The organism is Streptomyces sp. ISL-36 (genome assembly GCF_018614205.1).
Lineage (GTDB): Bacteria > Actinomycetota > Actinomycetes > Streptomycetales > Streptomycetaceae > Streptomyces.
Map to the genome: position 1 here is coordinate 1 of NZ_JAGGOS010000072.1, position 50253 is coordinate 50253.

A 50253-nucleotide genomic window follows, 5' to 3' on the forward strand; every position below is an offset into this window, starting at 1 on the left:
CCGAATTAACCAACAGCGTCCGCACCACGCGCCGGGCCCCTTCCGTACTCGAGGCCCCACGACCGGCAACCGGCGACAGCCGCTACTGCGCCCCCGGCCGGACCAGACCGCTCTCGTACGCGTACACCGCCGCCTGCACCCGGTCCCGCAGACCCAGCTTCGTCAGCACATGGCCCACATGCGTCTTGACCGTCGTCTCGCTGACGAACAGATCGGCCGCGATCTCCGCGTTGGACAACCCGCGCGCCACCAGCTTCAGCACCTCGACCTCACGCTCGGTCAGCCTGCTGATCGTGTCCGGCACCTGCTCGTCACCCGACGGCAGATGCGCCGAGTACTTGTCCAGCAGACGGCGCGTGATCGACGGCGCCAGCATCGCCTCACCCGCCGCCACCACCCGGATCGCCTGCACCAGCTCATTGGCCGGAGCGTCCTTCAACAGAAAGCCGCTCGCCCCGGCCCGCAGCGCCTCCACCACGTACTCGTCCAGATCGAACGTCGTCAGCACCAGCACCTTCGCCGGACCGTCCCGGCCCGGACCCGTGATCTGCCGGGTCGCCTCCACCCCGTCCATCCGCGGCATCCGGATGTCCATCAGCACCACATCGGGCTGCAGCGCCCGCACCTGGTCCAGCGCCTGCAGACCGTCCCCGGCCTCACCGACGACCGCGATGTCCTGCTCCGCCTCCAGAATCATCCGGAAACCGGTGCGCAGCAGCGGCTGGTCATCGACCAGTAGGACGCGGATAGCCACAGGAACTCCTTCAGGGGGCGGGCTCGGCCGGGTCCATTCTGCCCTGGCCCGATTCGCCCGACTCCGGCGGGCGCGCGGAAACGATCTCCAGCGGATACACCGGCGGGGTCCCACCGAACTCCGGGCACACCGCCCGGTGATCGCACCACCCGCACAGCTTCGTCGGACGCGGCCGCCACTCGCCGCTCTCCGTCGCCAGCCGGATCGCCTCCCACAGCGCGAGCAGCTTGCGCTCCACCCGCAGCAGATCCGCCTCCGCCGGGTCGTACGTCAGCACATCCCCACTGCCCAGATACACCAGCTGCAGCCGCCGCGGCAGCACCCCCTTCAGCCGCCAGATCACCAGCGCGTAGAACTTCATCTGGAACAGCGCGCCCTCGCTGTACTCCGGCCGCGGCGCCTTCCCCGTCTTGTAGTCGACGATCCGCACCTCGCCCGTCGGCGCCACGTCCACCCGGTCGATCACCCCACGCAGCCGCAGCCCCGACTCCAGCTCCGTCTCCACGAACAGCTCACGCTCGGCCGGCTCCAGACGCGTCGGATCCTCCAGCGTGAACCACCGCTCGACCAGCTGCTCCGCCTCACCCAGCCACCGCGTGAGCCGCTCACCCTCCGCGTCTTCGGCGAACAGCTCTCCCAGCTCCGGACGCGTCCCGAGCAGCCGGTCCCACTGCCCCGGAATCATCGCCTTCGCCCGCGGCGCCGTCCGTTCCACCGCCGGATCGTCGAAGAGCCGCTCGAGCACCGCGTGCACCAGCGTGCCCCGCGTCGCCGCCTCACTCGGCTTCTCCGGCAGCCTGTCGATCACCCGGAACCGGTACAGCAGGGGACACTGCATGAAGTCGCTCGCCCGCGAAGGCGACAACGACGTCGGGGTCCGGGGCCCCGAAGGCGGCTGCTCGCTCGTACTCATGACCCAGACCCTACGGCCCGCCACCGACATCGAGCGGAATACCATCGACGACGGACCCGGTCACGCTGCATGATCGAAGAGTGACGCACCAGGCGGGTCGGGCAGAAGGCGACGAGAGGAACCTGTGAACCAGGACGACGAGCGCGGCGAGAAGAAGCGGCCGCAGTCCGGCGACGCGGAACCGCCGGCCCCCGCCGACGCCCGCACCCGGCGGACCGAGGAACCCGGCGGAGGAATCCTCATGGGCCGCCCCTTCGGCGTGCCCGTCTACGTCGCCCCCAGCTGGTTCCTCGTCGCCGCCCTCATCACCTGGGTCTTCGGCGACCAGATCCAGCGCGTCCTGCCCGAACTCGGCGGCGCCCGCTACCTCGTCTCCCTCTTCTTCGCCATCGCCTTCTACGCCTCCGTACTCGTCCACGAACTGGCCCACACCATCGCGGCGCTCCGCTTCAAACTCCCCGTGCGCCGCATCCAGCTCCAGTTCTTCGGCGGAGTCTCCGAGATCGAGAAGGAGACCGAGACCCCCGGCCGCGAATTCGTCCTCGCCTTCGTCGGCCCCCTCCTCTCCCTCGTCCTCGCCGGCGTCTTCTACCTCACCCTGTACGCCGTCGAGCCCGGCACCGTCCCCGGCGTCCTGCTCGCCGGCCTGATGATCTCCAACCTGATCGTCGCGATCTTCAACCTGCTGCCCGGCCTCCCCCTCGACGGCGGCCGCATGCTCCGCGCCGTCATCTGGAAGATCACCGGCAAACCCATGAGCGGCACCGTCGCCGCCGCCTGGGTCGGCCGCGCCCTCGCCGTCACCGTCCTCATCGGCCTGCCCCTGCTCACCAGGACCGGCCTCCTCGGCAACTCCACCGACGACATCAGCGGCATGGACACCGTCACCGACGCCCTGCTCGCCGCCATCCTCGCCGCCATCATCTGGACCGGCGCCGGCAACAGCCTGCGCATGGCCCGACTGCGCGAACACCTCCCCGAACTCGGCGCCCGCAGCCTCACCCGGCGCGCCATCCCCGTCGAACCCGCCACCCCCCTCTCCGAGGCCCTCCGCCGCGCCAACGAGGCCGGAGCCCGCGCCCTCGTCGTCGTCGACGGCCACGGCACCCCCACCGGCCTGGTCCGCGAGACCGCCATCGCCGGCGTCCCCCAGCACCGCCGCCCCTGGGTCGCCGTCAGCGGCCTCGCCCAGGACCTCACCGAGGGCATGAGGGTCCCCGCGGAACTCAGCGGACAGCCCCTCCTCGACCACCTGCGCGCCAGCCCCGCCACCGAGTACCTCGTCGTCGAGGACACCGGAGAGATCTACGGCGTCCTGTCCACCGCCGACGTGGAACGCGCCTTCGTCCGGGCCATGGCAAGACCCTCCTCATAACCCCGGTACTCTGGTCGTATGTCCGAACCGACCGGTGCCGCCCGCCGTCGCGGGCCCTTCAAGGTCGGGGACCAGGTCCAGCTCACCGACCCCAAGGGACGCCACTACACGTTCACGCTCGAGGCCGGGAAGAATTTCCACACCCACAAGGGTTCCTTCCCCCACGACGAGCTGATCGGTGCTCCCGAGGGCAGTGTTGTCCGTACCACGGGAAACGTCGCCTACCTCGCGCTGCGCCCCCTGCTCCCCGACTACGTCCTGTCCATGCCCCGCGGCGCCGCCGTGGTCTACCCCAAGGACGCGGGGCAGATCCTGGCCTTCGCCGACATCTTCCCCGGCGCGCGCGTCGTCGAAGCCGGGGTGGGCTCGGGCTCGCTCAGCAGCTTCCTGCTCCGCGCCATCGGCGACAGCGGCATGCTGCACTCCTACGAGCGCCGCGAGGACTTCGCCGAGATCGCCAAGGGGAACGTCGAGCGCTACTTCGGCGGCCCGCACCCCGCCTGGCAGCTGACCGTCGGCGACCTCCAGGACAATCTGTCCGACACGGACGTCGACCGCGTCATCCTCGACATGCTCGCCCCCTGGGAGTGCCTGGAGGCCGTCTCCAAGGCGCTCGTCCCCGGCGGCATCCTCTGCTGCTACGTGGCGACCACCACCCAGCTCGCGCGCACCGTGGAGTCCATCCGCGAGTTCGGCTGCTACGCCGAGCCGCAGCCGTGGGAATCCATGATCCGCAACTGGCACGTCGAAGGCCTCGCCGTCCGCCCGGACCACCGGATGATCGGCCACACCGGCTTCCTCGTCACCGCCCGCCGCCTCGCGGACGGCGTCGAGCCCCCGATGCGCCGCCGCCGCCCCGCCAAGGGCGCCTACGGCGAGGACTACGAAGGCCCCAACAAGGGCTGACGCCCCGACAACGCGCGCGTGCCGCCGCCGAGTTCCCGCCTCCAGGCAGGGAACTCGACGGCGGCACCTTCATGTTCGGCCCGGGGTTCGTGTCGGCGTCCGTCTCGGAGTCCACCTCAGTCCGCCTCAGTCCGCGTCAGTCCGCTTCGCAGTCCGCCTCAGTCCGCCGCGGCGTCCGCCTCGGGGTTCACCTCGGTTCGTCTCGGTTCGTCTCGCGTTCCGGTTTCACATGCGCCTTCGCTTCGCGATCGGCATCTTTGCGCCGAGGCCCCGACTCGGCCCACCCCGACTGTTCCACCCGACTGTGACGTGTGGCACGATGCCCGCAACTCCTTCCGCGCCACCCTCACAGGAGACATCCCGCGTGCAGCCCTCCGCCCTCCCGGACCTCGCGCACACCCACGCCCGACCCGTGCACTGGCTGGCCACCGCGACCGCCATGGCCGCCGTCGTCGCCACCGCCGGCCTGCTGCAGCCCCCCTCCGCGACCGCCACCGGCGCCGCCGGATCCAAGGCCGCCCCGGCTCCGGCCCCCGCCCCCGACGCCACCACCGCCGACTACCCCCTGGAGTGCGGCGCAGCCGCCCACACCGTCGCACGGCAGGCCCGCGGAGACCTCGACGGCGACGGAAACCCCGAAACGGTCGCAGTCGTGCACTGCGAAGCCGGCTCCGGCACACCCCCCAGCGGGATCTACGTCCTCACCCGGGGCAAGGACGCCACCGCGCGCGTGGTGGCCACCCTCCTCAACCCGGCCCTGCGGAAGAACGTCGGCGACCTCGCCCTTCGCGACGGCGTGATCACCGCCACACTGCTCGGCTACTCCTCCCCGGACGTACCGAGCTGCTGCCCCGACGAACAGGAACACGTCACCTGGCGCTGGCGCGACGGCGCGTTCGTCCGCGCCGCCGCCCGGGCAGCGGCCCACACGTGACGCCGTACGACAACGGATGGTGCGGCGAGCGTCACTCCGCGTCGGGACCGTAGACCTCGACCCTGTCCGACACCCGGCGCACATGGATGCAGTCGCCCGGGCACTCCTTCGCGGAGTCCACCACGTCCTGAAGCAGCGGCAGCGGCACCGGTGTGGTCGCCCCCGTGTCCTGAAGCAGCTCGTCGTCCCCGCTCTTCACATACGCGAGCCCGTCGATGTCCAGCTCGAAGACCTCGGGCGCGTACTGCACGCAGATCCCGTCCCCGGTGCAGAGATCCTGGTCGATCCAGACCTCCAGCGCCTCACCGGCGCCCGTCGTCGGGACATCGTGCTGCACGGTCATGTCTCCTGCCGTTCCTGAGCGTCGTGAAAGATCGTTCTTCTAAGTCCGGCCAAGCCTGACGGGTGTTGACCACTGACGACGATACAACCGGCCGCTTTCCGATGTTGATGGGTGGGTATTCCCTTGGCGTGAGGGGAAGCGCAAGGGTGAAGATCGGACACACCCCACAGTCTTTGTGATCTAGGGGTTTCAATCACCACCCACGCAGGTAGGGTCAGGAAGCGTCCAGCTCCCCTTGGAGGAGGTGAGGACCGTGGCAGCCCACGACGACGACATCAACCGCGGCATCCGGCCGGGGCGGGGGTCTGAAGACCCCGCCGGCCAGGTTGCCTATCTCGAGCAGGAAATCGCCGTCCTGCGCCGCAAGCTCGCCGACTCTCCGCGTCATACGAGGATTCTCGAAGAGCGGATCGTCGAGCTGCAGACCAACCTGGCCGGCGTGTCCGCACAGAACGAGCGGCTCGCCAACACACTCCGCGAGGCCCGCGACCAGATCGTCGCCCTCAAGGAGGAGGTCGACCGGCTCGCACAGCCGCCGGCCGGCTTCGGAGTCTTCCTGCAGACCAACGAGGACGGCACCTGCGACATCTTCACCGGGGGCCGCAAGCTCCGGGTGAACGTCAGCCCCAGCGTCGAGCTCGACGAGCTCCGGCGCGGCCAGGAAGTCATGCTCAACGAGGCGCTCAACGTGGTCGAGGCCATGGAATTCGAGCGCGCCGGGGACATCGTCACCCTCAAGGAGATCCTCGAGGACGGCGAGCGCGCCCTGGTGATCGGGCACACCGACGAGGAACGGGTGGTCAGGCTCGCCGAGCCGCTGCTGGACATCACCATCCGCCCCGGCGACGCCCTGCTGCTCGAGCCCAGGTCCGGCTACGTCTACGAAGTGGTCCCCAAGAGCGAGGTCGAAGAACTCGTCCTCGAAGAGGTCCCCGACGTCGACTACGACAAGATCGGCGGCCTGGGCAACCAGATCGAGCTCATCCGCGACGCGGTCGAGCTGCCCTACCTCTACCCGGACCTCTTCAAGGAGCACGAACTGCGGCCGCCCAAGGGCATCCTGCTCTACGGCCCGCCCGGCTGCGGCAAGACGCTGATCGCCAAGGCCGTGGCCAACTCCCTTGCCAAGAAGGTCGCCGAGGTGACCGGCCAGCCCGCAGGGAAGTCCTACTTCCTGAACATCAAGGGCCCCGAACTCCTCAACAAGTACGTCGGCGAGACCGAGCGGCACATCCGCCTCGTCTTCCAGCGTGCCCGGGAGAAGGCGAGCGAGGGCACCCCCGTCATCGTCTTCTTCGACGAGATGGAATCCCTCTTCCGCACCCGCGGATCCGGAGTCAGCTCGGACGTGGAGAACACCATCGTCCCCCAGCTGCTCGCCGAGATCGACGGCGTGGAGGGCCTGGAGAACGTCATCGTCATCGGTGCCTCCAACCGCGAGGACATGATCGACCCCGCGATCCTCAGGCCCGGCCGACTCGACGTCAAGATCAAGATCGAGCGCCCGGACGCGGAGGCCGCGAAGGACATCTTCGCGAAGTACCTCACCTCCACCCTCCCCCTGCACGCCGACGACCTCTCCGAGCACCACGGCTCCAAGGACGCCGCCGCGCACGCCATGATCCAGTCGGTCGTCGAGCAGATGTACGCGGAATCCGAGGAGAACCGCTTCCTCGAGGTCACGTACGCCAACGGCGACAAGGAAGTCCTCTACTTCAAGGACTTCAACTCCGGAGCGATGATCCAGAACATCGTCGACCGGGCCAAGAAGATGGCCATCAAGGCCTTCCTCGACCACAACCAGAAGGGCATCCGCGTCTCCCACCTCCTCCAGGCCTGCGTGGACGAGTTCAAGGAGAACGAGGACCTGCCCAACACCACCAACCCCGACGACTGGGCCCGGATCTCCGGAAAGAAGGGCGAGCGGATCGTCTTCATCCGCACCCTCGTCACCGGAAAGCAGGGCGCGGACACCGGACGCTCCATCGACACGGTGGCAAACACCGGTCAGTACCTGTAAAGCGCAGACCGGCTGCGGATGTCCGGAACCACGGGCATCCGCAGCCGTCGCATTCCAACCCAGCAAAACCTCGAATCGATCTCCCCACCGGCGTGGAGTCGCTCTAGGCTCGTCGGTACTTGTTGCGCCGCACCCGATGGGGAGCGCCGCCGGGCAAGGAGGGCCGCATGACCGTACGGCGAGTAATGGGCATCGAAACGGAGTACGGGATCTCCGTTCCGGGCCACCCGAACGCCAATGCCATGCTCACCTCGTCCCAGATCGTCAACGCCTACGCGGCGGCGATGCACCGGGCCCGTCGCGCCCGCTGGGATTTCGAGGAGGAGAACCCGCTGCGGGACGCGCGAGGCTTCGACCTCGCCCGCGAGACCGCCGACTCCAGCCAGCTCACCGACGAGGACATCGGCCTGGCCAACGTGATCCTCACCAACGGAGCCCGGCTCTACGTCGACCACGCCCACCCGGAATACAGCGCCCCCGAGGTCACCAACCCCCGCGACGCCGTCCTCTGGGACAAGGCCGGCGAACGGATCATGGCCGAGGCCGCCGAACGAGCCGCCCAGCTCCCCGGCGCCCAGCCCATCCACCTCTACAAGAACAACACCGACAACAAGGGCGCCTCCTACGGCACGCACGAGAACTACCTGATGAAGCGGGAGACCCCCTTCTCGGACATCGTGCGCCACCTGACCCCGTTCTTCGTCTCCCGCCAGGTCATCACCGGCGCCGGCCGCGTCGGCATCGGCCAGGACGGGCGCGAGCACGGCTTCCAGATCAGCCAGCGCGCCGACTACTTCGAGGTCGAGGTCGGCCTGGAGACCACGCTCAAGCGACCCATCATCAACACCCGCGACGAGCCCCACGCGGACGCCGAGAAGTACCGCCGACTCCATGTGATCATCGGCGACGCCAACCTCTCGGAGATCTCCACCTACCTCAAGCTGGGCACCACCGCCCTCGTCCTGTCGATGATCGAGGACTCCTTCATCAACGTGGACCTCGCCGTCGACCAGCCCGTACGCACCCTCCACGAGGTCTCCCACGACCCGACCCTCGCCCACCTCGTCACCCTCCGCAGCGGCCGGACACTCACCGCGGTCCAGCTGCAGATGGAGTACTTCGAGCTGGCCAGGAAGTACGTGGAGGAGCGCTTCGGCGCCGACGCCGACGAACAGACCAAGGACGTCCTGGTCCGCTGGGAGGACACCCTCAACCGGCTCGAGAACGACCCGATGAGTCTGGCCGGCGAGCTGGACTGGATCGCGAAGCGTGAGCTCATGGAGGGCTACCGGCGCCGCGACGACGTGGGCTGGGACGCGGCCCGGCTGCACCTTGTGGACCTGCAGTACGCCGACGTCCGCCCCGACAAGGGCCTGTACAACCGTCTGGTGGCCCGTGGGCGCATGAAGCGCCTCCTGGACGAGACCGAGGTCGAACGGGCGGAGACGAAGCCTCCAGAGGACACCAGGGCCTATTTCCGTGGCCGCTGCCTGGAGCAGTACGCGGACGACGTGGCCGCGGCCTCCTGGGACTCGGTCATCTTCGACCTGCCGGGCCGCGACTCGCTCCAGCGCGTGCCCACCCTGGAGCCCCTGCGGGGCACCAGGAACCATGTCAAGGAACTTCTTGACCGGTGCAGGACGGCGGAAGAACTGGTCCGCGTCCTGTCCGGCGGCTGACGAGGGGCTGAAATGGCCGGGCACTGGGAATCATGGGACTAGTGCCCGGACGTTGCAGAAACTGCGGGGCCGATGTCAGACCTGGCTTGTAGGGTCTGATCTTGAGAGACCCAACCGAGCGGGCCGATTCGAGCGGGGTGAGGAATATGGCGACCAAGGACACCGGCGGCGGACAGCAGAAGGCGACGCGTTCCACGGAGGAGGTCGAGGAGACGACCGCGGAGGAGACCTCCGACCTCAAGGAACGCCAGGAGAAGCTGAGCGACGACGTCGACTCGGTCCTGGACGAGATCGACGATGTCTTGGAGGAGAACGCCGAGGACTTCGTGCGCTCATTCGTTCAAAAAGGTGGCCAGTAGCCTTCGAATCGAAGGTGAAAGGTGGGGGTGGTGCTCGAAGGTCAAGGGCTGAAGCGATGCGCGCGGTGTGGCGAAGAGAAGCCGCGCGCATCCTTCGCCATCAAACGGTCGAACCTTGACGGGCTGCAGCGGCAGTGTCGCGATTGCATGGCTGACTATCATCGAGATCGCCAAGTAGCCCGGGGCCAGAGGGTGCGTCCGAGGGTCGAAGTGCCCGAGGGTCACAAATTCTGTCAGCGATGCGGGGAGACCAAGCCCCACTCTGAATGGCACCGGAACAAGACTGCATCCGATGGTCTGTCCACGAGGTGCAAGGCGTGCCGTGCAATCGAAGGCCGTGCGGGCCACCTGAAGCGTCAGTACGGCATCACCGAAGCCGAGCGCGACGAGATGATCTCTTCCCAGATGGGCATCTGCACGATCTGTCTGACTGCGCCCGCAGTCCATGTTGATCACTGTCACGAGACGGGTAGGGTCCGTGGCGTACTGTGCTTCAACTGCAATTCGGCCATCGGCAAGTTGGGAGACGATCCCGACACTCTGCGTCGGGCCATCTCATATTTGGAGGGACACGCGTGGAAGCCAACACTCGTAGCACCGGGCGTCTACCAGCTGCCTTCCTGACGCCGGGATCGTCCTCGTTCATGGACTTCCTGTCCGACCACTCGCCGTCTCTGCTCCCGGGGAACCGGAAGCTGCCCGAGGGGATCGTCGAGGCGCCGCACGGCACCACGATCGTCGCCGCGACCTTCCCCGACGGGGTCGTCCTCGCCGGTGACCGCCGGGCGACCATGGGGAACATGATCGCCCAGCGTGACATCGAGAAGGTCTTCCCGGCCGACGAGTTCTCGGCGGTGGGCATCGCCGGCACCGCCGGTCTCGCCGTGGAGATGGTGAAGCTCTTCCAGCTGGAGCTGGAGCACTTCGAGAAGGTGGAGGGGGCGACCCTCTCCCTGGAGGGCAAGGCCAACCGGCTCTCCACGATGATCCGCGGCAATCTCGGCATGGCCATGCAGGGTCTCGCCGTCGTCCCGCTCTTCGCCGGCTGGGACGAGGCAAAGGAGAAGGGCAGGATCTTCTCCTACGACGTGACCGGCGGCCGCTCCGAGGAGCACGGCTTCGCCGCCACCGGTTCCGGTTCGATCTTCGCCCGCGGTTCCATGAAGAAGCTCTACCGTCCCGACCTGACGGAGGAGCAGGCCACCACGCTGGTCGTACAGGCGCTGTACGACGCCGCCGACGACGACTCGGCGACCGGTGGGCCGGACCTCTACCGCAAGATCTATCCGATCGTCACCGTCATCACCGACGAGGGCTTCCGCAGGCTCACCGATGAGGAGTCCTCGGCGCTGGCCCGCTCGGTCACCGATCGGCGCCTGGAGCAGCCCGACGGCCCGCGCGCCGCCCTGCTCTGACCACTCGTCTTCCGTAGAAGCCCAGAAGAAAGGGACGGGTAGCCGGTGTCGACTCCGTTCTACGTCTCACCCCAGCAGGCCATGGCCGACCGGGCGGAGTACGCCCGCAAGGGCATCGCCCGCGGTCGCAGTCTGGTCGTCCTCCAGTACACCGACGGCATCGTGTTCGTCGGTGAGAATCCCTCGCGGGCGCTGCACAAGTTCAGCGAGATCTACGACCGGATCGGTTTCGCGGCGGCCGGCAAGTACAACGAGTACGAGAACCTCCGTATCGGTGGTGTGCGCTACGCCGATCTGCGCGGTTACACGTATGACCGGGACGACGTGACGGCCCGGGGCCTCGCGAACGTCTACGCCCAGACGCTGGGCACGATCTTCTCCAGCGCGGGCGAGAAGCCGTACGAGGTGGAGCTGGTCGTCGCCGAGGTCGGCACCGAGCCCGACGGTGATCAGATCTACCGGCTGCCGCACGACGGGTCGATCGTGGACGAGCACGGCTCGGTCGCGGTGGGCGGCAATGCGGAGCAGATCAGCAGTTTCCTCGATCAGCGGCATCGTGACGGGATGTCTCTCGCCGAGGCGCTGAGGCTGGCGGTCCAGGCGCTGTCCAGGGACACCAACGGCAGTGAGCGGGAGATCCCCGCGGAGCGGCTGGAGGTGGCGGTTCTTGACCGTACGCGTCCGCAGCAGCGCAAGTTCAAGCGGATCGTCGGGCGTCAGTTGGCGCGCCTTCTGGACGCGGACAACGCGGCGATCGCGAAGACGGATGAGCCCTCGGACGACATCTTGGACGACTTGGACGAGTAGCCTCCGGGCGACGTCACGGCGAAGGCCTCGGTCCGCATCGGCGGACCGGGGCCTTCGCCGTCCTCATGCGGATGCGGATGCGGAGGCCGGGGGTGGGCCGGAGGAGCCGCGGGGGATCAGGGTGACGGGAAGGCCGCCGGGTTCTGGGGTCTCGCCGGCGAGGACGGCGAGCAGGGCGGCCATGCCGCGTTCTCCGATGCGTTCGGCGGGTAGCCGGACGGTGGTGAGTTCGGGTTCGACGGCGGTGGCGAGCGCGAGGTCGTCGAAGCCGGTGACCGAGACGTCCTCGGGGACACGCAGGCCGAGGCGGCGGGCGGCCTTGCAGGCTCCGGCGGCCAGGATGTCGTCGTCGCAGACGAGGGCCGTGGGGCGGGGGCCGGGGCCGGTCAGGGCGCGTTCGGTGGCGGCGCGGGCGCCGTGGACGTCGAGGGGTGCGTGGACGGTGCGGACCGAGACGTGTCGCAGGGTGTCGGCGAGGGCGGCCGCTCGTACGTCGAAGGTCCAGGAGGGCACGGCCGAGGCGAGGTGGACGAAGTGGCGGTGGCCGAGGGAGAGCAGGTGGCTTGTCACCTGTCGCATTCCGTCGGCGATGTCGAGGTTGACGTGTGCGGCGGCACCGGTGTCGGAGGGGTCGCTGTCGAGCATGACGAGCGGTAGGTCGGTGCCGTGGAAGGCTTTGAGGGCGTCGGCCGCCATGGAGGAGGCGATGACTCCGTCGAGGGCGGCGCGGGCGGAGGCGAAGGGGTCCTTGGCGGGGCCGACGCCGGCGGGGGAGGGGTAGAGGACGACGCCGAAGCCGTGGCGGGCGGCGACGGTGGCGGCGCCGGTGTAGACGCGGGCGAAGAACTCGTTGGTGAGGGCGGGTACGACGAGGAGTGCCGTCCTGGTCCGTCCGAGGCGGAGGTTGCGGGCGGCGAGATTCGGCCGGTATCCGAGCTCGCCGGCGGCCTGCCGTACGGACTCGGCGGTGCGCTCGGACACGCGGCCGCGCCACTTGTCGCCGAGGACGAGGGAGACGGTGGCCTGGGACACACCGGCGGCCCTGGCGACGTCCCGGCTGGTGGGCCGGGGTGTGCTGAGGGGGTCCGGGGTCTGCACGCATGCCTCCGCGAGGGACGGGTCCTGCCCGCGGGGTGGACCCCGGGGATGCGGCCATGGTACGTATGACGCACGACGTTATACGTAAAACCTCGGCGGTGGACACCGGGGGAGAGGAGACCGACATGGCCACCGAGGCCCAGGACAGCGGCGGCTATCTCGACATCCTCAGGGCGCCGCACGCCCTGCGGCTGCTCGCGGGCACCCTTGTCGGCCGCCTGCCCAACGGCACCGGGCCCATCGCCGTCGTGCTCTTCGTCCGCTCGGAAGGCGGCAGCTACAGCCTGGCCGGCGGCCTCACCGCCGCGTACGGCATCGCCACCGCCGTCGGTCAGCCGCTCCTCGGCCGCGCGGTCGACCTCAAGGGCCAGCCTCGCGTCCAGTTCCCGGCCGCGCTCGTCTCCGCCCTCGGCATGATCGTCCTGGCCGTGGCCGGAATCAGCCCCCTCGTCCTCGCCTACGCGGCGGTCGTCGTCGCGGGACTCTTCACCCCGCCCCTGGAAGGGGGACTGCGCGCCCTCTGGCCGAGCGTGCTCGGCCGCGAGGACCGGGTCCACCGGGCCTACGCCCTGGACGCCGTCGCCCAGGAGGTCATGTTCACCGTCGGCCCCCTGCTGATCACCCTGCTCGTCGCCCTCTGGTCGCCGGCCGCCGCCCTGCTGGTGATCAACGTCCTCGGCGTCCTCGGCGCGCTCTCCGTCGTCCTGTCCGAGCCGTCACGCGCATGGCGCTCGGAACCGCGTGAGGCCCACTGGCTCGGCGCCCTGCGCTCGCCCGGCCTCCTCGCGCTGCTCGGTTCCTTCTTCTTCGTCGGGCTCGCGCTCGGCTCCATCACCGTGGCCGGTCTCGCCTACGCCGACGACCGGGGCAATGAGTCCGCGTACGGCTGGCTGATGGCCGCGCTCGGCCTCGGCGCCCTCCTCGGCGGCGTCCTCTACGGTGCCCGCCGGTGGGCCGGTGCTCCCGAGAGGCGGCTGCGGGTCATCGTGGGGCTGCTCGCGCTCGGCTATCTGCCGTTGACGCTCACGCCGGGTGTCGGTGCCATGACCGCGCTCGCCGCGCTCTCCGGGTTCTTCCTCGCGCCGGCCCTCGCCTGCGGCTTCATCGTCGTCGACCGGCACGCGCCCGCCGGCACGGTCACCGAGGCCTTCTCCTGGCTCGTCACCACCTTCGGTGTGGGAGCCGCCCTCGGCTCGGCGGTCGCGGGTCCGGCGGTCGAACTCGCCGGAACGACCGCGGGCTTCGCCGTCGCCGGAGCCGGAGGTTTCGTGGCCCTCGTGGTCCTCCTGGTGACCGGCCGGGTCCTCACGGCCCCGGGCCGCGGTGTGCGACACGCCGTCAGTGCGCCCGTGGCCGACGCCACGCACAGCGAAAAGAACACGCACTCATCGGAAAATGATCGAAACGGGGCTGTCGAACCCGGTTTCAGCACACGCCTTCAGGCGTAATGTTCAGACATGGACCGCCGCATTTTCGGGCTGGAGAACGAGTACGGCGTCACGTGCACGTTCAGGGGACAGCGCCGACTGTCTCCTGACGAAGTGGCGCGCTACCTCTTCCGCCGTGTCGTGTCATGGGGCCGCAGCAGCAATGTCTTCCTGCGGAACGGCGCCCGCCTGTACCTCGACGTGGGTTCGCATCCGGAATATGCAACTCCCGAATGCGACAACGTGACCGAACTGGTCACGCACGACAAGGCCGGCGAGCGCATTCTCGAAGGCCTGCTCGTCGACGCCGAACGCCGCCTGCATGAGGAGGGAATCGCCGGCGACGTCTATCTCTTCAAGAACAACACCGACTCGGCCGGAAACTCCTACGGCTGCCACGAGAACTATCTCGTCGCCCGCCATGGAGAGTTCTCCCGGCTCGCGGACATCCTCATTCCCTTCCTCGTCACCCGACAGCTCATCTGCGGCGCCGGAAAGGTGCTCCAGACGCCCCGCGGTGCGGTCTACTGCGTCTCCCAGCGTGCCGAGCACATCTGGGAGGGCGTCAGCTCCGCCACCACCCGCTCCCGGCCCATCATCAACACCCGGGACGAGCCGCACGCCGACGCCGAGCGCTACCGCCGGCTCCACGTCATCGTCGGTGACTCGAACATGTCGGAGACGACCATGCTGCTCAAGGTCGGTGCCACCGACCTCGTGCTGCGCATGATCGAGGCCGGCACGGTGATGCGCGATCTGACCCTGGAGAACCCGATCCGGGCCATCCGGGAGGTCAGCCACGACATCACCGGCCAGCGCAAGGTCCGCCTCGCCAGCGGGCGTGAGGCCTCCGCCCTGGAGGTCCAGCGCGAGTACTACGAGAAGGCCGCCGACTTCGTCGACCGCCGGGGCATCCGTACGGGCACGGTCGCCCAGGTCCTGGAGCTGTGGGGCCGCACCCTCGACGCCATCGAGGCCGAGGACCTCGACCGCATCGGCACCGAGATCGACTGGGTCATGAAGTACAAGCTCATCGAGCGGTACCGGGCGAAGAACAACATGACCATGTCGCATCCGCGGGTCGCCCAGATAGACCTCGCGTACCACGACATCCACCGCCGGCGCGGGCTCTACTACCTCCTGGAGAGGAAGGGCCAGGCGGCCCGGATCTGCAACGACCTGAAGATCTTCGAGGGCAAGTCCGTACCCCCGCAGACCACCAGGGCGCGACTGCGCGGCGACTTCATCCGCCGTGCCCAGGAGCAGCGGCGGGACTTCACCGTCGACTGGGTCCATCTCAAGCTCAACGACCAGGCGCAGCGCACCGTGTTGTGCAAGGACCCCTTCCGGTCGGTCGACGACCGGGTGGAGAAGCTGATCGCCGGAATGTAGGTCGGCGTCGCAAGCATGTGCCGGGCCTCGCGCGTTCCTCGCGCGGGGCCCTCGGCACGCCTCGGCTCGCGGGCCGGGCGGGATCCGGGGCACACCCCCTAGAGTGTCGGGCAACTACTGTGCCGTCTGAGATCTGAGGAACACGTGCGCCGACTTGCCGGCCTACTTGTCGTCCCGCTGCTGCTGCTCTCGACAGCGGCCTGCGGCAGCGACGACAAGGGCTCCGATTCCGCCTCGATGACGAACGGGCTCCCCGCCATCACCGCGGGCGAGAAGTTCGGAGAGAAGCCCACCCTCACGAAGGGAGAGGGCGCCCCGCCCAAGGACCTCAAGGTCAATGTGATCAGCAAGGGCGACGGTGCGGTCACCAAGAAGGGCGACGCGCTCCAGGTGAACTACCTGGGCCAGGCCTGGGACTCGACCACGCCCTTCGACAACAGCTTCGACCGGGGGCAGCCGTTCGAGCTGACCCTCGGCGCCGGCCAGGTCATCAAGGGCTGGGACCAGGGCCTGGAGGGCCAGAAGGTCGGTAGCCGCATCGAGATCGGCATTCCGCCGGAGCTCGGTTACGGGGCGCAGGGCCAGGGCGACATCAAGCCGAACGCGACTCTCGTCTTCGTCGTGGACATCCTGAAGGCCACCACGGTCCCGAAGTCCGCCGAGGGCAGCGAGGTCGCCCAAGACAACAAGGATCTGCCGAAGGTCGGCACGAACGCGGACGGCAAGGCGCCCTCGCTCACCGTTCCGAAGGTCGGCCCGCCGACCAAGCTCGTCTCCAGCTACGTGCTCGAGTCCAAGGGCGAGGTCGTCAAGGCCACCGACACGGTCGTCGTGAACTATGTCGCGGCGCTGTGGAAGGACGGCAAGGTCTTCGACTCCACCTATGCGACGGGCAAGACCGCCAACTTCCCGCTGGCGCAGCTGACGCTGAAGGGGCTGAAGGACGGCCTCACCGGCAAGAAGGTCGGCAGTCGCGTCCTGATCGTCGCCCCGCCGTCGGAGGCCTTCGGCAACGAGGAGAAGCAGGGCATCCCGAAGAACTCCACGCTGGTGTTCGCCGTGGACATCCTCGCGAAGATGTAAGACTGTCCCGTTCGCGCAGTTCATCAGTATGAGGAGCAGTTCAGTGAGCATCGAGAAGCCCGAGGTCGACTTCCCGGGCGGCGAGCCGCCGAAGGACCTGGAGATCAAGGACATCTGGGAGGGCGACGGCGAGATCGCCGCGGCCGGCGACTTCGTCAAGGTCCACTACGTGGGTGTGGCCTTCTCCACGGGTGAGGAGTTCGACGCCTCCTGGAACCGCGGCAACCCGCTGGACTTCCAGCTCGGTGTCGGTCAGGTCATCCAGGGCTGGGACAAGGGTGTCCAGGGCATGAAGGTCGGCGGCCGCCGCCAGCTGGTCATCCCCGCGCACCTCGCGTACGGAGACCGCGGTGCCGGTAACGCGATCGCGCCGGGCGAGACCCTGATCTTCGTCTGCGACCTGGTAGGCGTTGCCAAGCGCTGACCGTTTCTGGTCGGTCGAGGGCCCATCCCGATCCCCGGACCTGGTCCGGGGGCCTCGGGGTGGGCCCTCGGCTTTTGCCACGACACCCCGGGGCGGTACCGTCGGACCTCCGAGAACTCAATCCGGCAGAAGAGGTGCAGGGCGTCGATGGCGATTGCCAAGGCCGAGCGGCTGATGAATCTGGCGCTGTGCCTGCTCGGAACCCGCCGCCCGTTGAGCAAGCGTGAGCTCCGCGGGTCCATCGAGGCCTACCTCGAGGCCGGTGCCGACGACGCCTTCAACCGGATGTTCGAGCGCGACAAGGACGATCTGCGCGAGCTCGGTCTGGTCATCGAGACGGTCGAGAACATCGAGGGCGAGACCGGCTATCTGGCCCGCCGTGACTCCAACCGTCTTCCGCCGATCACGCTCGACGCCGAGGAGGCCGCCGCGCTCGGCCTCGCCGCCAAGGTCTGGCAGCAGGCCCGCCTCGCCGGCGCCGCCAGCGGCGCTCTGCAGAAGCTCCGCGCCGCGGGCATGCCCGAGGCCGAGGACTCCTACGACGTCCAGCACAGCGCGCTCGAACCGCGTATCCCGGTCCACGAGGCCGCCTTCGAGCCTCTGATGCTGGCCTGCCGCGACCGGCGTCCCGTGGTCTTCGACTACCGCAAGGCCACCGCCGCCCGCCCGGAGACCCGCCAGGTCGAGCCGTGGACCCTGGAGTGCTGGCGTGGCCACTGGTACCTGGCCGGCTGGGACCGCGACCGGGGTGCCGAGCGTGTCTTCCGTCTGTCCCGTATCACCGGAAAAGTCCGCTCCCGGGCCGGCGCCTTCACCGCGCCCGTTCCCGACGCCGTCACCGTCCGCGAGACCGTCGAGAGCTGGGCGGGCGAGACCGCCACGCGCTCCGCGCGGATCCGGCTGCGGGCCGGCTGCGGCTACCCGCTGCGGGCCCGCGCCCGGTCCGTGACGGAGGGTACGGACGGCTGGGACGAGTTGGAGATCCCGTACGGGCACGGTCTGGACGCCTGGCTCGTGGAGTTCGGCCCCGACGTGGTCGTGCTGGAGCCCGCGGATCTGCGGGCCGATGTGGTGGACCGGCTGCGCGCCGTGGCCAAGGGCTGAAGGGGAGACGTACGGCATGGCTGCGAACGCGATCGACCAGACGAGGCGGATGCTCTCGCTCGTCACCTATCTCCGGGAACGACCGGGCGCCCACGTCGCTGATGTGGCCCGCGCCTTCGGGATCACCGAGGACGAGCTGATCTCGGACCTCGATGTACTGCCCATGTGCGGTACGAGCTTCCGCGGCGGCGATCTGCTCGACATCGACACCGACGGTGACCGGATCTGGTGGCGCAACCCCGGCGCCCTCGGTGCGGACGCGGCCGAGCCGCTGCGGCTGGCGGCCGATGAGGCGACCGCGCTTCTGGTCGCCGCACGGGCCGTCGCCACGCTGCCCGGACTGCGCGAGGGTGACCGCGAGGCGTTGCTGCGCGCCACCGCCAAGCTGGAGGCGGCGGCCGGCGAGGCGGCCGGTGCCAGCTCCCGGCTGTCGGTCACCTTCGAGTCGGAGGGCGGGGTCTTCGCCGAGGTGGACCGGGCGATCTCGGAGCGCCGACGGCTGTGGGTGCGCTACTACTCGCCCGCCCGCGACGAGCTCACCGAGCGCGAGGTGGACCCGATCCGGCTGTTCGCCGTCGGCCACACGTACATGGAGGCGTGGTGCCGGCTCTCCGAGGCGCGCCGTACCTTCCGTCTCGACCGGGTGGCCGAGATCCGGATCCTGGACGAGCACTCGGCGCCGCCGGAGATCGAGCTGCGGGACCTGTCGGAAGGCCTGGTCCAGCCGTCGGCCGAGGACCCGGAGGTGGTGGTGGAGGTCGGTCCCGGCGGTCGCTGGGTCGCCGAGTACTACCCGCACGACAGGGCGGACGAACTGCCCGACGGCGGACTGCGCATCACGCTGCGGACGCCCGACCCCACCTCGCTGCGGCGCCTCGCGCTGAGGCTCGGCAGCGACGGACGGATCGTCTCCCCGCAGGGGCTCGCGGACAGTGCGCGGGAGGCCGCGACCGCAGCTCTTGCCGCCTACGACGGCCGGGAGTGACACCAGGGGCAGTGGAATGTGACATTCCATGCCTGGGCGACGCTGTTGCTTGTGGAGTCGGCGAAGGGGCGTGAGTCCCGGCGACGAGAGTGCGGGAGTCGAGAGAGATGAGGGAAATGTCCGTGATGCACGGAATGACGGCTGCGATCGCCCCGGTCTTCTTCAAGGCGGCCTGCCCCGACTGCCGCGCCCGTTTCGAACTCTCCGCCGGCGCCCTGCGCCTCGCGATCGGCGCCAGCCGCCGCACCACCTTCTACTCCTTCACCTGCCCCGAGTGCGGCAGCGCCGTCCGCAAGCCGGCCGGCGAGCGCATCGTCGAACTCCTCACAGGCGGCGGCGTACGCACCCTGCGCCTGCACTCCACTGTCTGAGGCCCACGGCCCGAGGTCTCGCCGTCCGAGACCTCACCGCCGAGGCGCCGTCCGACGCCCCACGGCCCAAGGCTCCGCCGGAGCCGCCCAACGTCTAGGCTCGCCCCATGTTCTGGCCCATGCTCGCCATCGCTCTCGGATTCCTCGGCATCGCCGTCCTCGGCGTCCTCGGCATCAAGGTCTTTGTGGAGGCCCAGCGGCTCGGCCGCCAAGTCGTCCACACCACGGAGCGCATCAACCGCGCGGCCGAGGACCTGGAGAAGGCCGCCGGTGATCTGGCCCGAACCGGCGACGCGTTGCGCTGAGCCTGTGCCGTACGCTGCTGGAAGTGGCCCCGGGACGGGCGCGCGGGCCGCAATCGCGAGTATGCACAGGCATTGCCCCGCGTTTACTCCTGCGGGTTACGATCGCAGACAGCGCGGTGGCCGGACGCATGTCCGATCCGCCGGGCACGCACTCCATGTCGCCTCGGTGAAGAAGGTAAACAGCTATGGGTAGGCTCGGCCCCACCGAGATCATTCTCATCCTCGTCGTCATCATCCTGCTGTTCGGCGCCAAGAAGCTCCCGGACATGGCCCGTTCGCTGGGCAAGTCGGCCCGCATCCTCAAGAGCGAGGCCAAGGCGATGAAGTCCGACGACCAGCAGAGCGCCCCCGCCGACCCCCCGCAGCCCGGCACCCCGGACCAGGCCGCCCCGCGCACCATCCAGGCCGCGCCCGGCGACGTGACCAGCTCGCGTCCCGTGACCGAGCCGTCGGACACCACCAAGCGCTGACCCGGTCCGCCGCGGCCGCCGCATTGAGCGGCGGCTGCCGCACGAGATGAGGACGTGGGTTGCTCAAGTCTGCCCGCAAGCAGGAGAAGGATCCCGAGGGCCGGATGCCCCTCGTGGAACACCTGCGCGAACTTCGCAACCGTATGGCGAAGGGCCTGCTGGCCATCGCCGCGGTCACCGTCGTGGCCCTCGTGTACAGCGAGGACCTGATGCAGTTCCTGACGAAGTCGGTGCCCAAGTGCGAGCCCGGCGTCCCGAGCGACGGCGGAAACTGCGCGATCGTCTCCTTCAACACGCTGATCGCCCCGTTCAGCACGACGATCCAGGTCAGCCTCGTCACGGGTCTCGTCGTCGCGAGCCCGATCTGGCTGTACCAGCTGTGGGCCTTCATCGCGCCCGGCCTGCACAAGAGCGAGAAGAAGTACACCTACGCCTTCGTGGGCGCCGCGGTCCCGCTGTTCACGGCCGGCGCCTACCTCGCGTACCTCATCCTCCCCATCAGCGTGAAGGTGCTCATCAGCCTCACGCCCGGTGGCTCCGCGAACATCCTGTCCCTCGGTGACGTCCTCGACTTCACCCTGCGCATGGTGCTCGTCTTCGGCCTCGCCTTCGAGCTCCCGCTCGTCCTCGTGATGCTGAACCTCACCGGGGTCCTCACCGGCCGCCGCATGGCCGGCTGGTGGCGCGGCGTGATCATGGGCGTCTTCGTCTTCGGCGCCGTCATCACCCCCACCACGGACCCCATCGGCATGCTGGCCCTCGCCGGACCGATCACCGTCCTGTACTTCGCGGCCGTCGGCTTCTCGCTCGTCAACGACCGGCGCCGCAAGCGCAACAACCCCGACGCCGAACTCGACGACGACGAGGCCTCCAGCCTCGACCTCACGCCCGAGGCCGTCGCAGCCGTCGAACCGGTCGGCGCCACCCGTGCCCTGCCCGAGCAGGCCACCGGAGATGCCGACGGCGGCAGGTCGCTGCGGGCGAGCGGTTACGACGACATCACCTGATCTTGTAGGGTCCTGCCCCCAGGCACTGTCCGGGGGGACCCCATGACCAGCGAGATCACCCTCTTCGTCAATCCCACCGCGGGACGCGGCCGGGGCGCGCACGCCGCGCAGCCGGCCGCTCGCGCGCTCAGGGACGCCGGATTCTCCGTCCGTACGGTCCTCGGCGCCGATGCCGAGGACGCCCTGCGGCGCGCCCGGCAGGCCGTCGAGTCCGGGACGGGGGCACTCGTCGCCGTCGGCGGCGACGGCATGGTCTCGCTGGCCCTGCAGGCCGTGGCCGGCACCCGTACCCCGCTCGGCGTGGTCGCCGTCGGTACCGGCAACGACTTCGCCCGCTCCCTGGGGCTGCCCGTCCGCGACCCCGCGGCGGCCGGCCGGATCGCCGCCGAACTCCTCAAGGGCGGCGGCGGACGCGACATCGACCTCGGCAGGGTCGGCGACCGCTGGTTCGGAACCGTCCTCGCGTCCGGATTCGACTCCCGCGTCAACGACCGGGGCAACCGCATGCGGCTGCCCGTCGGCCGCTTCAAGTACGACCTCGCCATGATCGCCGAGCTCGCCGCGTTCCGGCCCGTGCCGTACCGCCTCACGCTGGACGACTCCACCGAGCGGCAGGTCGAGGCCACGCTCGTCGCCGTCGGGAACGGCACCTCCTACGGCGGCGGCATGCGCATCTGCGCCCGGGCGCGGATGAACGACGGCCTCTTCGACGTCACCGTCGTCGGCGACTGCAGCCGTACGACCCTGATCAAGGTCTTCCCCCAGGTCTACCGCGGCACCCATCTCGACCACCCCAAGGTCACCGTCCACCGCGTCCGCGCCCTGACCCTCGATGCCCCGGGCATCACCGGCTACGCCGACGGGGAGCCTCTCGGACCGCTGCCGCTGACCGCCGAATGCGTCCCGGCGGCGGTGCGGGTCCTGGCGCCCCCCGGCCCGTAGAGGGCGTCTCACCGGCCTCGCCGGGCCCTCGGAGCGGGGGAAATCCCCACGGTCATTAAAGATCGCGTCACTGTCAGAGGGGACGGGTAGGCTCAAGAACAAGATGACAGAGGACCTCACACCAGCCGAAGCGTACGCAGCTGCCCGGGCCCGTAATGCCGAGCAGGCCACCGCGCTGGCCCCCTTCCGCGAGATGTACGAATTCGGTCTGGACCCCTTCCAGATCGAGGCCTGCCAGGCCCTCGAAGCGGGCAAAGGCGTGCTCGTCGCGGCGCCCACGGGCTCGGGCAAGACCATCGTCGGCGAGTTCGCCGTCCACCTCGCGCTCCTCCAAGGGCGCAAGTGCTTCTACACGACACCCATCAAGGCGCTGTCGAACCAGAAGTACGCCGACCTCGTCAAGCGGTACGGCCCCGGCAAGGTCGGCCTCCTCACCGGGGACAACAGCATCAACGGCGACGCCCCGATCATCGTCATGACCACCGAAGTCCTCCGCAACATGCTGTATGCGGGATCCCAGGCCCTCAGCGGCCTCGGCTACGTGGTCATGGACGAGGTCCACTACCTCTCGGACCGCTTCCGCGGCGCCGTCTGGGAGGAAGTGATCATCCACCTCCCGGAGTCCGTGACGCTCGTCTCACTCTCCGCGACCGTCTCCAACGCCGAGGAGTTCGGCGACTGGCTCGACACCGTACGCGGCGACACCGAGGTCATCGTTTCCGAGAGCCGTCCCGTGCCGCTCTGGCAGCACGTCCTGGCCGGTCGCCGGATGTACGACCTCTTCGAGGAGGAGACCGACCACGGCGGTCGCGCCGCCTCACGCCGGGAGGTCAACCCCGACCTGATGCGTCTGGCCCGCACGGAGAACACCCGCACGTACAACCCGGGCGAGCGGCGGCGCGGCAAGATGATCCGTGAGGCCGATCGCGAGCGCGAGCGCCGTCAGCGCTCCCGCATCTGGACGCCCGGCCGGCCCGAGGTCATCGAGCGGCTCGACGCCGAGGGGCTCCTGCCCGCCATCACCTTCATCTTCAGCCGGGCCGCCTGCGAGGCCGCCGTCCAGCAGTGCCTGTACGCCGGGCTGCGGCTCAACGACGACGACGCCCGTCAGCGGGTCCGCGAGATCGTCGAGGAGCGCACCGCCTCCATCCCGTCCGAGGACCTGCACGTCCTCGGGTACTACGAGTGGCTGGAGGCCCTGGAGCGCGGCATCGCCGCCCACCACGCCGGCATGCTCCCCACCTTCAAGGAAGTCGTCGAGGAGCTCTTCGTCCGCGGCCTGGTCAAGGCCGTCTTCGCGACGGAGACGCTCGCGCTGGGCATCAACATGCCCGCCCGGTCGGTGGTCCTGGAGAAGCTCGTCAAGTGGAACGGCGAGCAGCACGCCGACATCACCCCCGGCGAGTACACCCAGCTCACCGGACGCGCCGGACGACGAGGGATCGACGTCGAGGGCCATGCCGTCGTCCTGTGGCAGCGCGGCCTCGACCCCGGCCACCTCGCCGGCCTCGCCGGCACGCGCACCTACCCGCTGCGCTCCAGCTTCAAGCCGTCGTACAACATGGCCGTCAACCTGGTCGACCAGTTCGGACGGCACCGCTCCCGCGAACTGCTCGAGACGTCCTTCGCGCAGTTCCAGGCCGACCGTTCCGTCGTCGGCATCTCCCGCCAGGTCCAGAAGAACGAGGAAGGCCTCACGGGTTACCGGGAGGGCATGACCTGCCACCTCGGAGACTTCGAGGAGTACGCACGGCTGCGCCGCGACCTCAAGGACCGCGAGACCGAACTGGCCAAGCAGGGTGCGGCACAGCGCCGGGCCCAGGCCGCCGCCTCCCTGGAGCGGCTGAAGCCCGGTGACGTCATCCACGTCCCCACGGGCAAGTTCGCCGGTCTCGCACTCGTCCTGGACCCCGGCATCCCCGCCGGGCGGACCAACGGCCACCGCGGCTTCGAGCACCATGACGGGCCACGCCCGCTCGTCCTCACCGCCGAACGGCAGGTCAAGCGGCTCGCCTCGATCGACTTCCCGGTCCCGGTCGAGGCCCTGGAGCGCATGAGGATCCCCAAGTCCTTCAACCCGCGTTCCCCGCAGTCCCGGCGGGACCTCGCCTCCGCCCTGCGGACCAAGGCCGGACACATCAACCCCGAGCGTCACCGCAGGGATCGCTCGGCCGCCGCCGACGACCGCGAGATCGCCCGGCTGCGCACGGCGTTGCGTGCCCACCCCTGCCACGGCTGCGACGAGCGCGAGGACCACGCCCGCTGGGCCGAGCGCTACCACCGGCTGCAGCGTGACACGCGGCAGCTGGAACGGCGCATCGAAGGCCGCACCAACACCATCGCGCGCACCTTCGACCGGATCGTCGCGCTCCTGACCGAGCTCGACTACCTCCGGGGCGACGACGTCACCGACAACGGCAAGCGGCTCGCCCGGCTCTACGGCGAACTCGACCTGCTGGCCAGCGAATGCCTGCGCGACGGCGTCTGGGAGGGCCTCAACCCGGCCGAACTGGCCGCCTGCGCCTCCGCGTTGGTGTACGAGGCGCGGCAGTCCGACGACGCCGTGGCGCCGAAGCTCCCCACCGGGAAGGCGAAGGCCGCTCTCGGCGAGATGGTGCGGATCTGGGGCCGACTCGACGCCCTGGAAGAGGAGTTCAGGATCAACCAGGCGGAGGGCGTCGGCCAGCGCGAACCCGACCTCGGCTTCGCCTGGGCCGCCCACCAATGGGCCTCCGACAGGGGGCTCGACGAGGTCCTGCGCGAGGCGGAGATGCCCGCCGGTGACTTCGTGCGCTGGTGCAAGCAGGTCATCGACGTCCTCGGACAGATCGCCGCCGCGGCGCCCAAGGAGAACAGCACGGTCTCCAAGAACGCGCGCAAGGCGGTGGAGTCGCTGCTGAGGGGCGTCGTCGCCTACAGCTCGGTGACCTGACCGCCGCGTTCTCAGGGGGCCGAAGGGGCCCGTGGTCGACACCACGGGCCCCTTTTCCTTGTCCACAGACGGTTTTCCACAGGGGTGGCGGAGTGTCGGACCTCTCCGATTCCATGGAGTCGGACACCGGGCAACACCACGGGGAGGGAACGCACGTGACCACGCAAGCAGGTCCGGCCGCCGCCGAGAGGGCGACCGACGGACAGAAGATCGTGCCAGGCCCACGGGGCGTACCGCTGCTCGGAAACCTGCCGGAGTTCGGCAAGGACCCACTCGCCTTCTTCGAGCGGCTGCGCGAGCGCGGCGACTTCGTCAGCTGGCGCTTCGGTCGCGGCCGCGCCCTCTTCATCGCCCACCCCGAGACCATCGGCGAACTCCTCACCGAGGTCGAGCGGACCTTCGACCAGCCCGACCTCGGCATCGCCTTCCGCACCCTGCTCGGCAACGGAGTGGTGGTCGCCAAGGGCGCCGACTGGCGCCGCAAGCGCTCCCTCGTGCAGCCGTCCGTCCGTCCCAAGCAGGTGCGGTCCTACGCCGCCACCATGGCCGAGTGCGCCGTCGCTCTCGCCGACCGGTGGAGCGACGGGCAGCGCGTCGACGTCAAGAAGGAGATGGCGGCCCTCACCCAACTCATCGCCGTGCGGACCATCTTCGGCGTCGACACCGCCGCCGACGCCGACGCCATCGGCCGCGCCATGGACATCGCGCAGAAGGAGATAGGCGCCGAGTTCAGCGGCATCGGGGCCCTCCTGCCCGACTGGGTGCCCACGCCCGGACGGGCACGCATCAAGCGCGCCACCGCTGTCATCGACGCCGAGGTCTCCCGGGTCGTCGCCCGCCACCGCGACGGTGACACCGACCGCCCGGATCTGCTCAGCCGCCTCCTGGCCGCCCGGGACGAGACCGGCGCGCACCTCTCCGACCAGGAGATCCGCGACGAGACCGTCACCCTCTACATCGGCGGACACGAGACGACGAGCTCCACTCTCGTCTGGGCCTGGCACCTGCTGTCCCACAACCCGCGTGTCGGCGCGGCGCTCACCGAGGAGCTGGACAGGGTCCTCGGTGACGAGCCCGGCTTCGACGACTACGCGCGGCTGACCTACACCCAGGCCGTCGTGAAGGAGACTCTGCGTCTCTATCCGACCATCTGGCTCCTCACCGGCATCGCCAGGGAGGGGGCGGTCCTGGGAGGGATGCCGATCCCGTCCGGGACACGGGTGTGGAGCAGCCAGTGGGCCACCCACCGGGACGCCCGCTGGTTCACCGACCCCGAGGAGTTCCGTCCGGAGCGCTGGGGCGCGACGGGCGGCGAGGTCCCCGAGGAGATACCGGAGTACGCCTGGTTCCCGTTCGGCGGCGGGCCGCGGGTCTGCCTGGGCACCCGGTTCGCCATGGTCGAGGCCGTCCTTGTTCTCGCCGTTCTGGCCCGCCGGTTCCGGCTGGAACTGGATCCCGGCGAGATACGCCCCGTGCCGAGCCTGACCCTCCAGCCGGACCGCGAGGTCTTCGCCACGGTCCGGGCGCGGGCGGACCGGCCCACCCGGAACGCGCGGTGAGATGAGGGGGAGGGCGCGGTGCCAGCCCCGTCGCGGCCGGTGCCGACCCGTCGCGCCGCTTGTCGGTGGCCCGCCTCGCGCACCGTTCCGGCCAGGCCCGCTCCAGCCCGTTCGGCCCCCGGCCCGGCCCGGACCGGCTCAGGCGTCGGCGAGGGCCGCCGCGAGGGCCCGGAGGTCGTGGGCCCGGAGGACCTTGCTTCCCTGACCGGGGAGGGGGACGTGCAAGGGGGCCGTCCAGCGGGTCGGGATGGCGGCGGCGCCGTGGACCGTGCCGGCCAGGAGGCCGGTGACGGCCGCGACGGTGTCCGTGTCGCCGCCGAGGTCGATCGCGGAGGAGAGGGCGGCCTCGAAGGAGTCCGTCGTCCGCAGGGCCCAGACCGCCGAGGCCAGGCAGGGCCAGACCGCGCCGTTGAACTCGGTGGCGTCGTCCGGGTGCCAGTCGGGGGCGAGGACCGCGGTCCAGCGGTCCCGGTGGGCGGGGGTGACCGCGGCGAGCGTGCCGGGCAGGGCGGAGAGCGGGTCTTCGCCGAGCAGGGCCACGCGGACGAGTTCGTGGAGGATCGCCGTACCCTCCCACGCGGCGCCGTCCCCATGGGTGAGGGCCGCGATCCGGCGAGCCGCGGCCATCGTGGCCTCGCGGCCGGCCGCGGCGAAGTACACGGCGGAGGTGGAGGCCCGCATGAGTGAACCGTTGCCCGCGGCGCGGCCGTTGACCTGGAAGTGGAGGGCGGACGCCAGGTTCCAGGGGTCGCCGCTCGTCAGGACGTCCTCGGTCTGCAGGCCGATGTCCTTCGGCTCGGCGGCGGCCCACGACCGGAAACGTTCGAAGATGTCCGGCAGATCGAGGCCGCCCCGTTCGAGGAGGGACTGCCCGACCAGAACGGCCATCTGGGTGTCGTCCGTGGCCTCGCCCGGGTCCCAGCCGCCGCCACCGCACATCTCGCCCACGCCGTTGGGGAAGCGTTCCCGGTAGACCCCCGGCAGGCCGAACTCGAAGGGAGCGCCCAGGGCGTCCCCGACGGCCGAGCCCATGACGGCCCCGACGGCCCGGTCGATCGTTCGCATGGCCTCAGCCTAGGCGGCGCCTGACGAGCCGATACGCCGCCGGCGGCCATCGCCATGGTGGTCGTGGGGAAAGGCCGGCCGCTGACGGATGCGCCGGCGGGGCCCGCGGGCCGGACTCCTCACGCCGGTACGGGAACCGGCTTCCTCGCCGCCCGCAGCGCCAGGAAGATCAGGAGGCCGACGGGGGACAGCAGGATCGTCAGCACCAGCAACGGTCCCATCACCAGGGGCGACAGCCCCCGCCTGCGGCCCTCGCGGTACATCCACTGGCCGAGCAGCAGGTCCCAGGCGATGACGTGCGCCCAGATCGCGCCCGCCCCGTTCGCGAGCGCCACGAGATCCCGGAAGGTGTCGATGTCCGGGCTGCTGACCGTCGCCCACAGTTCGGGGAGGACCGGAAGGGCCAGCACGAGGTAGACCGCCAGGATCGGTGCGACGGTCAGGGGCGAGGCGGCGAGCCGCTCCGTGCCGGGCCAGCGCGGAGCGAAGATCATCAGGAGCCAGACGGGTGCGGCCAGCAGGAAGGAGAGCTCGAAGAGGAAGCCGGTCATGCCACGAACTCCTTGTAGGGCGGGGGGATTCGGTACGGGAGGAGGCGCGCAGGGCCGCCCAGGTCGCGGCCGTGGCCGACAGGACGATCGCCCCGGCCGCGGCGAGAGTCGTGGCGTCCGGGTCGAGGAGCGCCTGGCCCCGCAGTGCCTGCCAGGTGACCAGCGCGAACCCGGCGGCGTACGTCCCGGAGGCCACGAGCGTCAGGCGCAGCCGTACCCGCTCGTCGCGCAGCCGGGCGAAGCGCGGGGCGAGCGCGACCAGGGCGAGCAGGAGCAGCGGGAGCGCCTGCAGGGCGTGCATGCCGAAGAAGTGGGCGATCCGCAGGTCGCCGCCCGTCGTGGCCCAGCCGGTCACCGGCATGGCGGGCCCGCCGTCCGGGACGCCGACGCTGTGGGCGCCGACGAGGGGCGCGTCGTCCCCGGCCGCGAGCTGTTCGGGCGTCGGACCGACCATCAGGAAGCCGACGGCCGCGCCCGCGAGGGCGATCAGCGAGCCGAGCCGCACCGACCAGCTCGTGGCACGGTCGAGGATCCGGGCGCGCAGCAGCAGGACCGAGATGACCAGGGCGCCGAGCCAGAGGACGACGACCGTGACTCCCATGGCTTGGAACAGGGCCGCGTCGAACGCGGTCTCGTTGTTGAAGTGGCTCTGCTTCCCCCGGACCACCTGGGTGGTGATCAGCACCATCTCGACGGCGCTCGCCGAGGCGACCACGGTGCCCGCCCACCAGCCGACCCGGCGGCCACGCGGAAGCAGGGTGAGCATCCAGGCGAGCGTCATCGCGTACGCGACGAACGACACGGCGAACTTGAACGGCTTGTACCAGATGGGTGCGCCGACGAGGACGCGGTCGTCGAGGACGAGGCCGCCCGCCGAGACCAGGGCGAGTAAGACCATGGCGGCGGCGAACCAGACCAGAGGCCGGTGGAGTTCGCGGATCGGTGGAATCGAAGAGGACATGGGTACCCCCGGTGAATTATGGATAGTGGCACTCGCCGCTATCTGATAGCTCCACTATCTATGATGGGGGGACCGGTCGGCAAGGCCGGAGCATGACCGGAGAGGTGAACGCACGGTGCGCATCGGAGAGTTGAGTCGCAGGACCGGAGTGTCGGTGCCGACGATCAAGTACTACGTACGGGAAGGGCTGTTGCCGGCCGGGCAGTTGACGAGCCCGAACCAGGCCTCGTACGACGAGACACACGTGCGGCGCCTGCGCCTCGTCCGCGCGCTCCTGGACGTGGGCGGGCTGTCGGTCGCCGGCGTCCGGGACGTGATCGTGGCGATCGACGACAAGGAACGGCCCGTGCACAAGGTGCTGGGCGTGGCGGCGGACCGGGTGGTGCCGCGCTACGCGGAGGAACCGGGGGAGGGGATCGGCGCCGCCCGCGAGGCGGTGGCCGAACTGATCGCCGGGCGTGGCTGGCGGTCGCACCCCGAGAGCCCGGCGGCGGAGGCGCTTGCGGTCGCGCTGACGGCGCTGGAGGAAGTCGGCCAGGGGGCGTTCGTGGAGGTGCTCGACGCGTACGCGGAGGCGGCGGAACGGGTGGCCCGGGCGGACCTGGAGTACGTGGCGCGCAATGTGGCGCGCGAGGAGCTGGTGGAGAGCGTGGTGGTGGGGACGGTGCTGGGTGACGCGGTGTTCGGGGCGCTGCGGCGGCTGGCCCACGTGGACGCGTCGGACCGCCTCTTCGGCGAGGGGGTGTGACCCGGGCCGCCCCCGACCACGGTTCGGCCCTCGACCACGGGCGGCCCGGGACCACGGCTGGGCCAGGGCGCCCCGAGCCCAGAGCCCATGGCCCAGAGCCCATGGCCCAGAGCCCCCGGCCCCAGCCCCAAGCCCCCGGCTCAGGACTCCTGTTCGCGCTCGACCGTCTCGTTCCATTCGCGCTTGATCGCGCGCCAGGCCTCGTCCGTCTTCCCCGCGCGCCAGTAGCCCGAGATCGACAGCCGCTCGCGCGCCACGTCCCGCTCCAGTCGCAGGTGTCGGCGGAGTTCCTTCACGAACCCCGCCTCTCCGTGGACGAACGCGTGGACATCGCCCTCGGGGAAGTCCAGGTTCCGTACGGCCTCCAGCAGAGCCTCGCCCGTCGTCCGGCCGCCCCGGTGGAGCCAGGTCACCTCCACACCCGCCGCCGTCGCGAACTTCTGCTCCTCCGCCGCGTCCGCGACCTCCACGAACGCGTGGACCGTCGCCCCTTCCGGCAGCCGCTCCAGGGCGACCGCGATCGCCGGCAGCGCGCTCTCGTCGCCCACGAGCAGGTGCCAGTCGGCGGCCGGGTCCGGCGCGTAACCGCCCCCCGGCCCGAGGAAGCGCACGGTCTCGCCGGCCTCCGCCCGCGCCGCCCACGGCCCCGCGAGGCCTTCGTCGCCGTGCACCACGAAGTCGATGGTCAGCTCGCGGTGGACCGGGTCCCAGCTCCGTACCGTGTACGTCCGGGTGGTGGGCCACTGCTCGCGGGGGAACTCCTCACGGATGCGTTCCATGTCGAACGGCTCCGGGTAGCTCACCCCGTCCGGCGCGAACAGCAGCTTCACGTAGTGGTCGGTGTACTCGCCCACCTCGAACGTGGCGAGACCGTCCCCGCCCAGCACGACCCGCACCATGTGCGGAGTGATCCGCTCGGTGCGCACCACCTGTGCCTCGCGGGCCTTCGGTGCTTTGCGGGCCGGCTGCTCTGCCACGACGGGTCTCCCTGGACTCTACGAACTTAGGTAAACCTAAGCTAGCATCCCGGAGTCGGCCGGCCCAGCACCCGGCCCAGCACGGGCCCAGCACCCGGCCCAGCACGGGCCCAGCACCCGGCCCAGCATCGGGTCCAGTACCACCAGCGCCCCCCCGCACCACCCGCGGCCTCAGCTCTCCTCGGCCTGCCGCCCAGCCCCTCCGCGCTCCAGGACCGGCAGCAGCCGTCCCACCGCTCCGCCCAGCCCCCACCGCTTCACCAGCGCCGCCACCATCTCGGGGTCCCGAGGTTCCCTCGGCAGGGTCGCGTCGAAGTCCGGCAGAGGCACGTCCCCGGCGACCCGGACCACCGTGGGGGCCACGTCCAGGTACTCCGCCGCCTCCACGATGCCGCGCCGCTTGGCCGGCGTCAGCTTCGACGTGCGGTCCACGGCGGCAGCGCGGACACCCGCCAGATCGCCGTACTCGGTGATCAGCTGCGCGGCCTTCTTCTCGCCGATTCCCTTCACTCCGGGCAGCCCGTCGCTGGCGTCACCGCGCAGCGCCGCGAAGTCGGCGTACTGGTCGGCCCGCACCCCGTACTTCGTACGGATCAGCTCGCCGTCGACGAGATCGCAGTCGCCGACGCCCTTGCGCGGATACAGCACCCGCACCCCGCGCTCGTCGTCGACGAGCTGGAAGAGGTCCCGGTCGCCCGTGACGATGTCCACCGGGCCCTTCGCCTGCCCGGCCAGTGTGCCGATGACGTCGTCCGCCTCGTAGCCCGCGACCCCGACACGGGCGATGCCGAGCGCGTCCAGGACCGCCTCGATCACCGGGACCTGCGGAGCGAGCGTGTCGGGGATCTCCTCCTCGTCGGGGCCCGTCTCGGTCTCCACGGCGACGCGGTGCGCCTTGTACGAGGGGATCAGGTCCACCCGCCACTGCGGCCGCCAGTCGGCGTCCATGCAGGCCACCAGCTCGTCGGGACGGTGGTCCTGGACGAGCCGGGCGATGAAGTCGAGCAGTCCGCGCACGGCGTTGACCGGCGTGCCGTCCGGGGCCCGGACCGAGTCCGGCACGCCGAAGTACGCGCGGAAGTACAGAGAGGCGGTGTCGAGGAGCATCAGGCGTCGCGTCACACCCCGATCATGCCGCACCCCACCGACATCGCACGCCCTCCGTGGTGACACCGGTCACCTTCGGGTTTGGCCCATGGGGCCGGGGGCAGGTGCGCGCCCGGAGCGGACCCGGTACGGGATTCAACGAATGGATCGCCGTGCGCAGGGAGACGCGGGCCGATACCGCCCCGCTCCACGGCCCGGCTGCGGGGGTGGGGTCCCCCCAGGACGAAGTCCTAGGGGGAGGGCCGTTTTCGTTTCAACGCGTGAGGTATATGTGTCCAGGCTCCAGGCCGACCATCTCTACAAGGTGTTCGGCAGACGACCCGACGAAGCCGTGAAGAAGCTCGCCAACGGCGCGGACCGCGACGAACTGCGCGCGGACGGCACGACGGCCGCGGTGATCGACGCGTCCTTCGCCGTTGAACCCGGCCAGATCTTCGTCGTCATGGGTCTGTCCGGATCCGGCAAGTCCACTCTCCTGCGCATGCTCAACGGTCTGCTCGAGCCCACCGCGGGCCGGGTGCTGTTCGACGGCAAGGACCTCACGGCGCTGAGCCCCCGCGATCTGCGTACCGTGCGCTCCAACAAGATCAGCATGGTCTTCCAGCACTTCGCGCTCTTCCCGCACCGCAGCGTCCTGGAGAACGCCGCCTACGGCCTGGAGGTCCAGGGCGTACCGCGCGCCGAGCGCGAGGCCCGCGCCGCCGAGTCCCTGGAGCTGTGCGGCCTCGCCGGCTGGGAGAAGTCCTGGCCCGACGAGCTCTCCGGCGGCATGCAGCAGCGCGTCGGCCTCGCCCGCGCGCTCGCCACCGACGCCGACCTGCTCCTCATGGACGAGTCGTTCAGCGCCCTCGACCCGCTGATCCGCCGCGACATGCAGGACCAGCTCCTCGAACTGCAGAAGCGGCTCAAGAAGACCATCGTCTTCATCACCCACGACCTCAACGAGGCCATGCGCCTCGGCGACCGGATCGCGGTCATGCGGGATGGCCGGATCGTCCAGCTCGGCACCGCCGAGGACATCCTGATCCGCCCGGCCAACGACTACGTGGCCTCCTTCATCCAGGACGTCGACCGCTCCCGGGTGCTCACGGCCGCCGCCGTGATGACCGAGCCCGAGCACCCCGCTCCGGACGCCTGCGGCTGCGACACGGTCGGCCCCGACACCCTCGTCGCGGACCTGTGCGCCGTCAGCGCCCGCGTCCCGCACCCGGTGGCCGTCAAGGACACCGACGGCACCGTCCTCGGAGTCGTACCGCAGTCCCGTCTGATCGGCTGCATCGGGGACGAGCAGCGCCCGCCCCTTGCCTGCACCGACGACACGGAGGTGGCCACCCATGCCTAGGCTCCCTCTCGGCCAGTGGGTCGACAGCTCCGTCGACTGGCTGCAGGCACAGCTCGCCTGGCTCTTCGACGCCGTCAGCGCCGTCGTCACCGGTCTCTACGACGGAATCGACGCGGTCCTCTCCGCCCCCGAGCCCCTGCTCTTCGCCGGCATCCTCGCCGTCGTCGCCTGGTGGCTGCGCGGTCTGAGCGCGGGCGTCCTCGCCTTCGCGGGCTTCGCGCTCGTCGACTCCATCGAGCTGTGGGACGACGCCATGTCGACCCTCTCCCTCGTGCTGGTCGCCACCCTCGTCACCCTGGCGATCGCGATTCCGCTCGGCATCTGGGCGGCCCGCTCCAAGACCGTCAGCGCCGTGCTGCGCCCGGTCCTGGACTTCATGCAGACCATGCCCGCCATGGTCTACCTGATCCCCGGCATCATCTTCTTCGGCGTCGGCGTGGTCCCCGGCATCATCGCCACCATCATCTTCGCCCTGCCGCCCGGCGTGCGGATGACCGAGCTCGGCATCCGCCAGGTCGACGGCGAACTCGTGGAGGCGGCCGAGGCGTTCGGCACCAGCCCGCGCGCCACGCTGTTCCGCGTCCAGCTGCCGCTCGCCCTGCCCACGATCATGGCCGGCGTCAACCAGGTGATCATGCTGGGACTTTCCATGGTCGTCATCGCCGGCATGGTCGGCGGCGGCGGGCTCGGCGGCGCGGTCTACCGCGCCATCGGCAACGTCGACATCGGTCTCGGCTTCGAGGCCGGCGTCTCCATCGTCATCCTCGCCATGTACCTGGACCGCATGACCGGTGCCCTCGGCCGTCAGGTCTCCCCGCTCGGCCGCCGGGCCCTCGCCAAGGCCCGGGCCGCCCTCGCCGCCCGCGCCGGGGCGAAGGTCTGGGGCCACCGCCCGCAGCCCGTCACCGCCCTCGTCGGCGTGGTCGTGCTCGCGCTCGTCGCAGGCGGCATGGGCTTCCTGGGCGCCGGCTCGCCGGCGACCGCCACGGCCGGCGGCGGCAAGAACACCGGCCACGGCAAGGAGATCAGCCTCGGCTACATCCCCTGGGACGAGGGCATCGCCTCCACCTTCCTCTGGAAGGAACTCCTCGAACGGCGCGGCTACGAGGTCGACACCAAGCAGCTGGAGGCCGGAGCGCTCTACACCGGCCTCGCCGGCGGGCAGGTCGACTTCCAGACCGACGCCTGGCTCCCCGTCACCCACGCCCAGTACTGGGAGAAGTACCGGAACAAGCTCGAAGACCTCGGCTCCTGGTACGGCCCCACCTCGCTGGAGCTGTCCGTGCCCTCCTACATGAAGGACATCGACTCGCTCGACGACCTCAAGGGCAAGAGCGGTCAGTTCAAGGGCCGGATCATCGGCATCGAGCCGAGCGCGGGCATGATGGGCATCCTCAAGGACAAGGTCCTGAACGAGTACGGCCTCAAGGGCGAGTACAAGGTCGTCGACGGCTCCACCCCCGGCATGCTCGCCGAGCTGAAGCGCGCCTACGACAAGAAGGAACCGGTCGTCGTCACGCTCTGGTCCCCGCACTGGGCGTACGCTACCTACGACCTGAAGAAGCTCAAGGACCCGAAGGGCACCTGGGGCAAGGGCGACGGCGTGCACACCCTGGCCCGCAAGGGCTTCACCGGCGACAACCCCGAGGTCGGCGCCTGGCTGAAGAATTTCCGGCTGACCGAGAAGCAGCTGACGGATCTCGAGGCGGCCATCCAGAAGACCGGCAAGGGCAAGGAGCAGGAGGCGGTCCGCGGCTGGCTGGCGGAGAACCCCGGTCTCGCCGAGAAGCTGACCCCGTAGCAGGGGTTGTGACGGATTTCTGACTGCTGTCCGAAAAGGGGTGGTCGCCGAGCGTGTTCGGCGGCCACCCCTTTTCGCCACGACGCGAAACCCCAGCCCAAAGCTGCGTAAGGTTCAGGTAACCGACCAGTACGCAGGTACGCACGAGGCACGAGGGAGGGAGCCGACATGGACGACAAGGAATCCCCACGCGTGGGCGCGGCCGTCAAGAGGCGCCGCAGAGCGCTTCAGCTCACCCTGGCCGTCGTCGCCTCGCGCAGCGGCCTCTCCGTGCCCTTCCTCAGCCAGATCGAGAACGAACGGGCCCGCCCCAGCATGCGTTCCCTGCGCCTCGTCGCCGAAGCGCTCGGCACCACGGCCGGCGAACTGCTCGCCGTCGCCGAGGCCGCCCGTACCGTCGACGTCGTACGGGCGGAGGAGGAACAGCTCCACGACCTGCCCGCCGGGGTACGGCCCCTGGTGCGCGGCCGTCACCAGCTGCACGCGCTCGAGTTCACCGGCGAGCGGGACGCGGGCCGCGAATTCCAGCACCGCAACGACGAGTTGCTCTTCGTCGCCGACGGCGCCGCCGAGGTCGAGGCCGAGGGCCGCGCCTACCGGCTCGAACGGGGAGACACGCTCTACCTCTCCGGAGGGGTACGGCACCGGTGGCGCGCCACCGAGCCCGGCACCCGCCTGCTCGTCGTCGCCGTCGCCGAACACATCGAAGCAACCGACGTATGAGGGCCGCGGCCCGGGTCGTCTCCCTGGTCCCCTCGCTGACCGAAGCGGTCGCCGTCACCGCCCCCGGTCTCCTCGTCGGCGCGACGGACTGGTGCAGCCACCCGGCCGACCTCGACGTCGTACGGATCGGCGGTACCAAGAACCCCGACGTCGCCGCCGTCACCGCGCTCCGCCCCGACCTCGTCGTCGTCAACGAGGAGGAGAACCGCGCCCCCGACCTGGCGGCCCTGCGCGCCGCCGGGGTCGACGTCCTGGTCACCGAGGTACGGACCCTCGACCAGGCGTTCACCGAGCTGGACCGGGTCCTGCGGGCCTGTGGCGTGCCGGAAAGGCCCCGGTGGCTGGACGAGGCGGAGGAGGCGTGGGCAGCCGTGGAGCCGGCCGGACCGCCGCGGACGGCCGTCGTGCCGATCTGGCGCCGCCCCTGGATGGTCCTCGGCCGCGACACCTTCGCGGGCGACCTGCTGGCCCGCCTCGGCGTCCGGAACGTGTACGCCGGTCACCCCGAGCGCTATCCGCGGATCCCGCTCGACGAGCTCCGGGACTCGGGAGCCGAGCTGGTCGTCCTGCCGGACGAGCCGTACCGCTTCACCCCCGAGGACGGCCCCGAGGCCTTCCCCGGGACGCCCGCCGCACTCGTCGGCGGGCGCCATCTCACCTGGTACGGACCGTCACTGGCCGAGGCCCCGCGAGTGCTCGGCCGGGCCCTGCGAGCAGCGCCCCGCTGAACAGACCGCGCACGGTGTGGCGGCCCGCCACCAGCCAGGCGACGACGAGGAACACGTACAGGCCGATCGCGAGCCACCGCAAGGCGCCGAGCCCGGCGTGCCGGGCGAGCCCCTCCGCGCCCGTCACGCACGTCCCGACCGGGAAGGTGAAAGCCCACCAGGTCATCGCGAACCCCATGCCCTGCCGCCGCGCCCGCACCACCATGGCCCCCGCGAGCGCCAGCCACAGCAGCGCGAAGCCCATGACCGGCACGCCGTAGAGGAAGGCGAAGGCGGTGAAGCCCTGGGCGTACGGGGCGGGCAGCAGGCCCGGGGCGGCGTCGGCGAACGCGTTCGCGGCGGTGGTCGACTGGCCCAGCGGGCCGAGGACGAGGAAGAGGGCGGGGGTGAGCGCCAGCGGCAGCGGGCCGCCCATGACCAGTCGGCCGAAGACGAGCGGCAGCATCAGGAGGGTGGCGACCAGGCTGAGCCCGAACATCGCGTAGCACGCGATCAGCAGCGTCTGCTGCGCCTGCCCGGCAGGAAGGTGGGGCAGCAGCAGCGGGCCGAGGGCGGCGGAGACCATCGGAGCCACGACCGGCAGGAGCCACACCGGGGTGGCGCTCTCGATCCTGTGGTGGACGATCATGAGGTACGGGATCGCGACGGCGACCGCCAGGCCGATCACCGTTCCCGCGGTGAACAGGACGGCGTCGAGCGCCACGGCCGCCGGAAGCCCGATCCAGTCCCTGCCGACGATCAGGGAGCCGCCGCCGACAGCGAGCAGCGCCATCGACAGACAGCCGTAGAACGGGGCGACGGCCGGGTCGAGCAGATGGGCGCGGGCCTGGTCACGGTGGTGGGCCCAGTGCAGGGCGCGGGCCGTGAGCAGGGTCAGGAGCATCGCCAGGGAGAGCGCCCAGACGGCCGTGCAGGCGGTGCGCAGACCGGGGACCTGGACGGGGAGGCCGGCTCCCGCGTTGGCGACGATGGCGGTGCCCATCACCGAGGCGTACCAGTGGGGGCCGAGGTGACGGACCGAGGCCGCCCGCACGCCGGGGGTGGTGGCGAGGGGGGCCGGACGGGAAGGTGCGAGGGTTGCCATGGGTTCACCGTCGTGCGGTTCGCCCCGCCCCACCAGGGATCGTGGCCCTATGACGCCATAAGCTGGCTTTATGAGCAGCGCGAGCAGTGAGCATCCTTCCGACGGCGGCGCACCCCTGTCCCACCGGGTTCCGGACCTCGGCGCGCTCGAACTGCTGCTGGCCGTCGCCCGCCACGGGAGCCTGGGGCGGGCCGCCCGCGAGGTCGGCATCACCCAGCCCGCCGCGAGCAGCCGCATCCGCTCCATGGAGCGGCAGCTCGGGGTGGCGCTGGTGGACCGGTCGCCGCGCGGCTCGCGGCTCACGGACGCGGGCGCCCTGGTGACGGACTGGGCGCGGCGGATCATGGAGGCGGCGGAGGCCTTCGACGCGGGCGCGCAGGCGCTGCGGGGGCGCAGGGACTCGCGGCTGCGGGTGGCCGCGTCGATGACGATCGCCGAGTACCTGTTGCCCGGCTGGCTGATCGCGCTGCGCGCGGAGCGGCCCGACACGGCCGTGTCCCTGATGGCGGGGAACTCGGCAGTGGTCGCGGAGCGGTTGCTCGCCGACGAGGCCGACCTGGGGTTCGTGGAGGGGCTCGCGGTGCCGGACGGCCTGGACGGGGCGGTCATCGCCCACGACCGGCTGGCCGTGGTCGCCGCCCCCTCCCACCCGTGGGCCCGCCGCCGCAGGCGGCTGGACCCCGCCGAGCTGGCCGCGACCCCGCTGATCCTGCGCGAACGGGGCTCGGGCACGCGTCAGGTCCTCGACTCCGCGCTCGCCGCGCACGGGGGCCTCGCCCAGCCGCTGCTCGAACTCGCCTCCACCACGGCGGTGAAGGCGGCGGCGGTCAGCGGCGCGGGCCCCGCCGTCCTGAGCGAGCTCGCGATCACGGAGGAACTGGCCTCCCGACGCCTCGTCGAGATCCCGGTCGAGGGTGTCCTGCTCCGCCGCGACCTCCGCGCGGTCTGGCCCACCGGCCACCGCCCCACGGGCCCGGCCCGCGACCTCCTGTCGCTGACCCGCGGATAGCCCCGGAGGCGGGGTTCCGGCCGACCTGCCGGGGGTGCCTGCTCGTGTCTCGCGGACCTCGGCTGAGGTTCGGGTGCCCCCGCCCCCGCGTCGGGCTGTTTCCGGGGGCTCGGGCGCCCGCCTGCGTCGGGCGGGTCGCCGGCGGGGTCAGGCACCTTGTCTGTGTCCGGCGGATCCCAGCGGGGCTCCGTCCGGCTCTGTCCGGTGGACCTCGCCGGGGGCGCCTGTCCGGGTCCGGGACACCTCGGCTGAGGTTCGGGTGCACTCCGCGGCGGGCGGTTGCCGGGGGCTCGGGCGCGGCGCCGTACCGTCCGACGAACCCCCTCGGGGATCAGTCCGTGACCGCCCGGCCGCCTCGGGGATCAGGCTTCCGCCGCGGCCACCAGGCCCCGCATCACCCGCAGGTCCTCACCCATCTCCGGGTGCCACTGGACGCCCAGCGCCCAGGACGGGTCCGCCAGTTCGATCGCCTCGACCGTGCCGTCCTCCGCGTGGGCCGAGGGAGCCAGGCCCGTTCCCAGGCGGTCCACCGCCTGGTGGTGGTAGGTCGGCACCGAGGTCAGCTCGGGGACCAGCGAGGCGTACCGCGTCCCCGGGACCGGCTTCACCGCGTGGCGCCCGATGACACCGACCGCCTCCACATGGCCGTCCAGGTGCTGGACCAGCGTCCCCCCGAGCGCCACGTTCAGCAGCTGCATGCCCCGGCAGATGCCGAGCAGCGGGGTTCCGGAGGCCAGCGCCGCCTCGACCAGGGCCAGCTCCCAGTCGTCCCTCGCCCGGGCCGGCGGACCCGTACGGGGGTCGGGCGCGGCGCCGTACCGTACCGGCTCGACGTCCGCGCCGCCCGCGACCACCAGAGCGTCCAGCCGGGCCACCACCCGCTCCGCCGCCGACGGCTCGTCCGGCGGAAGCATCGCCGCGAGGCCCCCGCTCGCCTGGACCAGGCGCGGGTACTGCGCCGGCAGCAGCGCGGCGGGCATGTCCCACACCCCCCAGCGCGCCTGGTCGAGGTAGGTCGTCACGCCGATGAGCGGCTTGGTCACGGGTTCCTCCGATCGGGAAGGGGGGAGCGTCAGTCGCGTTCGAGTTCGGCCTCGGCCGCCGCGAGGGCCGCGAACTCCTCCTCCGGCGCCTTGGCCACCAGATGGTGCCGACTGTAGAACGCGAAGTAGGCGAGGGCGATCACATAGACGCCCAGTGCGATGAACGCCGCGTCCTTGTCGACCAGGAAGGTCGCCACCAGCGCCGACACGGCGAGCACGAGCGCGACCGACGAGGTCACGATGCCGCCCGGCGTCCGGTACGGCCGGGGCAGCTCCGGCTCGCGGCGGCGCAGCACGATGTGGGAGAGCGCCATCAGGGCGTACGAGATGGTGGCGCCGAACACGGCGATGTTCAGCATCCGCGCCCCGTTCCCGGTCCCTGCGGCGAGGGCGAAGCCGATCGCGCCCGGGATCAGCAGCCCCAGGTACGGCGACTTGCGCCGACTGGTCAGGGAGAGGAACCGGGGCAGGTAGCCGGCCCTCGACAGTGCGAAGAGCTGCCGCGAGCCGGCGTAGATGAGGGAGAAGAACGAGGCCACGAGGCCGGCGAGTCCGGCGTAGTTCACGAAGCGGCTCAGGGCCGTCGGGTCGCCGTCGCCCTGCAGAGCCACCACCAGCGGGTTGCCCGCCTCCTGGATGGCCGCCGAGCCGCGGGCCCCCGTCGAGGCGAAGAAGGTCACCACGGCGAGCAGCACCAGGATGCCCATCGACAGGGCGAGCGCCCTCGGCATCGAGCGGACCGGGTCCTTGGCCTCCTCCGCGGCGAGCGGTACCCCCTCGACACCGAGGAAGAACCACATGCCGAAGGGGAACGCCGCCCAGATGCCGAGGAGGCCGAACGGCAGCCAGGAGTTGGAGCCGAAGGCCTGGCCGTCGACCGGGATGTCGTCGAGACCGTCGACGTGGAAGTCGCTGAGCGCGCCGAGCGCGAAGATCACGAGAGCGGCGACCGCGATCGCCGTCACGACCAGGCTGAAGCGCAGCGCCTCGCCCACACCCCACAGATGGATGCCGATGAAGATCACGAAGCAGGCGAGATAGACCGGCCAGCCCGACTCCAGGCCGAACAGGCCGAGGGACTCGACGTAGTCGCCGATGAAGATGGAGATCGCGGCGGGCGCGAGGATGTACTCGATGAGGATCGCGGTGCCGGTGAGGAAGCCGCCCCAGGTGCCGAGCGCGCGGCGTGCGAAGCCGTATCCGCCGCCCGCCGTGGGCAGGATGGCGGAGAGTTCGGCGAGCGCGAAGACGAGACAGGCGTACATCGCGCCCATCAGGACGGTGGCGACGGCGAGTCCGCCGAAACCGCCCTTGGACAGGCCGATGTTCCAGCCCGAGAAGTCACCGGAGACGACATAGGCGACGCCGAGCCCGGTGAGCAGCAGCCATCCGGCGCTGCCGCGGCGCAGGGCGCGGCGCTCCAGATAGTCGTCCGGTGGTGGGGTGGTGCTTCCCGTGCTGTTCCCGGTGGTGTCTTCGAGCGTCATGACGGCGTCAGCTCCCGCGTCGGGCCCAATGGAGTGGGACCATACCTTTGCGCCGGGTCGGCTCGAACGCAACCCCCGTGCGTTACTTTCGGGTTACGGCCCCCGGGGCCGGCCCCGTCACGGGAGGCGCGCGGCCGGCCTCGTCTCCCCGCCGCCCTCCCGGCGGAGCCCGCGAACCTCCCGGCGGAGCCCGCGAACCTCCCGGCGGCGCGCGAGCCGGCCTCAGGTCAGGAAGCCGCGCAGCAGCGCCGCCGTCCCGCCGCAGTGTTCGCGCATGACCTCGCGCGCCGCGTCCGCGTCGCCCTCCAGGACGGCCTCCACCAGGGCGGTGTGCTGGTGCTGCGAGTGCTCCAGATTGCGTACGAGCAGGGGGATGCAGTCCAGCAGGTCGTTCACGCTCGCCCGGACGGCGGCGTACTGCGCGGTGAGGGTCGGCGAGCCGGAGAGCTCGGCCAGCGTGAGATGGAGCAGCGTGTCCTGGCGCCGGTAGTCCGGCAGCGGGGCGTCGTGGGTGGCCGCGAGCGCCGCGCGCAGCCGGCGCTCGCCCTCCTCGGTGAGACCGTGCGCCGCGCAGAGCCCGGCGGCGCCGACCTCCAGGACCTCGCGGAAGCGCAGCGTGTCCTCCACGTCCACCGCGGCGATCCGGCGGCGCAGCTCGTCCTCGTCGGCGGTCTGGGGCCGGGGGAGCACAAACGTTCCGCCGTACCGCCCCCGGCGGCTCTCCACCAGCCCCTGCTCCTGCAGCACCTTCAGGACCTCGCGCAGCGTGACCCGGCTGATCCCCATCCGGTCGGCCAGCTCGCGCTCCGCGGGCAGCCGCTCCCCGCCGGGCACCAGGCCGAGCCGTACCACCTGCAGGATCTGCTCCAGGGCCTCCTCGAAGCCGTTGCCCGCCCGGACAGGCCTCAGCACGGGCGTCAGGCGGTCCGGCGGCGGGCTCGTCGCACCCGTCGCCGCCTCCGTGCCGGAGCGCGTCTCCCCACCGATCTTCGCCACGTTGCGGTTTCCCCTTCCCAATCAATGGTCTTCGGCAATACCTTATGGCTCCCGGCTGACCGAAGGAGGAGTAATCCCGTGGCAGACCGCAAAGCCCCGCTCTCCGTCGAGGAACTGCGTACCCTCGTCGCGAGCGGTGAGATCGACACTGTCGTCCTGGCCTTCCCCGACATGCAGGGGCGGCTCCAGGGCAAGCGGTTCGCCGCTCCGTTCTTCCTCGACGACGTCCTCGACCACGGCACCGAGGGCTGCAACTATCTCCTGGCCGTCGACACCGAGATGAACACGGTCGACGGTTACGAGATGTCCTCCTGGGACCGCGGCTACGGCGACTTCGCCATGCGCCCCGACCTCTCCACCCTGCGCCGCGTGCCCTGGAACGAGGGTACGGCGATGCTCGTCGCCGACCTCGCCTGGAGCGACGGCTCACCCGTCGTCGCGGCCCCCCGCCAGATCCTCCGCCGCCAGCTGGAACGGCTCGCCCAGCACGGCTACACCGCCCACGTCGGCACGGAGCTCGAGTTCATCGTCTTCAAGGACACCTATGAGCAGGCCTGGGACGCGAACTACCGTGGCCTGACCCCGGTCAACCAGTACAACGTCGACTACTCCATCCTCGGCACCGGCCGCGTCGAGCCCCTGCTGCGCCGCATCCGCAACGAGATGGCCGGCGCCGGACTGACCGTCGAGTCCGCCAAGGGCGAGTGCAACCCCGGACAGCACGAGATCGCCTTCAAGTACGACGAGGCGCTCGTCACCTGCGACCAGCACGCCGTCTACAAGACGGGCGCCAAGGAGATCGCCGCCCAGGAGGGCGTCTCGCTCACCTTCATGGCGAAGTACAACGAGCGGGAGGGCAACTCCTGCCACATCCACCTCTCACTCCAGGACGCCGACGGCCACAACGTGATGGCCGGTGACGGACCCGGCGGCATGTCGGACGTCATGCGGCACTTCCTCGCGGGCCAGCTCGCCGCCCTGCGCGAGTTCTCCCTGCTCTACGCCCCCAACATCAACTCCTACAAGCGCTTCCAGCCCGGCTCCTTCGCCCCCACCGCCGTCGCCTGGGGCGTCGACAACCGCACCTGTTCGCTGCGCGTCGTCGGTCACGGCCGCTCGATGCGCTTCGAGAACCGCCTCCCCGGCGGAGACGTCAACCCCCACCTCGCCGTCGCCGGCCTGGTCGCCGCCGGCCTGTACGGCATCGAGCAACGGCTCGAACTGCCCCCCGCCTGCGACGGCAACGCGTACACGGCCGAGTACGCACACGTCCCCACCACCCTGCGCGAGGCCGCCGAGCTCTGGGAGACCAGCCCGATCGCCAAGGCCGCCTTCGGCGACGAGGTCGTCGCGCACTACCGCAACATGGCCCGCGTCGAGCTCGACGCCTACGACGCAGCGGTGACCGACTGGGAGCTGCGCCGCTCCTTCGAACGCATGTGAGGAACGCGTTGTCGCACGAACTGATCGTTCTGAATCCGGCGACCGAGGACGTCGTCGCCACCGTGCCCGCCGCCACCCCCGCGGACGTCGACGCCGCCGTCGTCCGCGCCGCGGCGGCCCAACGGCAGTGGGCCGCCGCCGCCCCCGCCGACCGGGCGAGGCTGCTCCGCCGCTTCGCGGCCGTCGTCGACGCCCACAACGAGGAGCTCGCCCTCCTCGAGGTCCGCGAGGCCGGCCACACCCTGGGCAACGCCCGCTGGGAAGCGGGCAACGTCCGCGACCTGCTGGACTTCGCGGCCGGGGGAGTGGAACGGCTCAGCGGCCGGCAGATCCCCGTCGCCGGTGGCCTCGACATCACCCTCCTCGAACCCCTCGGGGTCATCGGCGTGATCGCGCCCTGGAACTTCCCCATGCCGATCGCCGCCTGGGCCCTCGCCCCCGCCCTCGCCGCCGGCAACGCCGTCGTCCTCAAGCCCGCCGAGGCCACCCCCCTCACCGCTCTCCGGCTCGCCGAACTCGCCCTGGAGGCGGGGCTCCCCGAGGGCCTCTTCCAGGTGCTGCCCGGCGAGGGCGCCGTCGCGGGCAACGCGCTCGTCGAGCACCCCGGCGTCGCCAAGATCGTCTTCACCGGCTCGACGAAGGTCGGCAAGGCGATCATGGCGAAGTGCGCGGACCAGGTGAAGCGCCTGACCCTGGAACTCGGCGGCAAGAGCCCCAACATCGTCTTCGCCGACGCCGACCTCGAGGCCGCGGCGGCAGCGGCGCCGATGTCCTTCCTCGACAACAGCGGGCAGGACTGCTGCGCCCGCACCCGCATCCTCGTCCAGCGGTCCGTGTACGACCGCTTCCTGGAACTGCTCACCCCCGCCATCGAGGAGATCGTCGTCGGAGACCCCGCCGACGAGCGGACCCAGATGGGGCCGCTGATCTCCCGCGCCCAGCTGGAACGCGTACGGGCCTACGTCCCCGACAGCCTCCCAGGCATCCGCGGCAAGGCACCCGAGGGACCCGGCTTCTGGTTCCCGCCGACCGTCCTCACCGGCGTCGCCGAGGACGCCCCCTGCGCCGTCGAGGAGATCTTCGGACCGGTCGCCGTCGTGCTGCCCTTCGACGACGAGGCCGACGCCGTCCGGCTCGCCAACGCCACCGAGTACGGCCTGTCCGGCTCGATCTGGACCCGCGACGTGGGCCGTGCCGTCCGCGTCTCGCGCGCCGTCCGGGCCGGCAACCTCTCCGTCAACTCCCACTCCAGCGTCCGCTACACGACCCCCTTCGGCGGCTACAAGCAGTCCGGCCTCGGCCGCGAACTCGGCCCCGACGCCCTGACCGCCTTCACCGAGACCAAGAACGTCTTCATCAGCACGGAAAGCACGGAGGCCTGAGCACCATGACCGACCGCACCGAAGAGACCGTCTGCCGCCGCCTCGTCGGCCGTACCGCCGTCATCACCGGGGCCGGCAGCGGCATCGGGCTCGCCACCGCCCGCCGCCTCGCCTCCGAGGGCGCCCATGTCGTCTGCGGCGACATCGACGAGATCGCCGGCAAGGCCGCGGCGGAGGAGGTCGGCGGCACGTACCTGCGGGTCGACGTCACCGACCCGGAGCAGGTCGAGGCGCTCTTCAAGACCGCCTTCGACACCTACGGCTCCGTCGACATCGCCTTCAACAACGCCGGCATCTCGCCGCCCGACGACGACTCCATCCTCACCACGGAGCTCGACGCCTGGAAGCGCGTGCAGGACGTCAACCTCACCTCCGTCTACCTCTGCTGCAAGGCCGCCCTGCCGTACATGCGGCAGCAGGGACGCGGCTCGATCATCAACACGGCCTCCTTCGTCGCCGTCATGGGCGCCGCCACCAGCCAGATCTCGTACACCGCCTCCAAGGGCGGCGTGCTCGCCATGTCCCGCGAGCTGGGCGTCCAGTTCGCCCGCGAGGGCATCCGCGTCAACGCACTCTGCCCGGGACCCGTGAACACCCCGCTCCTCCAGGAGCTGTTCGCCAAGGACCCCGAGCGCGCCGCCCGCCGCCTCGTGCACATCCCCGTCGGCCGGTTCGCCGAGGCCGAGGAGATCGCGGCCGCGGTCGCCTTCCTCGCCAGCGACGACTCCTCCTTCATCAACGCCACCGACTTCCTCGTCGACGGCGGCATCGCGGGCGCGTACGTGACCCCGCTCTAGGCGGCTCCCAGGGGCCGCCGCCCCGAACCCCCCACCCCGACAGCCGGGCGTCGTGAGGCGCCCGGCTGTCGTACGTCGAGTCAGTCGAGTCAGTCGAGACAGGAGTGTGCATGAACACCAAGCTCCGCTGGTCCGCGGCCCTTGCCGCGCTCGCCGCCGTGACCGGCCTGTTCACCGCCCCGCCCGCCCAGGCGAAACCCGAGGCGTGCCCGACGCTGAAGAAGTCGGATGGCTGGCACGGCGACAACCGGGCCCGGCTCCAGGAACTGATCGACGCGCACTGCCGCGCCAAGGGAGCCGAGCCGGTCGCCGTCTTCGACTGGGACAACACCGTCATCAAGAACGACGTCGGCGACGCCACCATGTTCTGGCTCCTGCGCAACAGCCGCATCCGCCCACCCGAGAAGGACGACTGGAGGACCACCAGCCGCCATCTCACCGACGAAGCGGCCGACGCGCTCGCCGGCGCGTGCCCCACCGGCGTACGCACCCTGCCCACCGCCACCGACATGCGCTGCGCCGACGAGATCCTCTCCGTCTACGCGCAGGGCGTGACGACCACCGGCCAGAAGGCGTTCGCGGGCTTCGACCACCGCCGCATGGAACCCCAGTACGCCTGGCTCGCCCAGCTCCTGCGCGGCTGGACCACCCGCCAGGTCGCCTCCTTCGCCGCGGCGGCACGCACCGAGAACCTCGCCGCCCCCGTCGGCGCCGAGCAGCGGGTCGGCACCGGCACGGTCACCGGCTGGGTCCGCTACTACGACCAGCAGCGCGACCTCGTCCGTACCCTCCAGCGGGCGGGCTTCGACGTCTGGATCGTCTCGGCCTCGCCCGAACCGGTCGTGGACGTCTGGGCCCAGGGCGTCGGCATCGAGCCGTCGCACGCCCTGGGCATCCGCAACACCACCGAGCACGGCCGTCTCACCGCCCGGCTGAAGGGCTGCGGCAGCGTGCCCGACGCCGAGGACTCGATGATCACGTACATCGACGGCAAGCGCTGCTGGATCAACCAGGAGATCTTCGGCGTACGCGGCCGCGCGGCCGAGCAGGTCCAACCGGCCCACCTGCGCCAGGTGTTCGCGGCCGGCGACTCCGACACCGACGTCACCTTCCTGCACGACGCCACCGGTCTGCGCCTGGTCCTCAACCGGAACAAGAACGAGCTGATGTGCCGGGCGTACGACAACAGCGACGGCCGCTGGCTCGTGAACCCGATGTTCATCGAGCCCAGGAAACGGAAGACGAGCCCGTACCCCTGCGCCACGACGGCGTACACCGCCGCCGACGGCACGCCGCAGCCCGTCCGCCGGTCCGACGGCAGCGTCGTCCCGGACCAGTGGGACTCCGTGTTCGGCTCCTGAAACCGCCCTCTAGGGTGGCGGGATGAGCATGACGACCCCTCCCGGCTGGTTCCCGGACCCCGCCACGCCCACCGTCGAACGCTGGTGGGACGGTACGACGTGGACCGCGCACACCCGGCCGGCGGCGGGCACTCCGGTACCCCCCGGCCGCGGGCGCGGGCGGGCCCCCGTCCTCGCCGCCGCGGCGATCGCGGTGGTCGCGGCCGTCGTCGCCGGTGCCGTCCTCCTCGGCGGCGACAAAGGGGAGGAGGGACCGGGGACGGCCGGACCGTCGGTGTCGGGCACCCCCACCACCGCGCCGTCGAGCTCGTCACCCGCCACCAGCCCGCCCGCCGAGGACCCCACGCGCGTCGCCGACCAGCTCAACGGCATCACCCTGCCCATCCTCAAGGGCTGGGAGAAACCGGAGTTCAGAGGCGGTGACGTCCCGACCGTCACGACCGTCGGCGAGTACCCGTGCCCCGGGGCGAGCGACCGCGACTGCCGGCGCGGCACCGTGAACTCCCGTACGGCGACGGGCACCGACGCCACCACCCCGGAAGCGATCGCCAAGGAGGACATCGCCCTGGCCGCCGACGCCTTCTTCGAGGACGACGCCCTGGGGAACCGGCTGTACGGCGGGATCCGCTCGCACAAGGTGGTCGCCGCTCGGCCTGCCGTCGTCGCCGGGCGCACCGGCTACCTGGTCCGGTGGCAGGTCACCACCGGCCAGGGCCCCGGCGGCTACGTCCAGTCGCTCGCCTTCCCGTCACCGCTGGGCAGCGAGGCTCCGGTCGTCGTGCGCTTCGCCTTCGACGCGGGCCCCGACGGGCCGCCGCTCGCCACCATGGACGAGATCGTGAAGGGGATCCTGCCCATCGGCAGCACGACGAACGGCGGAGTGGGAGCTCCGATCACGCCAGGGTCCTGAACCAAGGGGCCGAGGGGTCCCCGGGGTCATGACCCAGGGGACCGATGGATCCCGGAGTCCTGAATCAGGGGCCCGTGGGCCCCGTCACAGGAACGTGCGGCCCTCGCCCCGGTAGGTCGGCACGGTCGCCGTAACCCGGTCGCCCTCGACCAGCCGCAGGTTGTCGAAGCGCTCGCACAGCTCCCCGGCCTTCGCATGCCGGAACCACACCTTGTCCCCGATGAGGAGATCGTCGGCGGGGGAGCCGAGCAGCGGCGTCTGTACCTCGCCCGGGCCCTCCTGCGGGTCGTAGCGCAGCTCCTCCGGGAGGTACGGGACGGGCAGCCGGTCCGCCCCCGCCGCACCGGACGCCGGGTAGCCGCCGCCGAGCACCGTCACCACGCCGACGCCGGGGCGGCGCACCACCGGCTGGGCGAAGAGGGCGGCCGGACGGCCGGTGAAGGACGTGTAGTTGTCGAAGAGGCGCGGCACGAAGAGCCCCGAACCGGCGGCGATCTCCGTCACCGCGTCCTCCGCCGCGGTGTGCTGCACGCTGCCCGTCCCGCCACCGTTGACGAACTCCAGGTCGGGCGCCACCGCCCGTACCGCCCGGACCACGGCCGCACGCCGGGCGGCGAGCTCCTTGCGGGCGGCCGACTGCATCAGCCGGACCGCCCGGGACCGCAGCGGACGCCCGGGGACCGCGTCCCCGACACCGGCGACGTGCCCTTCGTACGCCATGATCCCGACGAGCCGGAAGCCCGGCCGCCGGGCGATCGAGCGGGCCAGCTCCGCCAGCTGGGCCGGCTCGCGCAGCGGGGAGCGGCGGGCGCCGACCCGCACCCGGCCGCCGAGCAGCTGGAGGGAGGTGTCCAGCTCCAGACAGACCCGGATCTCCTCGCCGCCGCCCGCGCGGGCCGCGTCGACGAGGTCCAGCTGCGCCGGGTCGTCGATCATCACGGTCACGGCGGCGGCGAGCTTGGGGTCGTCCGCCAGCTCACCGAAGGCGGCGCGGTCCGCGGAGGGGTAGGCGAGCAGGATGTCCTCGAAGCCGGCCCGGGCCAGCCACAGCGACTCGTCGAGCGTGAACGACATGATCCCCGCGAAGCCCTCGCGCGCCAGGACCCGTTCCAGCAGGGCGCGGCACCGCACGGACTTGCTCGCCACCCGGATCGGCTTGCCGCCGGCCCGCCGTACGAGATCGTCGGCGTTGGCGTCGAACGCCTCCAGATCGACAATCGCCACGGGCGCGTCGAGATCGGCGGTGGCCCGGTCGTAACGGGCCCGGTCGGCGGCGCGGGGAGTCATGGCCCGAGCTTGCCAGACGGGTTTACGGGTGGGTAGCCCCTGGGTTCCCGTGCTGCGGGGAACAGCCCGTAGAGTGGCGGGCATTGCGCCGGGACAAGCAGGGGGACGGGGATGAGCACCGAGTCGCACCGCCCCACGTCCCGCATCACCGACGCTCTCCTTCCGGCCCCACCCGTGCCCGCGCCGTCTCCTTCGATGCCGCGCGAGGCCGCCGACGCCCACGGCACGCGTCCCGCGGGAGCGGGGGGCATCCCGCTCCCCGCCGAGGCGCCTCGCCGCCCGGGCGTCCCCCCGGCCCCTTCCGACCGACGGGCGGGCCTTGCCGCCGAACGCCCCGCCGTCCGTCCCGACGGCGCCCACCCGGACCCGGCGGGCGGCGCGAACCCCGCGTCGAACCCGGCGCCGCCGAACGCTCTTCCGCCGAACCCCGCCGCCCCTCGCCAGGAGGCCGCCCGCCCGGCCGCCGGCGCCGCGTCCGTACGCGCTCCGCACGGCGGTCCGCACGCTGTCCCGCCGAGGCCGGCCGCGAGCCCTTCCTTCGGTGCCGTCCCCCAGCGTTCGGGCCCCTCGCCGGCCCCGGCCGCCGAGGTCGGTCCGCAGGCTGCTCCCCGTACTCCGGGAACCGGTGCGGCCGCCTCCGCCGTGGGCGGTGGCACCCTCTCGGCGGGGCTGCCACCGCGCCCCGAGCGCGCACCCTCCGCGGCTGCCGAGGGGCAGGCCGGCGGCCGCTCCTCCGGCCACCGACCGACCGCCACCCCGCACACGGCGGAGGGCGACGGCGCGGGCCGAACCGGTCAGGACGCGCGATCCGAGGCCGAGGCGCCCGCCGTCGAGACGACCACCCGGC

46 protein-coding genes and 2 pseudogenes are annotated in these 50253 nt (G+C 71.1%); 34 read left to right on the top strand and 14 right to left on the bottom strand.

Going from position 1 to position 50253, the window contains the following annotated elements; all coding sequences use genetic code 11:
- Nucleotides 1-82: 82 nt before the first annotated feature.
- Both J7E93_RS19475 and J7E93_RS19480 read right to left on the bottom strand, forming a co-directional pair.
- Complete coding sequence (locus J7E93_RS19475) at nt 83-754, bottom strand: response regulator transcription factor (RefSeq protein ID WP_215071179.1); 672 nt, start codon at nt 752-754, stop codon at nt 83-85.
- Nucleotides 755-764: 10 nt separating this feature from the next.
- Complete coding sequence (locus tag J7E93_RS19480) at nt 765-1667, bottom strand: RecB family exonuclease (RefSeq protein ID WP_251066784.1); 903 nt, start codon at nt 1665-1667, stop codon at nt 765-767.
- Between the two features lie 124 nt (nt 1668-1791).
- Here J7E93_RS19480 and J7E93_RS19485 point away from each other — a divergent pair, with 124 nt between their 5' ends.
- The 3 genes from J7E93_RS19485 (at nt 1792) to J7E93_RS19495 (ending at nt 4882) form a co-directional block, all read left to right on the top strand.
- On the top strand, nt 1792-3042 hold the full coding sequence (locus tag J7E93_RS19485; RefSeq protein WP_215071181.1) for a site-2 protease family protein: 1251 nt from the start codon (nt 1792-1794) through the stop codon (nt 3040-3042).
- An 18-nt stretch (nt 3043-3060) separates the two neighbouring features.
- The gene (locus tag J7E93_RS19490) at nt 3061-3948 is read left to right on the top strand and encodes a tRNA (adenine-N1)-methyltransferase (RefSeq protein WP_019884997.1); all 888 of its coding nucleotides are present in this window, start codon (nt 3061-3063) and stop codon (nt 3946-3948) included.
- A 364-nt stretch (nt 3949-4312) separates the two neighbouring features.
- Complete coding sequence (locus tag J7E93_RS19495) at nt 4313-4882, top strand: hypothetical protein (protein ID WP_215071182.1); 570 nt, start codon at nt 4313-4315, stop codon at nt 4880-4882.
- 31 nt (nt 4883-4913) lie between these two features.
- On the opposite strand, the gene J7E93_RS19500 is transcribed toward J7E93_RS19495, so the two are convergent.
- On the bottom strand, nt 4914-5225 hold the full coding sequence (locus tag J7E93_RS19500) for a ferredoxin (RefSeq protein ID WP_215071183.1): 312 nt from the start codon (nt 5223-5225) through the stop codon (nt 4914-4916).
- A gap of 253 nt (nt 5226-5478) precedes the next feature.
- On the opposite strand from J7E93_RS19500, the gene arc reads away from it, so the two are divergent.
- The 6 genes from arc to prcA all read left to right on the top strand — a co-directional run bounded on the left by arc (nt 5479) and on the right by prcA (nt 11505).
- Nucleotides 5479-7245, top strand: a complete 1767-nt coding sequence (arc, locus tag J7E93_RS19505; protein WP_215071184.1) for a proteasome ATPase — start codon at nt 5479-5481, stop codon at nt 7243-7245.
- A 167-nt stretch (nt 7246-7412) separates the two neighbouring features.
- Nucleotides 7413-8924 carry a depupylase/deamidase Dop gene (gene dop, locus J7E93_RS19510; RefSeq protein WP_215071185.1) on the top strand — a complete coding sequence of 504 codons (1512 nt, stop codon included), beginning with the start codon at nt 7413-7415 and terminating at the stop codon, nt 8922-8924.
- 146 nt (nt 8925-9070) lie between these two features.
- Entirely contained in the window at nt 9071-9283 is a 213-nt protein-coding gene (locus J7E93_RS19515; RefSeq protein ID WP_215071186.1) for a ubiquitin-like protein Pup, read from the top strand.
- 48 nt (nt 9284-9331) lie between these two features.
- The gene (locus J7E93_RS19520) at nt 9332-9907 is read left to right on the top strand and encodes an endonuclease VII domain-containing protein (RefSeq protein ID WP_215071218.1); all 576 of its coding nucleotides are present in this window, start codon (nt 9332-9334) and stop codon (nt 9905-9907) included.
- On the top strand, nt 9859-10698 hold the full coding sequence (gene prcB / locus J7E93_RS19525) for a proteasome subunit beta (RefSeq protein WP_215071187.1): 840 nt from the start codon (nt 9859-9861) through the stop codon (nt 10696-10698). Before J7E93_RS19520 ends, prcB begins: the two co-directional genes overlap by 49 nt.
- A gap of 45 nt (nt 10699-10743) precedes the next feature.
- Complete coding sequence (gene prcA / locus J7E93_RS19530) at nt 10744-11505, top strand: proteasome subunit alpha (protein ID WP_215071188.1); 762 nt, start codon at nt 10744-10746, stop codon at nt 11503-11505.
- Between the two features lie 63 nt (nt 11506-11568).
- Here the strand turns inward: prcA and J7E93_RS19535 are convergent, their stop codons facing one another.
- On the bottom strand, nt 11569-12603 hold the full coding sequence (locus J7E93_RS19535; protein WP_215071189.1) for a LacI family DNA-binding transcriptional regulator: 1035 nt from the start codon (nt 12601-12603) through the stop codon (nt 11569-11571).
- Between the two features lie 125 nt (nt 12604-12728).
- Between J7E93_RS19535 and J7E93_RS19540 the strand changes: the two genes are divergently transcribed.
- The 13 genes from J7E93_RS19540 to J7E93_RS19600 all read left to right on the top strand — a co-directional run bounded on the left by J7E93_RS19540 (nt 12729) and on the right by J7E93_RS19600 (nt 26604).
- On the top strand, nt 12729-14051 hold the full coding sequence (locus J7E93_RS19540) for an MFS transporter (protein ID WP_215071190.1): 1323 nt from the start codon (nt 12729-12731) through the stop codon (nt 14049-14051).
- A 9-nt stretch (nt 14052-14060) separates the two neighbouring features.
- Nucleotides 14061-15422 (top strand): Pup--protein ligase, encoded by a 1362-nt coding sequence (pafA, locus tag J7E93_RS19545; RefSeq protein WP_137990376.1) that lies wholly within the window; start codon nt 14061-14063, stop codon nt 15420-15422.
- A 144-nt stretch (nt 15423-15566) separates the two neighbouring features.
- Entirely contained in the window at nt 15567-16505 is a 939-nt protein-coding gene (locus tag J7E93_RS19550) for an FKBP-type peptidyl-prolyl cis-trans isomerase (RefSeq protein ID WP_215071191.1), read from the top strand.
- Between the two features lie 43 nt (nt 16506-16548).
- Entirely contained in the window at nt 16549-16929 is a 381-nt protein-coding gene (locus J7E93_RS19555; RefSeq protein WP_215071192.1) for an FKBP-type peptidyl-prolyl cis-trans isomerase, read from the top strand.
- A gap of 147 nt (nt 16930-17076) precedes the next feature.
- Nucleotides 17077-18033: a YafY family protein gene (locus J7E93_RS19560; protein ID WP_215071193.1), complete on the top strand. Its 957-nt coding sequence runs from the start codon at nt 17077-17079 to the stop codon at nt 18031-18033.
- Nucleotides 18034-18049: 16 nt separating this feature from the next.
- Entirely contained in the window at nt 18050-19018 is a 969-nt protein-coding gene (locus tag J7E93_RS19565) for a YafY family protein (protein ID WP_215071194.1), read from the top strand.
- 107 nt (nt 19019-19125) lie between these two features.
- Nucleotides 19126-19389, top strand: coding sequence for a phage terminase large subunit family protein (locus J7E93_RS19570; protein ID WP_215071195.1), 264 nt, complete (start codon nt 19126-19128; stop codon nt 19387-19389).
- Nucleotides 19390-19496: 107 nt separating this feature from the next.
- Nucleotides 19497-19694, top strand: a complete 198-nt coding sequence (locus J7E93_RS19575) for a hypothetical protein (protein WP_215071196.1) — start codon at nt 19497-19499, stop codon at nt 19692-19694.
- Nucleotides 19695-19879: 185 nt separating this feature from the next.
- Nucleotides 19880-20164 carry a Sec-independent protein translocase subunit TatA gene (gene tatA / locus J7E93_RS19580; protein WP_215071197.1) on the top strand — a complete coding sequence of 95 codons (285 nt, stop codon included), beginning with the start codon at nt 19880-19882 and terminating at the stop codon, nt 20162-20164.
- 104 nt (nt 20165-20268) lie between these two features.
- Nucleotides 20269-21171 (top strand): twin-arginine translocase subunit TatC, encoded by a 903-nt coding sequence (gene tatC, locus J7E93_RS19585; protein ID WP_215071219.1) that lies wholly within the window; start codon nt 20269-20271, stop codon nt 21169-21171.
- A 42-nt stretch (nt 21172-21213) separates the two neighbouring features.
- Nucleotides 21214-22113: a diacylglycerol kinase gene (locus J7E93_RS19590; protein WP_215071198.1), complete on the top strand. Its 900-nt coding sequence runs from the start codon at nt 21214-21216 to the stop codon at nt 22111-22113.
- A gap of 103 nt (nt 22114-22216) precedes the next feature.
- Nucleotides 22217-25045, top strand: coding sequence for an RNA helicase (locus tag J7E93_RS19595; protein WP_215071199.1), 2829 nt, complete (start codon nt 22217-22219; stop codon nt 25043-25045).
- A 155-nt stretch (nt 25046-25200) separates the two neighbouring features.
- The gene (locus tag J7E93_RS19600) at nt 25201-26604 is read left to right on the top strand and encodes a cytochrome P450 (protein ID WP_215071200.1); all 1404 of its coding nucleotides are present in this window, start codon (nt 25201-25203) and stop codon (nt 26602-26604) included.
- A 138-nt stretch (nt 26605-26742) separates the two neighbouring features.
- Here the strand turns inward: J7E93_RS19600 and J7E93_RS19605 are convergent, their stop codons facing one another.
- The 3 genes and pseudogenes from J7E93_RS19605 to J7E93_RS19615 all read right to left on the bottom strand — a co-directional run.
- Nucleotides 26743-27669 (bottom strand): ADP-ribosylglycohydrolase family protein, encoded by a 927-nt coding sequence (locus J7E93_RS19605; protein WP_215071201.1) that lies wholly within the window; start codon nt 27667-27669, stop codon nt 26743-26745.
- A gap of 119 nt (nt 27670-27788) precedes the next feature.
- The gene (locus tag J7E93_RS19610; RefSeq protein WP_215071220.1) at nt 27789-28220 is read right to left on the bottom strand and encodes an ABA4-like family protein; all 432 of its coding nucleotides are present in this window, start codon (nt 28218-28220) and stop codon (nt 27789-27791) included.
- A gap of 19 nt (nt 28221-28239) precedes the next feature.
- A pseudogene (locus tag J7E93_RS19615) lies at nt 28240-29118 on the bottom strand (hypothetical protein); the annotation flags it as partial.
- 178 nt (nt 29119-29296) lie between these two features.
- Here J7E93_RS19615 and J7E93_RS19620 point away from each other — a divergent pair.
- Nucleotides 29297-29929: a MerR family transcriptional regulator gene (locus J7E93_RS19620; protein WP_215071202.1), complete on the top strand. Its 633-nt coding sequence runs from the start codon at nt 29297-29299 to the stop codon at nt 29927-29929.
- 140 nt (nt 29930-30069) lie between these two features.
- On the opposite strand, the gene J7E93_RS19625 is transcribed toward J7E93_RS19620, so the two are convergent.
- Both J7E93_RS19625 and J7E93_RS19630 read right to left on the bottom strand, forming a co-directional pair.
- Entirely contained in the window at nt 30070-30906 is an 837-nt protein-coding gene (locus J7E93_RS19625) for a siderophore-interacting protein (RefSeq protein WP_215071203.1), read from the bottom strand.
- Between the two features lie 171 nt (nt 30907-31077).
- Nucleotides 31078-32013: a 5'-3' exonuclease gene (locus tag J7E93_RS19630; protein WP_215071221.1), complete on the bottom strand. Its 936-nt coding sequence runs from the start codon at nt 32011-32013 to the stop codon at nt 31078-31080.
- A gap of 271 nt (nt 32014-32284) precedes the next feature.
- Between J7E93_RS19630 and J7E93_RS19635 the strand changes: the two genes are divergently transcribed.
- The 4 genes from J7E93_RS19635 to J7E93_RS19650 all read left to right on the top strand — a co-directional run bounded on the left by J7E93_RS19635 (nt 32285) and on the right by J7E93_RS19650 (nt 36607).
- Nucleotides 32285-33355, top strand: coding sequence for a glycine betaine/L-proline ABC transporter ATP-binding protein (locus tag J7E93_RS19635; RefSeq protein WP_308368722.1), 1071 nt, complete (start codon nt 32285-32287; stop codon nt 33353-33355).
- Nucleotides 33348-35156 (top strand): ABC transporter permease/substrate binding protein, encoded by a 1809-nt coding sequence (locus J7E93_RS19640; protein WP_215071205.1) that lies wholly within the window; start codon nt 33348-33350, stop codon nt 35154-35156. Before J7E93_RS19635 ends, J7E93_RS19640 begins: the two co-directional genes overlap by 8 nt.
- Nucleotides 35157-35324: 168 nt before the next feature.
- On the top strand, nt 35325-35879 hold the full coding sequence (locus J7E93_RS19645; RefSeq protein WP_215071206.1) for a helix-turn-helix domain-containing protein: 555 nt from the start codon (nt 35325-35327) through the stop codon (nt 35877-35879).
- Nucleotides 35876-36607: a helical backbone metal receptor gene (locus J7E93_RS19650; RefSeq protein WP_215071207.1), complete on the top strand. Its 732-nt coding sequence runs from the start codon at nt 35876-35878 to the stop codon at nt 36605-36607. The genes J7E93_RS19645 and J7E93_RS19650 overlap by 4 nt, the downstream gene beginning before the upstream one ends.
- On the opposite strand, the gene J7E93_RS19655 is transcribed toward J7E93_RS19650, so the two are convergent.
- Nucleotides 36534-37691, bottom strand: coding sequence for a TDT family transporter (locus J7E93_RS19655; protein ID WP_215071208.1), 1158 nt, complete (start codon nt 37689-37691; stop codon nt 36534-36536). The genes J7E93_RS19650 and J7E93_RS19655 overlap by 74 nt on opposite strands.
- A 70-nt stretch (nt 37692-37761) precedes the next feature.
- Between J7E93_RS19655 and J7E93_RS19660 the strand changes: the two genes are divergently transcribed.
- Nucleotides 37762-38700, top strand: a complete 939-nt coding sequence (locus J7E93_RS19660; RefSeq protein WP_215071209.1) for a LysR family transcriptional regulator — start codon at nt 37762-37764, stop codon at nt 38698-38700.
- A 362-nt stretch (nt 38701-39062) separates the two neighbouring features.
- Here J7E93_RS19660 and J7E93_RS19665 read toward each other — a convergent pair whose 3' ends face one another.
- The 3 genes from J7E93_RS19665 to J7E93_RS19675 form a co-directional block, all read right to left on the bottom strand.
- On the bottom strand, nt 39063-39743 hold the full coding sequence (locus tag J7E93_RS19665; RefSeq protein WP_215071210.1) for a gamma-glutamyl-gamma-aminobutyrate hydrolase family protein: 681 nt from the start codon (nt 39741-39743) through the stop codon (nt 39063-39065).
- Between the two features lie 29 nt (nt 39744-39772).
- Nucleotides 39773-41230, bottom strand: a complete 1458-nt coding sequence (gene eat / locus J7E93_RS19670) for an ethanolamine permease (RefSeq protein ID WP_215071211.1) — start codon at nt 41228-41230, stop codon at nt 39773-39775.
- A 222-nt stretch (nt 41231-41452) separates the two neighbouring features.
- Entirely contained in the window at nt 41453-42217 is a 765-nt protein-coding gene (locus J7E93_RS19675) for an FCD domain-containing protein (protein WP_308368723.1), read from the bottom strand.
- 87 nt (nt 42218-42304) lie between these two features.
- Between J7E93_RS19675 and J7E93_RS19680 the strand changes: the two genes are divergently transcribed.
- The 5 genes from J7E93_RS19680 to J7E93_RS19700 all read left to right on the top strand — a co-directional run bounded on the left by J7E93_RS19680 (nt 42305) and on the right by J7E93_RS19700 (nt 48119).
- On the top strand, nt 42305-43669 hold the full coding sequence (locus J7E93_RS19680; protein WP_215071212.1) for a glutamine synthetase family protein: 1365 nt from the start codon (nt 42305-42307) through the stop codon (nt 43667-43669).
- Nucleotides 43670-43677: 8 nt separating this feature from the next.
- Nucleotides 43678-45051, top strand: coding sequence for an aldehyde dehydrogenase (locus J7E93_RS19685; RefSeq protein ID WP_215071213.1), 1374 nt, complete (start codon nt 43678-43680; stop codon nt 45049-45051).
- A 5-nt stretch (nt 45052-45056) separates the two neighbouring features.
- Nucleotides 45057-45848, top strand: coding sequence for a 3-oxoacyl-ACP reductase (locus tag J7E93_RS19690; protein ID WP_215071214.1), 792 nt, complete (start codon nt 45057-45059; stop codon nt 45846-45848).
- A gap of 110 nt (nt 45849-45958) precedes the next feature.
- Complete coding sequence (locus J7E93_RS19695; RefSeq protein WP_215071215.1) at nt 45959-47209, top strand: HAD family phosphatase; 1251 nt, start codon at nt 45959-45961, stop codon at nt 47207-47209.
- 22 nt (nt 47210-47231) lie between these two features.
- On the top strand, nt 47232-48119 hold the full coding sequence (locus J7E93_RS19700) for a DUF2510 domain-containing protein (protein WP_215071216.1): 888 nt from the start codon (nt 47232-47234) through the stop codon (nt 48117-48119).
- 84 nt (nt 48120-48203) lie between these two features.
- Here the strand turns inward: J7E93_RS19700 and J7E93_RS19705 are convergent, their stop codons facing one another.
- Nucleotides 48204-49406 carry an amino acid deaminase/aldolase gene (locus J7E93_RS19705; RefSeq protein ID WP_215071217.1) on the bottom strand — a complete coding sequence of 401 codons (1203 nt, stop codon included), beginning with the start codon at nt 49404-49406 and terminating at the stop codon, nt 48204-48206.
- A gap of 111 nt (nt 49407-49517) precedes the next feature.
- On the opposite strand from J7E93_RS19705, the pseudogene J7E93_RS19710 reads away from it, so the two are divergent.
- Nucleotides 49518-50253 (top strand): annotated as a pseudogene (locus tag J7E93_RS19710) (hypothetical protein); the annotation flags it as partial.

What these genes read in the sequence shown, in the direction of transcription:
- J7E93_RS19480 (WP_251066784.1), bottom strand. Translation starts at nt 1,667, where the DNA reads ATGAGTACGAGCGAGCAGCCGCCTTCGGGGCCCCGGACCCCGACGTCG.
- J7E93_RS19490 (WP_019884997.1), top strand. Translation starts at nt 3,061, where the DNA reads ATGTCCGAACCGACCGGTGCCGCCCGCCGTCGCGGGCCCTTCAAGGTC.
- J7E93_RS19500 (WP_215071183.1), bottom strand. Translation starts at nt 5,225, where the DNA reads ATGACCGTGCAGCACGATGTCCCGACGACGGGCGCCGGTGAGGCGCTG.
- dop (WP_215071185.1), top strand. Translation starts at nt 7,413, where the DNA reads ATGACCGTACGGCGAGTAATGGGCATCGAAACGGAGTACGGGATCTCC.
- J7E93_RS19515 (WP_215071186.1), top strand. Translation starts at nt 9,071, where the DNA reads ATGGCGACCAAGGACACCGGCGGCGGACAGCAGAAGGCGACGCGTTCC.
- J7E93_RS19540 (WP_215071190.1), top strand. Translation starts at nt 12,729, where the DNA reads ATGGCCACCGAGGCCCAGGACAGCGGCGGCTATCTCGACATCCTCAGG.
- pafA (WP_137990376.1), top strand. Translation starts at nt 14,061, where the DNA reads ATGGACCGCCGCATTTTCGGGCTGGAGAACGAGTACGGCGTCACGTGC.
- J7E93_RS19560 (WP_215071193.1), top strand. Translation starts at nt 17,077, where the DNA reads ATGGCGATTGCCAAGGCCGAGCGGCTGATGAATCTGGCGCTGTGCCTG.
- J7E93_RS19565 (WP_215071194.1), top strand. Translation starts at nt 18,050, where the DNA reads ATGGCTGCGAACGCGATCGACCAGACGAGGCGGATGCTCTCGCTCGTC.
- J7E93_RS19570 (WP_215071195.1), top strand. Translation starts at nt 19,126, where the DNA reads ATGAGGGAAATGTCCGTGATGCACGGAATGACGGCTGCGATCGCCCCG.
- J7E93_RS19575 (WP_215071196.1), top strand. Translation starts at nt 19,497, where the DNA reads ATGTTCTGGCCCATGCTCGCCATCGCTCTCGGATTCCTCGGCATCGCC.
- tatA (WP_215071197.1), top strand. Translation starts at nt 19,880, where the DNA reads ATGGGTAGGCTCGGCCCCACCGAGATCATTCTCATCCTCGTCGTCATC.
- tatC (WP_215071219.1), top strand. Translation starts at nt 20,269, where the DNA reads ATGCCCCTCGTGGAACACCTGCGCGAACTTCGCAACCGTATGGCGAAG.
- J7E93_RS19590 (WP_215071198.1), top strand. Translation starts at nt 21,214, where the DNA reads ATGACCAGCGAGATCACCCTCTTCGTCAATCCCACCGCGGGACGCGGC.
- J7E93_RS19595 (WP_215071199.1), top strand. Translation starts at nt 22,217, where the DNA reads ATGACAGAGGACCTCACACCAGCCGAAGCGTACGCAGCTGCCCGGGCC.
- J7E93_RS19605 (WP_215071201.1), bottom strand. Translation starts at nt 27,669, where the DNA reads ATGCGAACGATCGACCGGGCCGTCGGGGCCGTCATGGGCTCGGCCGTC.
- J7E93_RS19610 (WP_215071220.1), bottom strand. Translation starts at nt 28,220, where the DNA reads ATGACCGGCTTCCTCTTCGAGCTCTCCTTCCTGCTGGCCGCACCCGTC.
- J7E93_RS19630 (WP_215071221.1), bottom strand. Translation starts at nt 32,013, where the DNA reads ATGCTCCTCGACACCGCCTCTCTGTACTTCCGCGCGTACTTCGGCGTG.
- J7E93_RS19640 (WP_215071205.1), top strand. Translation starts at nt 33,348, where the DNA reads ATGCCTAGGCTCCCTCTCGGCCAGTGGGTCGACAGCTCCGTCGACTGG.
- J7E93_RS19645 (WP_215071206.1), top strand. Translation starts at nt 35,325, where the DNA reads ATGGACGACAAGGAATCCCCACGCGTGGGCGCGGCCGTCAAGAGGCGC.
- J7E93_RS19650 (WP_215071207.1), top strand. Translation starts at nt 35,876, where the DNA reads ATGAGGGCCGCGGCCCGGGTCGTCTCCCTGGTCCCCTCGCTGACCGAA.
- J7E93_RS19655 (WP_215071208.1), bottom strand. Translation starts at nt 37,691, where the DNA reads ATGGCAACCCTCGCACCTTCCCGTCCGGCCCCCCTCGCCACCACCCCC.
- J7E93_RS19660 (WP_215071209.1), top strand. Translation starts at nt 37,762, where the DNA reads ATGAGCAGCGCGAGCAGTGAGCATCCTTCCGACGGCGGCGCACCCCTG.
- eat (WP_215071211.1), bottom strand. Translation starts at nt 41,230, where the DNA reads ATGACGCTCGAAGACACCACCGGGAACAGCACGGGAAGCACCACCCCA.
- J7E93_RS19690 (WP_215071214.1), top strand. Translation starts at nt 45,057, where the DNA reads ATGACCGACCGCACCGAAGAGACCGTCTGCCGCCGCCTCGTCGGCCGT.
- J7E93_RS19695 (WP_215071215.1), top strand. Translation starts at nt 45,959, where the DNA reads ATGAACACCAAGCTCCGCTGGTCCGCGGCCCTTGCCGCGCTCGCCGCC.
- J7E93_RS19700 (WP_215071216.1), top strand. Translation starts at nt 47,232, where the DNA reads ATGAGCATGACGACCCCTCCCGGCTGGTTCCCGGACCCCGCCACGCCC.
- J7E93_RS19705 (WP_215071217.1), bottom strand. Translation starts at nt 49,406, where the DNA reads ATGACTCCCCGCGCCGCCGACCGGGCCCGTTACGACCGGGCCACCGCC.